Origin of the sequence: Serratia sp. CY84636 (assembly GCF_052166245.1) — a bacterium.
Classification (GTDB): domain Bacteria; phylum Pseudomonadota; class Gammaproteobacteria; order Enterobacterales; family Enterobacteriaceae; genus Serratia; species Serratia nevei.
The window spans coordinates 501453-557226 of record NZ_JBJNOX010000002.1 but is presented as its reverse complement, the minus strand read 5'-3'; the positions used below and the strand labels follow the sequence as shown (position 1 = coordinate 557226).

At 60.5% G+C, this 55774-nt stretch carries 57 protein-coding genes (2 of these 57 only partly in view); 36 read left to right on the top strand and 21 right to left on the bottom strand.

Annotated elements, in window-relative coordinates; genetic code table 11:
• On the top strand, positions 1–776 hold the 3' portion of the coding sequence (locus ACJ8QI_RS07215) for a LysR family transcriptional regulator (protein WP_049196838.1). 106 nt of this gene lie to the left of the window's left edge; the window shows 776 of its 882 coding nt (coding positions 107–882); the start codon falls outside the window, past its left edge; the stop codon is at positions 774–776.
• Here the strand turns inward: ACJ8QI_RS07215 and ACJ8QI_RS07210 are convergent.
• Positions 773–1804 (bottom strand): Mal regulon transcriptional regulator MalI, encoded by a 1032-nt coding sequence (locus ACJ8QI_RS07210; protein WP_033648213.1) that lies wholly within the window; start codon positions 1802–1804, stop codon positions 773–775. The two genes, ACJ8QI_RS07215 and ACJ8QI_RS07210, sit on opposite strands and share 4 nt — an antisense overlap.
• A gap of 221 nt (positions 1805–2025) precedes the next feature.
• Between ACJ8QI_RS07210 and malX the strand changes: the two genes are divergently transcribed.
• Both malX and ACJ8QI_RS07200 read left to right on the top strand, forming a co-directional pair.
• Entirely contained in the window at positions 2026–3645 is a 1620-nt protein-coding gene (malX, locus tag ACJ8QI_RS07205) for a maltose/glucose-specific PTS transporter subunit IIBC (protein WP_049201912.1), read from the top strand.
• Entirely contained in the window at positions 3638–4819 is a 1182-nt protein-coding gene (locus tag ACJ8QI_RS07200; protein WP_060419132.1) for a MalY/PatB family protein, read from the top strand. Before malX ends, ACJ8QI_RS07200 begins: the two co-directional genes overlap by 8 nt.
• 32 nt (positions 4820–4851) lie before the next feature.
• Here the strand turns inward: ACJ8QI_RS07200 and ACJ8QI_RS07195 are convergent, their stop codons facing one another.
• Positions 4852–5220: an NUDIX hydrolase gene (locus ACJ8QI_RS07195; protein WP_442532270.1), complete on the bottom strand. Its 369-nt coding sequence runs from the start codon at positions 5218–5220 to the stop codon at positions 4852–4854.
• On the bottom strand, positions 5217–5813 hold the full coding sequence (locus ACJ8QI_RS07190; protein ID WP_442532269.1) for an NUDIX domain-containing protein: 597 nt from the start codon (positions 5811–5813) through the stop codon (positions 5217–5219). Before ACJ8QI_RS07190 ends, ACJ8QI_RS07195 begins: the two co-directional genes overlap by 4 nt.
• A gap of 97 nt (positions 5814–5910) precedes the next feature.
• On the opposite strand from ACJ8QI_RS07190, the gene ACJ8QI_RS07185 reads away from it, so the two are divergent.
• From ACJ8QI_RS07185 to ACJ8QI_RS07175, 3 genes are all read left to right on the top strand, one after another.
• Complete coding sequence (locus tag ACJ8QI_RS07185) at positions 5911–6666, top strand: DeoR/GlpR family DNA-binding transcription regulator (RefSeq protein WP_049201919.1); 756 nt, start codon at positions 5911–5913, stop codon at positions 6664–6666.
• A 136-nt stretch (positions 6667–6802) separates the two neighbouring features.
• A complete protein-coding gene (gene add / locus ACJ8QI_RS07180; RefSeq protein ID WP_048323276.1) occupies positions 6803–7801 on the top strand; it encodes an adenosine deaminase in 999 nt (332 codons plus the stop codon).
• A gap of 111 nt (positions 7802–7912) precedes the next feature.
• Positions 7913–8458: an AAA family ATPase gene (locus ACJ8QI_RS07175; RefSeq protein WP_141969065.1), complete on the top strand. Its 546-nt coding sequence runs from the start codon at positions 7913–7915 to the stop codon at positions 8456–8458.
• Between the two features lie 11 nt (positions 8459–8469).
• Here ACJ8QI_RS07175 and ACJ8QI_RS07170 read toward each other — a convergent pair whose 3' ends face one another.
• On the bottom strand, positions 8470–9474 hold the full coding sequence (locus ACJ8QI_RS07170) for a bile acid:sodium symporter family protein (RefSeq protein WP_130018004.1): 1005 nt from the start codon (positions 9472–9474) through the stop codon (positions 8470–8472).
• 72 nt (positions 9475–9546) lie between these two features.
• Positions 9547–10587, bottom strand: coding sequence for an oxidoreductase (locus ACJ8QI_RS07165; protein WP_442532268.1), 1041 nt, complete (start codon positions 10585–10587; stop codon positions 9547–9549).
• Positions 10588–10809: 222 nt separating this feature from the next.
• Between ACJ8QI_RS07165 and ACJ8QI_RS07160 the strand changes: the two genes are divergently transcribed.
• The 4 genes from ACJ8QI_RS07160 (at position 10810) to rsxC (ending at position 14730) form a co-directional block, all read left to right on the top strand.
• The gene (locus tag ACJ8QI_RS07160) at positions 10810–11250 is read left to right on the top strand and encodes a DUF2569 domain-containing protein (RefSeq protein ID WP_089180846.1); all 441 of its coding nucleotides are present in this window, start codon (positions 10810–10812) and stop codon (positions 11248–11250) included.
• A 135-nt stretch (positions 11251–11385) separates the two neighbouring features.
• Positions 11386–11967, top strand: a complete 582-nt coding sequence (gene rsxA / locus ACJ8QI_RS07155) for an electron transport complex subunit RsxA (RefSeq protein ID WP_004938443.1) — start codon at positions 11386–11388, stop codon at positions 11965–11967.
• Entirely contained in the window at positions 11967–12539 is a 573-nt protein-coding gene (gene rsxB, locus ACJ8QI_RS07150; RefSeq protein WP_004938428.1) for an electron transport complex subunit RsxB, read from the top strand. The genes rsxA and rsxB overlap by 1 nt, the downstream gene beginning before the upstream one ends.
• Positions 12532–14730: an electron transport complex subunit RsxC gene (rsxC, locus tag ACJ8QI_RS07145; protein ID WP_442532267.1), complete on the top strand. Its 2199-nt coding sequence runs from the start codon at positions 12532–12534 to the stop codon at positions 14728–14730. Before rsxB ends, rsxC begins: the two co-directional genes overlap by 8 nt.
• Before the next feature lie 34 nt (positions 14731–14764).
• On the opposite strand, the gene ACJ8QI_RS07140 is transcribed toward rsxC, so the two are convergent.
• On the bottom strand, positions 14765–15658 hold the full coding sequence (locus ACJ8QI_RS07140; protein ID WP_060419143.1) for a helix-turn-helix domain-containing protein: 894 nt from the start codon (positions 15656–15658) through the stop codon (positions 14765–14767).
• A 364-nt stretch (positions 15659–16022) separates the two neighbouring features.
• Here ACJ8QI_RS07140 and rsxD point away from each other — a divergent pair, with 364 nt between their 5' ends.
• From rsxD to dtpA, 5 genes are all read left to right on the top strand, one after another.
• Positions 16023–17108, top strand: coding sequence for an electron transport complex subunit RsxD (rsxD, locus tag ACJ8QI_RS07135; RefSeq protein WP_048233608.1), 1086 nt, complete (start codon positions 16023–16025; stop codon positions 17106–17108).
• Positions 17109–17117: 9 nt separating this feature from the next.
• The gene (gene rsxG, locus ACJ8QI_RS07130; RefSeq protein ID WP_033652583.1) at positions 17118–17747 is read left to right on the top strand and encodes an electron transport complex subunit RsxG; all 630 of its coding nucleotides are present in this window, start codon (positions 17118–17120) and stop codon (positions 17745–17747) included.
• Positions 17744–18442 (top strand): electron transport complex subunit E, encoded by a 699-nt coding sequence (locus tag ACJ8QI_RS07125; RefSeq protein WP_038873082.1) that lies wholly within the window; start codon positions 17744–17746, stop codon positions 18440–18442. Before rsxG ends, ACJ8QI_RS07125 begins: the two co-directional genes overlap by 4 nt.
• Positions 18442–19083, top strand: coding sequence for an endonuclease III (gene nth, locus ACJ8QI_RS07120; RefSeq protein ID WP_019455952.1), 642 nt, complete (start codon positions 18442–18444; stop codon positions 19081–19083). Before ACJ8QI_RS07125 ends, nth begins: the two co-directional genes overlap by 1 nt.
• 604 nt (positions 19084–19687) lie before the next feature.
• Positions 19688–21202 (top strand): dipeptide/tripeptide permease DtpA, encoded by a 1515-nt coding sequence (dtpA, locus tag ACJ8QI_RS07115; protein WP_442532266.1) that lies wholly within the window; start codon positions 19688–19690, stop codon positions 21200–21202.
• Between the two features lie 76 nt (positions 21203–21278).
• Here the strand turns inward: dtpA and ACJ8QI_RS07110 are convergent, their stop codons facing one another.
• Entirely contained in the window at positions 21279–23372 is a 2094-nt protein-coding gene (locus ACJ8QI_RS07110; RefSeq protein WP_442532265.1) for a prolyl oligopeptidase family serine peptidase, read from the bottom strand.
• A 194-nt stretch (positions 23373–23566) separates the two neighbouring features.
• Complete coding sequence (locus ACJ8QI_RS07105) at positions 23567–24130, bottom strand: helix-turn-helix domain-containing protein (protein ID WP_033638405.1); 564 nt, start codon at positions 24128–24130, stop codon at positions 23567–23569.
• A gap of 115 nt (positions 24131–24245) precedes the next feature.
• Between ACJ8QI_RS07105 and ACJ8QI_RS07100 the strand changes: the two genes are divergently transcribed.
• The 3 genes from ACJ8QI_RS07100 (at position 24246) to ACJ8QI_RS07090 (ending at position 26713) form a co-directional block, all read left to right on the top strand.
• Entirely contained in the window at positions 24246–25433 is a 1188-nt protein-coding gene (locus ACJ8QI_RS07100; protein ID WP_147840031.1) for a benzoate/H(+) symporter BenE family transporter, read from the top strand.
• Between the two features lie 86 nt (positions 25434–25519).
• Entirely contained in the window at positions 25520–26185 is a 666-nt protein-coding gene (locus ACJ8QI_RS07095) for an O-methyltransferase (RefSeq protein ID WP_070914923.1), read from the top strand.
• Between the two features lie 24 nt (positions 26186–26209).
• Positions 26210–26713, top strand: a complete 504-nt coding sequence (locus ACJ8QI_RS07090; RefSeq protein WP_048233594.1) for a cupin domain-containing protein — start codon at positions 26210–26212, stop codon at positions 26711–26713.
• On the opposite strand, the gene ACJ8QI_RS07085 is transcribed toward ACJ8QI_RS07090, so the two are convergent.
• A complete protein-coding gene (locus ACJ8QI_RS07085; protein ID WP_442532264.1) occupies positions 26678–27532 on the bottom strand; it encodes an aminoglycoside phosphotransferase family protein in 855 nt (284 codons plus the stop codon). The two genes, ACJ8QI_RS07090 and ACJ8QI_RS07085, sit on opposite strands and share 36 nt — an antisense overlap.
• Before the next feature lie 182 nt (positions 27533–27714).
• Between ACJ8QI_RS07085 and ACJ8QI_RS07080 the strand changes: the two genes are divergently transcribed.
• Positions 27715–28095 carry a RidA family protein gene (locus tag ACJ8QI_RS07080; RefSeq protein WP_038874872.1) on the top strand — a complete coding sequence of 127 codons (381 nt, stop codon included), beginning with the start codon at positions 27715–27717 and terminating at the stop codon, positions 28093–28095.
• A gap of 7 nt (positions 28096–28102) precedes the next feature.
• Here the strand turns inward: ACJ8QI_RS07080 and ACJ8QI_RS07075 are convergent, their stop codons facing one another.
• Positions 28103–28483, bottom strand: a complete 381-nt coding sequence (locus ACJ8QI_RS07075; RefSeq protein ID WP_038874851.1) for a nuclear transport factor 2 family protein — start codon at positions 28481–28483, stop codon at positions 28103–28105.
• 276 nt (positions 28484–28759) lie between these two features.
• Between ACJ8QI_RS07075 and ACJ8QI_RS07070 the strand changes: the two genes are divergently transcribed.
• Positions 28760–29029: a hypothetical protein gene (locus ACJ8QI_RS07070; protein ID WP_004938382.1), complete on the top strand. Its 270-nt coding sequence runs from the start codon at positions 28760–28762 to the stop codon at positions 29027–29029.
• Here the strand turns inward: ACJ8QI_RS07070 and ACJ8QI_RS07065 are convergent.
• Entirely contained in the window at positions 29026–29418 is a 393-nt protein-coding gene (locus ACJ8QI_RS07065; protein ID WP_004938379.1) for a nuclear transport factor 2 family protein, read from the bottom strand. The two genes, ACJ8QI_RS07070 and ACJ8QI_RS07065, sit on opposite strands and share 4 nt — an antisense overlap.
• A 201-nt stretch (positions 29419–29619) precedes the next feature.
• On the opposite strand from ACJ8QI_RS07065, the gene ACJ8QI_RS07060 reads away from it, so the two are divergent.
• The 4 genes from ACJ8QI_RS07060 (at position 29620) to gstA (ending at position 32618) form a co-directional block, all read left to right on the top strand.
• Positions 29620–30315, top strand: coding sequence for an HD domain-containing protein (locus tag ACJ8QI_RS07060; protein ID WP_050596009.1), 696 nt, complete (start codon positions 29620–29622; stop codon positions 30313–30315).
• 95 nt (positions 30316–30410) lie between these two features.
• Positions 30411–30674: a DUF3811 domain-containing protein gene (locus tag ACJ8QI_RS07055; protein ID WP_004938373.1), complete on the top strand. Its 264-nt coding sequence runs from the start codon at positions 30411–30413 to the stop codon at positions 30672–30674.
• Positions 30675–31035: 361 nt separating this feature from the next.
• Positions 31036–31920, top strand: coding sequence for a 4-hydroxy-tetrahydrodipicolinate synthase (dapA, locus tag ACJ8QI_RS07050; RefSeq protein ID WP_049273328.1), 885 nt, complete (start codon positions 31036–31038; stop codon positions 31918–31920).
• Positions 31921–32012: 92 nt separating this feature from the next.
• Positions 32013–32618 carry a glutathione transferase GstA gene (gstA, locus tag ACJ8QI_RS07045; protein ID WP_038874842.1) on the top strand — a complete coding sequence of 202 codons (606 nt, stop codon included), beginning with the start codon at positions 32013–32015 and terminating at the stop codon, positions 32616–32618.
• 40 nt (positions 32619–32658) lie between these two features.
• On the opposite strand, the gene pdxY is transcribed toward gstA, so the two are convergent.
• Positions 32659–33519: a pyridoxal kinase PdxY gene (gene pdxY, locus ACJ8QI_RS07040; protein WP_060419156.1), complete on the bottom strand. Its 861-nt coding sequence runs from the start codon at positions 33517–33519 to the stop codon at positions 32659–32661.
• A 301-nt stretch (positions 33520–33820) separates the two neighbouring features.
• Here pdxY and ACJ8QI_RS07035 point away from each other — a divergent pair, with 301 nt between their 5' ends.
• Complete coding sequence (locus ACJ8QI_RS07035) at positions 33821–36928, top strand: DUF4214 domain-containing protein (protein ID WP_442532263.1); 3108 nt, start codon at positions 33821–33823, stop codon at positions 36926–36928.
• Positions 36929–37012: 84 nt separating this feature from the next.
• On the opposite strand, the gene tyrS is transcribed toward ACJ8QI_RS07035, so the two are convergent.
• From tyrS to anmK, 4 genes are all read right to left on the bottom strand, one after another.
• On the bottom strand, positions 37013–38287 hold the full coding sequence (gene tyrS / locus ACJ8QI_RS07030) for a tyrosine--tRNA ligase (RefSeq protein WP_025302669.1): 1275 nt from the start codon (positions 38285–38287) through the stop codon (positions 37013–37015).
• Between the two features lie 139 nt (positions 38288–38426).
• Positions 38427–39080 carry a pyridoxamine 5'-phosphate oxidase gene (pdxH, locus tag ACJ8QI_RS07025; RefSeq protein WP_336843414.1) on the bottom strand — a complete coding sequence of 218 codons (654 nt, stop codon included), beginning with the start codon at positions 39078–39080 and terminating at the stop codon, positions 38427–38429.
• A gap of 88 nt (positions 39081–39168) precedes the next feature.
• Positions 39169–39471 (bottom strand): MliC family protein, encoded by a 303-nt coding sequence (locus tag ACJ8QI_RS07020; protein WP_004931294.1) that lies wholly within the window; start codon positions 39469–39471, stop codon positions 39169–39171.
• A gap of 45 nt (positions 39472–39516) precedes the next feature.
• On the bottom strand, positions 39517–40638 hold the full coding sequence (gene anmK / locus ACJ8QI_RS07015; protein ID WP_442532262.1) for an anhydro-N-acetylmuramic acid kinase: 1122 nt from the start codon (positions 40636–40638) through the stop codon (positions 39517–39519).
• Positions 40639–41000: 362 nt separating this feature from the next.
• Here anmK and ACJ8QI_RS07010 point away from each other — a divergent pair, with 362 nt between their 5' ends.
• Complete coding sequence (locus ACJ8QI_RS07010; RefSeq protein ID WP_025159710.1) at positions 41001–41465, top strand: glycine zipper 2TM domain-containing protein; 465 nt, start codon at positions 41001–41003, stop codon at positions 41463–41465.
• Between the two features lie 92 nt (positions 41466–41557).
• Here ACJ8QI_RS07010 and slyA read toward each other — a convergent pair whose 3' ends face one another.
• The gene (gene slyA / locus ACJ8QI_RS07005) at positions 41558–41989 is read right to left on the bottom strand and encodes a transcriptional regulator SlyA (RefSeq protein WP_038874827.1); all 432 of its coding nucleotides are present in this window, start codon (positions 41987–41989) and stop codon (positions 41558–41560) included.
• 180 nt (positions 41990–42169) lie between these two features.
• On the opposite strand from slyA, the gene ACJ8QI_RS07000 reads away from it, so the two are divergent.
• The 3 genes from ACJ8QI_RS07000 to ACJ8QI_RS06990 are packed head-to-tail and all read left to right on the top strand — an operon-like array spanning position 42170 to position 45307.
• A complete protein-coding gene (locus ACJ8QI_RS07000; protein ID WP_004931303.1) occupies positions 42170–42406 on the top strand; it encodes a DUF1656 domain-containing protein in 237 nt (78 codons plus the stop codon).
• A 3-nt stretch (positions 42407–42409) separates the two neighbouring features.
• Positions 42410–43273, top strand: coding sequence for an efflux RND transporter periplasmic adaptor subunit (locus tag ACJ8QI_RS06995; RefSeq protein ID WP_060440051.1), 864 nt, complete (start codon positions 42410–42412; stop codon positions 43271–43273).
• A gap of 3 nt (positions 43274–43276) precedes the next feature.
• Positions 43277–45307 (top strand): FUSC family protein, encoded by a 2031-nt coding sequence (locus ACJ8QI_RS06990; protein ID WP_442532261.1) that lies wholly within the window; start codon positions 43277–43279, stop codon positions 45305–45307.
• Here the strand turns inward: ACJ8QI_RS06990 and sodC are convergent, their stop codons facing one another.
• Positions 45308–45829, bottom strand: coding sequence for a superoxide dismutase [Cu-Zn] SodC (sodC, locus tag ACJ8QI_RS06985; protein WP_442532260.1), 522 nt, complete (start codon positions 45827–45829; stop codon positions 45308–45310).
• Positions 45830–46070: 241 nt separating this feature from the next.
• On the opposite strand from sodC, the gene ACJ8QI_RS06980 reads away from it, so the two are divergent.
• Entirely contained in the window at positions 46071–47915 is a 1845-nt protein-coding gene (locus tag ACJ8QI_RS06980) for a polyurethane esterase (protein WP_336843408.1), read from the top strand.
• Positions 47916–47976: 61 nt separating this feature from the next.
• On the opposite strand, the gene ACJ8QI_RS06975 is transcribed toward ACJ8QI_RS06980, so the two are convergent.
• From ACJ8QI_RS06975 to ACJ8QI_RS06965, 3 genes are all read right to left on the bottom strand, one after another.
• The gene (locus tag ACJ8QI_RS06975) at positions 47977–48873 is read right to left on the bottom strand and encodes an aldo/keto reductase (protein WP_038874812.1); all 897 of its coding nucleotides are present in this window, start codon (positions 48871–48873) and stop codon (positions 47977–47979) included.
• 99 nt (positions 48874–48972) lie between these two features.
• Positions 48973–49212 (bottom strand): DUF1289 domain-containing protein, encoded by a 240-nt coding sequence (locus ACJ8QI_RS06970; RefSeq protein WP_336843407.1) that lies wholly within the window; start codon positions 49210–49212, stop codon positions 48973–48975.
• 21 nt (positions 49213–49233) lie between these two features.
• Positions 49234–50163 carry a LysR substrate-binding domain-containing protein gene (locus ACJ8QI_RS06965; RefSeq protein WP_187135399.1) on the bottom strand — a complete coding sequence of 310 codons (930 nt, stop codon included), beginning with the start codon at positions 50161–50163 and terminating at the stop codon, positions 49234–49236.
• Positions 50164–50302: 139 nt separating this feature from the next.
• Here ACJ8QI_RS06965 and ACJ8QI_RS06960 point away from each other — a divergent pair, with 139 nt between their 5' ends.
• The 6 genes from ACJ8QI_RS06960 to rnt form a co-directional block, all read left to right on the top strand.
• Positions 50303–50944: an NAD(P)-dependent oxidoreductase gene (locus tag ACJ8QI_RS06960; protein ID WP_149572352.1), complete on the top strand. Its 642-nt coding sequence runs from the start codon at positions 50303–50305 to the stop codon at positions 50942–50944.
• A gap of 138 nt (positions 50945–51082) precedes the next feature.
• The gene (eptA, locus tag ACJ8QI_RS06955; RefSeq protein ID WP_100396334.1) at positions 51083–52720 is read left to right on the top strand and encodes a phosphoethanolamine transferase EptA; all 1638 of its coding nucleotides are present in this window, start codon (positions 51083–51085) and stop codon (positions 52718–52720) included.
• A gap of 118 nt (positions 52721–52838) precedes the next feature.
• On the top strand, positions 52839–53444 hold the full coding sequence (locus ACJ8QI_RS06950) for a TetR/AcrR family transcriptional regulator (protein WP_442532685.1): 606 nt from the start codon (positions 52839–52841) through the stop codon (positions 53442–53444).
• 90 nt (positions 53445–53534) lie between these two features.
• Complete coding sequence (locus ACJ8QI_RS06945; protein ID WP_060432117.1) at positions 53535–54638, top strand: alkene reductase; 1104 nt, start codon at positions 53535–53537, stop codon at positions 54636–54638.
• Between the two features lie 338 nt (positions 54639–54976).
• Positions 54977–55384 (top strand): lactoylglutathione lyase, encoded by a 408-nt coding sequence (gloA, locus tag ACJ8QI_RS06940; protein WP_004931325.1) that lies wholly within the window; start codon positions 54977–54979, stop codon positions 55382–55384.
• 78 nt (positions 55385–55462) lie between these two features.
• Positions 55463–55774, top strand: the 5' portion of a protein-coding gene (rnt, locus tag ACJ8QI_RS06935; RefSeq protein WP_442532259.1) for a ribonuclease T. It continues 372 nt past the right edge of the window; only the first 312 of its 684 coding nucleotides appear in the window; its start codon is at positions 55463–55465; its stop codon lies beyond the right edge, outside the window.

The following is a 55774-nucleotide window of genomic DNA, read 5'->3' as shown; positions in this document are numbered from 1 at the left end:
TCAGCCAGCAGGTGCGCATGCTGGAAGAACAGCTGGGCATTCAGCTGTTCCGCCGCCTGCCGCGCGGGCTGGATCTGACCGAAGAGGGCCAGGCGCTGCTGCCGGTATTGAGCGACGCCTTCGACCGCATCGAGGCGGTGCTGCAGCAGTTCGAAGGCGGGCATTTCCACGAGGTGCTGACGGTGGCGGTGGTCGGCACCTTCGCCGTCGGCTGGCTGATGCCGCGGCTGGCGGCGTTCCGCACGGCGCACCCGTTTATCGATCTGCGGGTGCTCACCCACAACAACCTGGTCAATCTGTCGGCCGACGGCATGGATTTCGCCATCCGCTTCGGCGAAGGGCTCTGGCCCGCCACCTGCAATATCAAGCTGTTCGACGCGCCGCTGACGGTGCTCTGCCCGCCGGCGGTCGCCGCGCGCCTGCGCACGCCGCAGGATCTGCAGCACGAGCAGCTGATGCGCACCTACCGCAAGGATGAATGGGAGCGCTGGTTCGCGGCGGCACAGGTGACGCCGTGGCGGATCAACGGCCCGGTGTTCGACTCGTCAAGGCTGATGGTGGAAGGCGCGATCCAGTGCGACGGCGTGGCGCTGGCGCCGGTCAGCATGTTCCGCCGCGAACTGGCCGCCGGCGCGCTGCAGCGGCCGTTTGCCGCCGAGGCCGCGCTCGGCGCCTATTGGCTGACCCATTTGAAATCGCGGGATCTGACGCCGGCGATGAAAACCTTTATCGGCTGGATCCGCCGGGAGGCGGAAGAGGAACAGCGGCAGGGCTAGGCGGAACCGCGCCGGATCAGCGTCGGCGGCAGAATGACGTTCTGCGCCGGCAGGTCGGCGTCACCGATGCGCTGCAGCAGGCGCGCGGCGGCGCTGCGCCCCACTTCCCGCGCCGAGCTGGAGACGAAGGTCAGCGGCGGCTCGGTCAATTCGGCCTCCGGCACGTCACCGAAGCCGATCAGCGCCACCTGCCGCCCGTAGTAGGCGTCTACCCCGTCCGAACCGATGCTGCGGCCGCTGCGCGCCAGGCCAAAATAGGCGCCGAGCGCCACCGACGCCTTGTGGCAGACGATAGCGGTGATATTCGGGTAATGGCGCAGCAGTTGCTCCGCCGCTTCCGCCGCCTGGCGCTGCCGGCAATCGCACTCGACGATCCATTCGCTGCGAAACGGCAGGCCGTACTGCACCAGCGTGGCGCAAAAGCCGCCCAGCCGCTCGGCGCGCGTCAATGAATCGCTCTGGCCGCCGAGGTAGGCGATTTGGCTGTGGCCGCGCTTGATCAAAAATTCGGTGGCCAGCTTGGCGGCCTGCATGTTGTCCGGCCGCACCACGTCCACGCCATCGAGACCGCTGGAGCGCGCCACGCAGACCAGCGGTACGCCCTGCTCGGCCGCCTTCTCCTTCAGGCCCGCCGCCGCGCGAATGCCGCCCGCCAGCACGATGCCGTCGACGCCCTGCGCCAGCAGCGCGTCAAACGCCCGCTGCAGGCCCTGGCCGTCGCGCCCGCTCTGCGTCAAAAACAGCAGCTTGTCGTGCGCCTCCAGCGCTTCGCTCAGCCCGGCGGTCATTTCGGCATAGAAGGGTTCGCAGATGTCGCGCAGAATAAGGCCAATCACTCCGGACTCCCCGCCGCGCAGCGTCGCCGCCTGGCGATTGCGCACGTAGCCCAGTTGCTCTATCGCCTGATTGACCTTCTCGACGGTGGTCGGCGAAATGCGCCCCTTGCCGCTCAACACCAGGGAAACCGTGGTGACCGACACGCCCGCCTGCTGCGCCACATCGGTGATGGTGATTTTTTTGATGCTCATAGTCTCTGCGAACCCGTTCCTGGGCAACCCGCCGTAATGATCAAGGGTATACCGAATCCGTTAGCTCAGTAAAACGTTTTACTGCCTGCCGCATTGTCGCCAAAAACCGGGCGGCAGATTTGTGATTGGCGGCGCATTTTTGCTAGGTAAAACGTTTTATCTTCTTTTTACCTAATCAGAAGTCCCCTTTTTGCTCGTCTTTTCGCCAGGAGAAGTCGGTTATGTCAGCAGCCAACAAACCAAAAATCACCCTCTGGGAGTTCTTCCAGAGCCTGGGCAAAACCTTCATGTTGCCCGTCGCCTTGCTCTCTTTCTGCGGCATCATGCTGGGGATCGGCAGCTCGCTGAGCAGCCGCGACGTGATCACCCTGATGCCGTTTATCGGCCACCCGATCTTCCAGCTGATCTTTACCTGGATGAGCAAGGTCGGTTCCTTCGCCTTCAGCTTCCTGCCGGTGATGTTCGCCATCGCCATTCCGCTGGGCATGGCGCGTGAGAACAAGGGCGTCGCCGCCTTCTCCGGCTTCGTCGGCTTCGCCGTGCTGAATCTGGGCACCAATTTCTACCTGACCGCCGCCGGCGTGCTGCCCACCAGCGATCCGCTGGTGCTGAAAGCCAACAACATCCAGAACATTCTCGGCATTCAGTCGATCGATACCGGCATCCTCGGCGCGGTGATCGTCGGCATCATCGTCTATCGCCTGCATGAACGTTTCCACACCATCCGCCTGCCGGACGCGCTGGCGTTCTTCGGCGGCACGCGCTTCGTGCCGATCGTCACCACCGTGGTGCTGGGCCTGTGCGGCCTGGTGATCCCGCTGATCTGGCCGTGGTTCGCCGCCGGCATCACCGGGCTGGGCTGGGTGATCAACAGCGCCGGCGCCTTTGGCCCGATGCTGTTCGGCACCGGCGAACGCTTGCTGCTGCCGTTCGGCCTGCAGCACATACTGGTGGCGCTGATCCGCTTTACCGAGGCGGGCGGCACGATGGAAGTGTGCGGCCACAGCGTCAGCGGCGCCCTGACCATCTTCCAGGCGCAGCTCTCCTGCCCAACCACCACCGGCTTCGCCGAGAGCGCCACTCGCTTCCTGTCGCAGGGTAAAATGCCGGCGTTCCTCGGCGGGCTGCCGGGCGCGGCGCTGGCGATGTATCACTGCGCTAAACCTGAGAACCGCCATAAAATCAAAGGGCTGTTGATTTCCGGCGTGGTGGCCTGCGTGGTCGGCGGCACCACCGAGCCGATCGAGTTCCTGTTCCTGTTCGTCGCGCCGTTCCTCTACCTGATCCACGCACTGCTCACCGGGTTGGGCTTTACCGTGATGGCGCTGCTGGGCGTGACCATCGGCAACACCGACGGCAATATCATCGACTTCGTGGTGTTCGGCATTCTGCACGGCACCGCCACCAAGTGGTATCTGGTGCCGGTGGTGGCCGCCGTCTGGTTTGTCGGCTATTACGCCATTTTCCGCTTCGCCATCCAGCGCTTTAACATCAAAACGCCGGGCCGCGAAAGCGACAGCGCCGTCAGCCAGAGCGCGCCGGCCGGCGCGGTGGGCAAATCCGGCTACAACGTGCCGGCGATTTTGGCGGCGCTCGGCGGCCCGGACAACATCATCACGCTGGACAACTGCATCACCCGCCTGCGCCTGTCGGTCAACGACATGAGCCGGGTGGACGACGCGGCGCTGAAGGCCAACCGCGCCATCGGCGTGGTGCATCTCAACGAGCATAATCTGCAGGTGGTGATCGGCCCACAGGTGCAATCGGTGAAGGATGAATTAGACTCACTGATAGCCACGGCGCAACCTGCCGCGGCGCTGCAGGGAGCCACCCATGTTTGATTTCGCCACCCCGATCGACCGCCACGGCACCTGGTGCACCCAGTGGGACTATATCGCCGATCGCTTCGGCAGCGCCGATCTGCTGCCGTTCACCATCTCCGATATGGATTTCGCCACCGCGCCGTGCATTCTCGAGGCGTTGCAGCAGCGCCTGCAGCACGGCGTGCTGGGCTACAGCCGCTGGCAGCACGAGGATTTTCTCGGCGCGCTGCGCCACTGGTATCAGCAACGTTTCAACGCCGCCATCGACACCGCAACGGCGGTGTACGGCCCTTCCGTTATCTACATGGCGGCGCAGCTGATCCGCCAATGGTCCGTACCGGGCGACTACGTGGTGACCCATACTCCGGCCTACGACGCCTTCTACAAGGTGATCCTCGCCAACCAGCGCCAGCTGTTGGCCTGCCCGCTGCAAAAAGCCGGCGACGACTGGCGCTGCGACATGGCGCACCTTGAGGCCTTGCTGGCGCGGCCGCAGACCAAGATCCTGCTGCTGTGCAGCCCGCATAACCCCACCGGCAAAGTGTGGCGCCGCGACGAGCTGCAGCAGATGGCCGAACTGTGCGAGCGCCACGACGTGCGCGTCATCAGCGATGAGATCCACATGGACATGGTCTGGGGGGAACACCGCCATACGCCGTGGAGCCAGGTGGCGACCGGCGGCTGGGCCCTGCTGACCTCCGGCTCCAAGAGTTTCAATATCCCGGCGCTGACCGGCGCCTACGGCTTCATCAGCGACGACGCCAGCCGCGAAGCCTACTTCCAGCAGCTCAAAGCCCGCGACGGCCTCTCCTCGCCGGCGGTGCTGGCGGTCGCCGCGCACGTGGCCGCCTATCGCCACGGAGAACCCTGGTTGGATTCCCTGCGCGACTATCTGCAGGATAATCTGACCTACGTCGCCGAGCGGTTGGAACAGGCGTTTCCGGCGCTGGGCTGGCGCCCGCCGCAGGCCACCTACCTGGCCTGGATCGATCTGCGGCCGTTGGCCGTTGACGATCGGGCGCTGCAGCAGGTGCTGATCGAGCGCGAAAAGGTGGCGATCATGCCGGGCTTTACCTACGGCGAGGAAGGTCGCGGGTTCCTGCGCCTCAACGTCGGCTGCCCGCGCAGCAAGTTGGAGGCCGGCATGGACAAGCTGATCGCCGGATTGCGGTTGGTGCTGGGCGAGCAATAGCGCGAGGGGGCGAGCCTCCGCCCGCCCCTCGATTACCCCTGAACAGGCGGAATGTCCTCCAGGCGGCGATAGACCGTCAGGCCCCACTCGTTGGCCAACCGCACGTCGTTATCGGCTCCTGCAGACGCCCCTTCGATGCGATACACCGCCTGACACTGCGTAATCAGCCGGTGGGCCACCGGGTAAAGAAACGCCTCGCTCACCGCATCGCCAACCTGAGTGGAACCCGCCGCCGCCGCCAAAGGCAGCGCCAGCCACTCGCCGATCACCGGCACGTGCCCCCGCTGGTAAACCGCCAGCGCCGCCTGTTCCAGGCGCGCCAGATTGGCGGCGATACGCTGCGGATCGCCATCGGTGCCGCTGCGATAGGGGCCGGCGATCAAGATTTGTTGGGCTTTCATCGTTCTTCCTCCAATGTCCGGTTCAAGGCGACAAACTGCAGCAGCATGATGGTCTTGGCGTCAACGATCGTGCCCTGGCGAACCGCCTGCAGGGCTTGCGCCAGCGGCAGCTCGAGCACATCCAGATCTTCCCCCTCCGCCGCCACCCCGCCGCCCTCGTTGATGCGGTCGCCCGCCTGATATTCGCCGACGAAAAAGTGCAGCTTCTCGGTGACCGAGCCTGGGCTCATGTAGGCTTCGAACACCTTTTCCACGCTCTGCACGAAATAGCCGGTTTCCTCTTCCGCTTCGGCGCGGATGCGCGCCTCCGGCGACGCGTTGTCCAGCAAACCGGCGGCGGCCTCAATCAACATGCCGTCATGGCCGTTGACGAACACCGGAAAACGGAACTGGCGCGTCAGGATCACCGTTTGCGCCTGCCGGTTGAACAGCAAAATCACCGCGCCATCGCCGCGATCGTAGGTCTCACGGCTTTGTCGCTGCCAAACGCCGTCGCGCCGCAGAAAATCAAAGGTGGTTTTTTTCAGCAGGTACCAGTCATCGGACAACACCCGGGTTTCGACAATGCGAACCCTGTCTTTGGTGGCTATCATCGGTTTACTCCGCCAGAGGAAGGAAATTGATACTATCGTGCAGTTTCGTGTATGATCAAGATATTTCGTGCAAACCAAATTTGAGAGGAACATGGCCATGTTGACCAGCCAGCGCAAGAAAATCATTCTGGAAAAACTGGCTCAGGACGGCCAGGTATTGGCCAAGCAGCTCAGCGAAATGTTCGGGCTGTCGGAAGATACTGTCCGGCGCGATTTGCGCGAACTGGACGCCGAGGGGTTGCTGCAGCGGGTGCATGGCGGCGCCCTGCCGGTTTCTTCCGCCATTGCCAGCTTTGCCGAACGCAATCAGTTGGAATCCGGCGCCAAACGCGCGATCGCCAAAGCGGCAGCTGCGCTGATCGCCCCCGGCCAGGTAGTGATTATCGACGGTGGCACCACCTCTGCAGAGCTGGTCAGGCAGTTGCCGCTCAACTTGAACGCCACCATCGTCACCCACAGCCCCAGCGTCGCCGTGGGCCTGGTCGATCACCCCACGGTCGAGGTGATCCTGATCGGCGGCCGGCTGTACAAGCATTCGATCGTCAGCGTCGGCGCCGCCGCGGTGGAAGCGATGTCGCATATTCGCGCCGATCTCTATTTTATGGGCGTGACCGGCGTGCACCCCACTGCAGGGCTGAGCACCGGCGATCTGGAAGAGGCCTACATCAAACGCGCGCTGGCGGCCCGCGCGGCGGAAACCGTGGTGCTGGCCTCCGCCGCCAAGCTTAACGCCGCCTCGCAGTATGCGATCGGTGACATTACGCTGGCGCATACCATCATCGTTGAACGCGCCACCGACGACGCATTGATCGCGCCGTTGCAGCAGGCGGGCGTCAGCGTGTTGAAAGCCTGATTCACGGCGATAATGCGACATACCTCGCATTATTTGTGATTCACATCACTTTTTTATGCAACGAGATGGCAAGTTTCATTCATTTGTTTTTATACTGTTCTGCACTTTACCTACGATAAATTAGCGAGTGCCCAGCATGATCGATCCCCGCCTACCGCTTACCGACATTCACCGCCATCTTGACGGCAACATCCGCGCGCAGACCATTCTCGACCTCGGTCGCCAGTTCAATCTCGCCCTGCCGGCCAACGATTTGGAGAGCCTGCGCCCGCACGTGCAGATCACCCATGCCGAACCGGATCTGGTCAGCTTCCTGCAGAAACTGGACTGGGGCGTAGCGGTGCTGGGCGATCTGGACGCCTGCCGCCGGGTGGCTTACGAAAACGTCGAGGACGCCGCCAACGCCGGTCTGCACTACGCCGAGCTGCGTTTTTCCCCTTACTACATGGCGATGAAACACCAACTGCCGGTCGCCGGCGTGGTGGAAGCGGTGATCGACGGGATCCGTTCGGGCTGCCGCGATCGCGACATCGACATTCGCCTGATCGGCATCATGAGCCGCACCTTTGGCGAGGCCGCCTGTCTGCAGGAATTGGAAGGGTTACTGGCGCACCGCGACGGCATTACCGCGTTGGATTTGGCGGGCGATGAGCTGGGCTTCCCCGGCAGCCTGTTCCTCAGCCACTTCAACCGCGCGCGCGACGCCGGCCTGCGCATCACCGTGCACGCGGGCGAAGCCGCCGGCCCGGAAAGCATCTGGCAGGCGATCCGCGAGCTGGGCGCCGAACGTATCGGCCACGGGGTGAAAGCGGTCGACGATCCGGCGCTGATGGACTTCCTGGCGGAACACGGCATCGGCATCGAGTCCTGCCTGACCTCCAACATCCAGACCAGCACCGTGCCGTCACTGGCGCAGCATCCGCTGGCCACCTTCCTGCGCCACGGCGTGCTGGCGTCGATCAACACCGACGATCCGGCGGTTCAGGGCATCGAGATCGAGCACGAATACCGCGTCGCCGCGCCGCAGGCCGGGCTGACGCCGGAGGAAATCCGCACCGCGCAGGAAAATGGCCTGAAGCTGGCTTTCCTCAGCGAACAGGAAAAACAGGCGCTGCGCGCCAAAGTGCAGGGCTAAATCTCCCCAAGGCGCCAAACGGCGCCTTCTTCTCATCCCCCATATTCTTCCGCCTGCTCGTCTTTAACACTGTTTTCACCCCATCGCTCTGCTGCAAGAGAGGAATTCCGCATGTCTGACAAACTGCGCCGCATCGTGCTGACCGGCGGCCCGGGTTCGGGCAAAAGCACGCTCATCGACGTTCTTCATCGCCGTGGTTACCCACACTCCCTGGAGGCGGGCCGGGCGATTATTCAGGATCAGGTGAGTATTGGGGGCAATGCGCTACCGTGGGGCGATCGTCAGGCTTTCGCCGAGCGGATGCTCGATTGGGAACTGCATTCATGGCACGAAGCGACGGGGGCAACATGCTGGTTCTTCGATCGCGGGCTGCCGGATATCGCCGGTTACCTGACGCTGTGCGGATTATCGATCCCCGCCCCCTTAACGGCGGCGATCGACGCCTTTCGCTATACCGATACGGTGTTCATCGCCCCGCCGTGGCGAGCGATTTATGCGCAGGACAGCGAGAGAAAACAATCTTTCGCCGAAGCCGAGCAGACCTATCGGGCGATGGTGACCACCTATCGCCGTTATGGCTATCGGCTGCAAGAGCTGCCGCGCGCTTCACCCGACGAGCGCGCCGACTTTCTGCTCGACGCGCTGAGCCACCGTTAGCGGCCTGCGGCCTATTTGGCCACCAGCGCCTCCGCTTCGGCCCGCTGTTTGGCGGTTTTACGCGCATAGCGCTGCGCCAGCACCGCGCACACCATCAGCTGCACCTGGTGGAAAATCATCAGCGGCAGCACCATGGCGCCCACCGCAGCAGCCGGGAACAGCACGTTGGCCATCGGAATGCCGTTCGCCAGGCTCTTTTTCGAGCCGCAGAAGACGATGGTGATCTCATCGGCGGTGTTGAAGCCCAGCCAGCGCGCCGCATAGGTGTTGATCACCAGCACCACCGTCAGCAGCACCAGCGACATCACCAGGATGGTCAGCAGCGACCAGCCGTCGATGCGATGCCAAATCCCTTCAACCACCGCCGCGCTGAACGCGGTATACACCACCAGCAGGATCGACGAACGGTCAGTCAGGTTGATCAGTTTGCGATGACGGTCGATCCACTTGCCGATCAGTGGCCGCGCCAGGTGACCGACCACAAATGGCACCATCAATTGCAGAATGATCGAACCGATGGCGTGCAATACGTCGGTATTGCCGCCCTGGGTATGCATCAACGCGCCCACCAGCAGCGGCGACAGGAACACGCCGAGAATGCTCGACGCCGAGGCGCTGCAGATCGCCGCCGCCACGTTGCCGCCCGCCGCCGACGTAAAGGCGATGGCCGATTGCACCGTGGCCGGCAGCGCGCACAGGTAGAGGAAGCCGAGATAGACCGTCGGCGTCATGATGCCCGGCACCAGCAGGTTCATCGCCAGCCCGAGCAGCGGGAACAGCGCAAAGGTGCTGAGGAACACCAGCAGGTGCAGCTTCCAGTGACTCATGCCGGCGACGATCGCCTCGCGCGACAGCTTGGCGCCGTGCATAAAGAACAGCAGCGCGATGGCGGCGGTGGTCAGGTGTTCAAAGAAGGTTTTCCAGATGCCTTCGCAGGGGAACAGCGAGGCGACGATCACCACCAAAATCAGAACCAGCAAAAATTTATCAATGCGTAAACGCTGCAACCAAGACATGAAACGGATTTCCTTGCACGTAAAGTCGTAAAAAGGCCCGACGTTGCGCCGGGCACAGAGAAATGAACGGGATCAGACCACCGGCAGCGCCTGCTGCAGCCGGGCCGATTCCAGCCCCAGTTCGATCAATGCCATCACCGCAATGGCGTCGGCGGCCGGCACCGGGTTTTCGCCTGTGCCGGCGATCGCGTCGCGCACCGCGGCGTAATAAGCCGGGTAGTTGCCGGGAATGTTGAGCAGCGGTTGCTCCGCCAGCAGATCTCCACGTGACAGCGTCACCACTCCATCGCGCATGTCATAGCCCCAGTCGGCCTGCGGCAGGCGCTCGGCGACCTTCAGCCGGTCTTCCTGCGGATCCAGACCGTATTTGACATAGCTGCCGCGGGTGCCGTGCACCACGTAGCGCGGGCTCTCTGCCGCCACCAGCATGCTGGCGTGCAGCACCACACGGCGATCGCCATAGCTCAGCAGCGCGTGGAAATAATCCACCGCCTGCGCCCCCGGCCGCAGCTCCCCCAGATCGACGAACAGTCGCTCGGGTTTGCCGAAGAGTTGCAGCGCCTGATCGAGCAGATGCGGCCCCAAATCGAACCAGATGCCGCTGCCGACGCCGCCCTGTTCGCGCCAACGCTGGCGCACCTGCGGCCGGTAGCGATCGAAATGCGACTCGAAATAGACCACCTCGCCCAGCGAACCGTCGTTCAGCAATGCTTTAAGGGTGAGGAAATCACTGTCCCAGCGGCGATTGTGGAACACCGACAGCAGTAAACCACTCTGCTGCGCCTGCTGTTGCAGCGCCTGTGCTTGTGACAATGTCACGGTAAACGGTTTATCCACCACCACGTGCTTGCCGGCGGCCAACGCCTGCTGCGCCAGCGGGAAATGGGTATCGTTGGGGGTAGGAATTACGATCAGATCGAGGGCCGGATCGGCGAACAGCGCCTGCGCATCACCCACCACCGTCATCGACGGCCAATCGGCGTGCACTTTGCCGGCGTCGCTGCTGGAGACGGCGGCCAGCTCCAGCCCCGGCGTACCGGCGATCAGCGGCGCATGAAAGGTTTTGCCGGCGTAGCCGTAACCGACCAGCCCGACACGAATTTTCTCAGCCATGGGATTTCCTCTTGCTGGCTCACGACAGACCCTTTCGATTTGACACCATGCGGCCGGATGGAACAAGAAGTAAATAAGATGTTAATTCGACGCAGGGCCGGCGTAGCCAAACGTGCGGCCCGGCGTCGCGATGCCGAGCTATCCGCTTGATAGGGATGACGAAGCCTATATTACCCGCTAAGCTATGCCGCCTGTGATCCCCGTTTCAATCAGGAAGCCTTTATGTCTCAAGCTGAATACACTCGTATCGGCGGTTGGTTGCTGGCCCCGTTGGCCTATCTGATCGTCACCCTGCTCAGCGCCAGCCTGATGCTGCTCCTGTACGCCATGGCGATCTTCATGCCCGAGTCGCGCGACTATCTGTTGACCAACGCCCAGGCATTTACCCTGCAGTGGTACTTTTCGGTGCTGACCACACTCTTGATGTGGTGCTTCACCCTGTGGCTGGTGTTTTTGTTTTGCCAGCGTTCGCAGCGCTTCCCCAAGCTGTTCTTGTTATGGCTGCTGATCACGGTAATTCTGGCGGTGAAAGCCTTCGCCTTCGCGCCGGTACCGGATGAAGTGGCGGTGCGCAGCCTCGGCTGGCCGCTGCTGATGGCGGCGCTGCTGGTGCCTTACATCAAGCGTTCGCAGCGGGTCAAAGGGACCTTTACCGAACGTTAAAGGGAGTTGCAGCACGTTTTATTGGGTGATTTGTGTAAATTTTCGCCAAAAAAGGCAATACCCCTGCGATTCATATGTTGTCGTCCGGCCGCCGATTCCCGATAATAGGCGGCTTTTATTTTTTTAGGCATCGCAATGACCGAATACCTGCTCCTGTTTGTCGGCACCGTACTGGTGAACAACTTCGTTCTGGTGAAGTTTCTTGGCCTGTGCCCGTTCCTCGGCGTTTCCAAGAAGCTGGAAAGCGCCATCGGCATGGGAATGGCCACCACCTTCGTTATGACGCTGGCCTCCGTCAGCGCCTGGGTGATCAACACCTTTATTCTGGTTCCGCTGGATCTGGTGTATCTGCGCACGCTCTCCTTCATTCTGGTGATCGCCGTCGTCGTGCAGTTCACCGAGATGGTGGTGCGCAAAACCAGCCCGGCGCTCTACCGCCTGCTGGGCATCTTCCTGCCGTTGATCACCACCAACTGCGCGGTGCTGGGCGTAGCGTTGCTTAACGTCAACCTCGGCTACAACTTCCTGCAGTCCGCCGTTTACGGCTTTAGCGCCGCCGCCGGTTTCTCGCTGGTCATGGTGCTGTTCGCCGCCATTCGCGAACGCCTGGCGGTCGCCGACGTGCCGGCGCCGTTCCGCGGCTCCTCGATCGCGCTGATCACCGCCGGGCTGATGTCGCTGGCCTTTATGGGCTTTACCGGGCTGGTGAAATTCTAATGACTGCGTTGTGGATAGCTATCGCGGCTTTAAGCGCGCTCGGGCTGCTGTTCGGACTGGTGCTGGGCTATGCCGCGCGCCGTTTTGAGGTGGAAGAGGATCCGGTCGCCGAGCAGGTCGACGCGATCCTGCCGCAGAGCCAGTGCGGCCAGTGCGGCTACCCCGGTTGCCGCCCCTACGCCGAGGCGGTGGCCAACGGCGAGATGATCAACAAATGCGCGCCGGGTGGCGAACAGGTGATGCTGAAGCTGGCGGAGCTGCTCAACGTCGAGCCGCAGCCGCTGGGCAGCGAAGCCGCCGCCGAGCCGGAGCGTAAAGTGGCCTATATCGACGAGGCCAACTGTATCGGCTGCACCAAGTGCATTCAGGCCTGCCCGGTGGACGCCATCGTCGGCGCCACCCGCGCCATGCACACCGTCATCACCGACCTCTGCACCGGCTGCGATCTGTGCGTCGCCCCTTGCCCTACCGACTGTATTGAAATGAGACCGGTCGCCACCACCACTGCCAACTGGAAGTGGGACATGAAGACGATCCCGGTGCAAGTGATCCACGTGGAGCAACATGCTTAATCTGTTCGCCGCCTTTAAAAAAGACCGGATCTGGGATTTCGACGGCGGGATCCATCCACCGGAAATGAAAACGCAATCCAGCGGTGCGCCGCTGCGTGTCGCTCCCCTGCCCAAGACCTTTATCATTCCGCTGCAGCAGCATCTGGGGCCGGAAGGCGAGCTGTGCGTCAACGCCGGCGATCGGGTGTTGAAAGGCCAGCCGCTGACCGTCGGCCGTGGCCGCACCGTGCCGGTACACGCCCCAACCTCGGGCACCGTCAGCGCCATCACGCCGCACATCACCGCTCACCCTTCCGGGCTGACGGAACTGTGCGTGATTATCGAGGCGGACGGGGAAGACCGCTGGTGCGAGCGCGATCCGGTGGCGGACTATCGCCAGGCGCCCGCCGCAGAGCTGATTCAACGTATTCATCAGGCCGGCATCGCCGGTCTGGGCGGCGCCGGTTTCCCGACCGCCAGCAAACTGCAGGGCGGCATGAGCGGCGTGGAAACGCTGATCCTCAACGCCGCCGAGTGCGAACCTTACATCACCGCCGACGATCGCCTGATGCAGGAACATGCCGACCAGATCATCGAAGGCACGCAGATCCTGCAACACATTCTGCAGCCCAAGGTCACGCTGATCGGCATCGAAGACAATAAACCGGAGGCGATCGCGGCGCTGAAGCAGGCGCTTCGCGGCCAGTCCGGCATTGGGCTGCGCGTTATCCCCACCAAATACCCGTCCGGCGGCGCCAAGCAGCTGACCAAGATCCTGACCGGCAAGGAAGTGCCGCACGGCAAGCACTCCTCCGCCATCGGCGTGCTGATGCAGAACGTCGGCACCGCCTTCGCCATCAAACGAGCGATCGTCGACGGCGAACCGCTGATTGAGCGCGTGGTGACCCTGACCGGCGAGGCTATCGAGCGCCCGGGCAACCTGTGGGCGCGCATCGGCACGCCGGTGCAGCACCTGCTCGACTTCGCCGGTTTCCGCCCGCAGGCGCAGCAGATGGTAGTCATGGGCGGCCCGCTGATGGGCTTCACCCTGCCCGCGCTGAATGTGCCGATCGTCAAGATCAGCAACTGCATTCTGGCGCCGACGGTCGATGAAATGACGCCGCAGGAGCCAGAGCAGTCCTGCATCCGCTGTGGCCTGTGCGTAGACGCATGCCCTGCCGGGCTGCTGCCGCAGCAGCTGTACTGGTTCAGCCGCGGACAAGAGCACGACAAGGCGCGCAACCATAACCTGTTCGACTGCATCGAATGCGGCGCCTGCGCGTTCGTCTGCCCCAGCAACATCCCGCTGGTGCAGTACTACCGTCAGGAAAAGGCCGAGATCAAGGCTATCGATCTGGAGGCGACGCGCACCGCCGAGGCCAAGGCGCGTTACGAAGCCAAACTGGCCCGTCTGGAACGCGAGAAGCTGGCGCGCGAAGAGCGGCACAAAAAAGCCGCCGTCAAACTGACCGACGACGATCAGGGCGCGGTGCAGGCCGCGTTGGCGCGCGTGCGCAGCAAAAATGCCGAAGCGGCGGTCACGCCGGTCGACGGCCAGCAGCCGGATAACAGCGAGATGATCGCCGCCCGCGAAGCGCGTAAAGCGCAGGCGCGCGAACGCCGAGCCCAGTTGGCGGCCGAAGCAGAGCAAGCCTCACCGGCCGTTTCCGGCGACGACGCGCGCAAAGCCGCCGTGGCCGCAGCGCTGGCCCGCGTGAAAGCACGCAAAGAAGCGCCAGCCGCAGATGGCACTGCTCCTGCCGTAACAGAGGACGATCCGCGTAAGGCGGCGGTCGCTGCCGCCCTGGCGCGCGTCAAAGCCAAAAAAGCAGAGCAGCAGGCGGACGTTCCTGCTCCAGCGGAAACGACGCCAGCAACCGCCGAGGAAGACCCGCGCAAGGCCGCGGTCGCTGCCGCTCTGGCGCGTGTAAAGGCCAAGAAAGCGGCACAGCAGGCGGACGTTCCTGCTCCAGCGGAAACGACGCCGGCAACCGCCAAGGAAGACCCGCGCAAGGCGGCGGTGGCAGCGGCTATCGCGCGCGCCAAAGCCAAGAAAGCGGCGCAGCAGGCGGACGCCCCTGCATCGGCGGAAACGGCGCCGGCGACCGCCGAGGAAGATCCGCGAAAGGCGGCGGTGGCAGCGGCTATCGCCCGCGCCAAAGCGAAGAAAGCCGCCAGAGAATCGCTGGCGGCCGCAACGGAAGAAAAATGATCGATAGCGGCGCCGGGCCTACGCCGGGCGCCGTTTAATCGATAGAGATCAGGTAGGTGTAATCCACCTCAATCTGACGCAGTTTAGATTCCGGATTCCACTCTTTGGTCTGAATGATCTCCATTTCCATACTGCCGCGCACCTCATCCTTCAGCCCTGGCATCACATGCGACATCAGGTAACCGAAAAACTGCAGACACTCTTTCGCCGTGCCCTTATGGTTGATGGAGATAAACTCGCGGCTCGGCAAATGGAAGGTGTCTATCTGATGGTTGGAAAGAATATCCTTTTTGTGTTCAGGATCGACCGCCATCACCAGCGTGGATGACAGCTCGTCGCCTTCCCCGGCCTGGGGGGAATAGATGCTGTAAATCCGCCGGCAGTCGACGTGCAGCCCCTTGAAGAAGTCGTTGAAAATCTCGTCCTTCATCGCCATGCAGGAAGAGTACTCCAGCTCCTGCTCGGAGGCGAAATCCAGCCGGCGCGTGAAGCCGACCAGCTGCATCTCGGGCAGCGTCAGCCGCTTCACCTCCGGATAATAACCGGCGCCGTAGCTGGCTTCGAAGTTAAAGCGTGGCATCAGGTTTTTCACATCCCAGTGCTCCATCGCGCGGTAGCGATTGGGGGTGATGTTGAAGCGCTGCTTGAACATGCGGGTAAAGGTCTGCTGCGAGTCGAAGCCCAGCTCATCGGAAATGTCGATGATCGAGCGACGGGTGATGCGCAGCGCCACCGCGGCGCGCGTCAGGATGCGCGAACGGATATAGGTGGCGAGTTGAATGCCGGTAATACGCTTGAATTTACGCTGCAGATGCCACTTGGAATAGCCCGAAATACGCGCGACTTCATCCAGGTTTGGCCGCTTCTCCAGATGTATCTCCACCCACTCAATTAGCTCTTCAATAAAAAAAATGTCTTCATTTGTCATTATTATGGATTCACTAACTCAATAATGTCGCGATAGTAACCTACACAGATTATGTGAAAGTTGTTATTTTGTGCGAAAACTTGGAGAAAAATCATATCTCATTCATACGGTTACCCGGTTTCTTGCGGTCGCTAGCGGCACAAGTTCCACTGACAATTCCTCACGTTAGCCCATTTTCCGGCCAAAAAAAAATCAAATTGCATTGCCCCGATCGCCGCGAATGCGAAAAGCTGAATACCCCTATTATTAAGGCGTATTACCCTCGCATCGAATCAGGTAGAATGCTCGGCTATCATTTTTGCCGCGCCTTCAGAACGGCGCATCGAAACTGCCGCAGGCGCGGCGCAGAAGGTATCGTTACTCTATGAAGTTCAGGCCGGTATCACCCACAGCCGCCAAAGGCTTACACATCGCCAGCTCGCCTTTCACCCACAACCAGCAAAGCACCAGCCGCATCATGCTGTGGGTCATGTTGGCGTGCATTCCCGGCATCGCGGCACAGATTTGGTTCTTCGGCTACGGCGTATTGATTCAAGTGGCGCTGGCGGCGATCGTCGCGCTGGCGGCGGAAGGCGCGATCCTCAAGCTGCGCAAGCTGCCGGTGCGCAGCCGGCTGGCGGATAACTCCGCCCTGCTCACCGCGCTGCTGCTCGGCATCAGCCTGCCGCCGCTGGCCCCCTGGTGGATGATCGTCATCGGTACTTTCTTCGCCATCGTCATCGCCAAGCAGCTGTACGGCGGCCTCGGGCAGAACCCGTTCAACCCGGCAATGGTCGGTTACGTGGTGCTGCTGATCTCCTTCCCGGTACAGATGACCAGCTGGCTGCCGCCGGATGAGCTGCGCGCCACCGCGCTGTCGCTCCACGACACGCTGCTGGCCATTTTCAGCGGCCATACCTCGCAAGGCGCGACGCTGCACGAACTGCAGATGGGCGTGGACGGCATCAGCCAGGCCACGCCGCTCGACGGCTTCAAAACCGGCCTGCGCAGCGGCCACAGCGTGGAACAGGTGCTGCAGCAGCCGCTGTTTGGCGGCGCCCTGGCCGGCATCGGCTGGCAGTGGGTCAACCTCGGCTTCCTGGCCGGCGGCCTGTTTATGCTGGCGCGCCGCCTGATCCATTGGCAGATCCCTTTCAGCATGTTGGCCGCCATCGCCTTCTGTTCCGGCCTGGCCTGGTGGATCGATCCGGCGCATCAGGCTTCGCCGCTGATCCACCTGTTCTCCGGCGCCAGCATGCTGGGCGCGTTCTTTATCGCCACCGATCCGGTCAGCGCCTCTACTACGCCGAAGGGCCGTTTGATCTACGGCGCGCTGATCGGCGTGCTGGTGTGGCTGATCCGCGTCTATGGCGGCTACCCTGACGGCGTAGCCTTCGCCGTGCTGCTCGCCAACATCACCGTCCCGTTAATCGACCACTACACGCAGCCGCGCGTGTACGGCCATCGCTAAGGAGCCGCCATGCTGAATTCCATGAGAAAGCACGGCACCACGCTGGCGGTGTTCGCGGCGGTCACCACCGGCCTGACCGCCGTGGTCTACGCCCTGACGAAAACCACCATCGCCCATCAGGCGGCGCTGCAACAAAAAGCGCTGCTCGATCAGGTGGTACCGCCGGAAAACTACGACAACGTCATGCAGAACGAATGCTTCCTGGTCAGCGACCCGGCGCTGGGCGACGGCGCGCCGCACCGCTTGTACCTGGCGCGCAAAAACGGGCAGCCGACCGCCGCCGCGCTGGAAACCACCGCGCCGGACGGCTACTCCGGCGCCATCAAGCTGCTGGTCGGCGCCGATTTCAACGGCACGGTGCTCGGCACCCGCGTGATTGAGCACCACGAAACCCCGGGGCTGGGGGACAAAATCGAACTGCGCATTTCCGACTGGATTTCCTTCTTCAGCGGCAAGAAAATCGAAGGCCCGGACGATAAGCGCTGGGCGGTGAAGAAAGACGGCGGCATGTTCGACCAGTTCACCGGTGCCACCATCACCCCGCGAGCGGTGGTCAATGCGGTACGCCGCACGGCGTTGTATATGGAAACGCTGCCGCCTAAACTTGAAAGCTTACCTGCGTGTGGAGCCAGCGAATGAGTGAAGCCAAAGAATTGATCGTCCAGGGGCTGTGGAAAAACAACTCCGCCCTGGTGCAGCTGCTGGGCATGTGTCCGCTGCTGGCGGTGACCTCCACCGTCACCAATGCGCTCGGCCTGGGGCTGGCTACCACGCTGGTGCTGACGCTGACCAACGCCTCCATCTCCGCGGTGCGCCGCTGGGTGCCGAGCGAGGTGCGCATTCCTATCTACGTGATGATCATCGCCGCCGTGGTGAGCATCGTGCAGATGCTGATCAACGCCTATGCCTTCGGCCTGTATCAGTCGCTCGGCATCTTTATTCCGTTGATCGTGACCAACTGCATCGTGGTGGGCCGCGCCGAAGCGGTGGCCGCCAAGAAGCCGGTCGGCCTCTCGGCGCTGGACGGCATGGCCATCGGCCTCGGCGCTACCGGCGTGATGGTGACGCTGGGCTCAATGCGCGAACTGTTGGGCAACGGCACGCTGTTCGACGGCGCCGATCAGTTGCTGGGCGGCTGGGCCAAGTCGCTGCGCATCGAAGTGGTGCATTTCGACAGCCCCTTCCTGCTGGCGATGCTGCCGCCGGGCGCCTTTATCGGCCTGGGGCTGCTGCTGGCGGTCAAATATCTGATCGACGAAAAAATGAAGGCGCGCAAAGCCCGCGCCGTGGCGGTGGAACCGCTGCTGGAACAAGGACGTGCTGAGAAGGCCTGATGAACAAGCAGAAGCGACTCGAAATTCTGACCCGGCTGCGCGACAACAATCCGCACCCGACCACCGAGCTGGTGTATACCACGCCGTTTGAACTGCTGATTGCGGTGCTGCTGTCTGCGCAAGCCACCGACGTGAGCGTCAACAAGGCGACCGCCAAGCTTTATCCGGTCGCCAACACTCCCGCCGCCATGCTGGCGCTGGGGGTTGATGGCGTCAAGGAGTACATCAAGACCATCGGCCTGTTCAACAGCAAGGCCGAAAACGTGATCAAAACCTGCCGCATGCTGCTGGAGCTGCACGGTGGCGAAGTGCCGGAAGACCGTGCCGCGCTGGAAGCGTTGCCCGGCGTCGGCCGCAAGACCGCCAACGTGGTGCTCAACACCGCCTTCGGCTGGGCGACCATCGCCGTCGACACCCATATCTTCCGGGTGTGCAATCGCACCCACTTCGCGCCGGGCAAGAACGTCGATCAGGTGGAAGAGAAGCTGTTGAAGGTGGTGCCCGCCGAATTCAAGGTCGATTGCCACCACTGGCTGATCCTGCACGGCCGCTATACCTGCATCGCGCGCAAACCGCGCTGCGGCTCCTGCATTATCGAAGACCTGTGCGAGTATAAAGAAAAGGTTTATCCGGAATCCTGAGTTTGTGGGGTGCGACAAACCGTACCCCACCGCGTCCTTTCCCCCGCCAACGGCTCTTTTTTATCGGAAATGTGATATCGCGCAGCAGTAACCCCGGCGTTATCGCGGTTTTCAGTGAAAAACTCAGTGCCGTGTTATTTTCAAGCGAAAAATTAGTCGAAAATTGCGGTGAACGTCACGCTTTCGGGATCACAAGACGTTCACAAATGCCAGTCCCGTTTTCCTAAATTTCTATAATTTTACAAAACGCGCCATATACACAACATTCCAACGGATTAATAACCGTACATACACTGATGCGCTAAAAAATAGCAATTCAGCAGAATATATCCCTGTTTAAAATCCGTATAGCTTTTAATCAAAACAAAAAATCGGCAAACCATTAAAACCCGAAAGTTAATACTGCATAACATTTGCAACATCGCGGCATAATCCTGCGGGCGTTAAATGTAACCGAATATGACAAACTGCTTGCCACGTTGACAAAGATAGTGAACATTAACCGCCGTCCCCATCCTATAACAACGCAAAAGGATGCCGTTCCGCATCAACTTTTGTACTTTCCCGTCCTCCAAAGACGGGCTGCGAAAAAACAGAGGTACCAGTGTCAACAGCAAACAACCAACACCCGGAGAGCGTTAGCCTTAACGCGTTCAAACAACCGAAAGCGTTCTATCTGATCTTCTCGATCGAACTGTGGGAGCGTTTCGGCTATTACGGCCTGCAGGGCATCATGGCGGTTTATCTGGTCAAGATGCTCGGCATGAGCGAAGCCGACTCCATCACCCTGTTCTCTTCCTTCAGCGCCTTGGTATACGGCTTCGTCGCCATCGGCGGCTGGCTGGGCGACAAGGTGCTGGGCGCCAAACGCGTGATCGTGCTCGGCGCGCTGGTGCTGGCCGCCGGTTACGCCATGGTGGCCTACTCCGGCCACGACATCTTCTGGGTCTACATGGGTATGGCGACCATCGCCGTGGGCAGCGGCCTGTTCAAGGCCAACCCGTCCTCCCTGCTGTCCACCTGCTATGAGAAAGACGATCCGCGTATCGACGGCGCCTTCACCATGTACTACATGTCGGTGAACATCGGTTCCTTCTTCTCCATGCTGGCGACTCCGTGGCTGGCGGCAAAATACGGCTGGAGCGTGGCGTTCTCCCTGAGCGTGGTCGGCATGCTGATCACCCTGGTCAACTTTATGATGTGCCACAAGTGGGTGAAGGAAAACGGTTCCAAGCCTGACTTCAAGCCGCTGCATCTGCCGAAACTGCTGGTGGTGCTGGTCGGCATCGTGGCGCTGATCGCCGTGTCCAGCTGGCTGCTGCACAACCAGGTGATCGCGCGCTGGGCGCTGGCCCTGGTTTCCGCCGGCATCGTCTTGGTGTTCGCCAAGGAAACCTTCGCCCTGCACGGCGCCGCACGCCGCAAGATGATCGTCGCCTTCCTGCTGATGCTGGAAGCGGTGGTGTTCTTCGTGCTGTACAGCCAGATGCCAACCTCGCTGAACTTCTTCGCCATCCATAACGTGGAACACAGCATCTTCGGCGTTGCCTTCGAGCCGGAGCAGTATCAGGCGCTGAACCCGTTCTGGATCATGCTCGCCAGCCCGATTCTGGCCGCGCTATATAACAAAATGGGCGATCGCCTGCCGATGCCGCACAAGTTCGCTTTCGGCATGATCCTCTGCTCCTGCGCCTTCCTGGTGCTGCCATGGGGCGCCAGCTTCGCCAACGAACAGGGCATCGTGTCGGTCAACTGGCTGATCCTGAGCTACGCGCTGCAGAGCATCGGCGAGCTGATGATTTCCGGCCTGGGTCTGGCGATGGTGGCACAGCTGGTGCCGCAGCGTCTGATGGGCTTCATCATGGGCTCCTGGTTCCTGACCACCGCCGCCGCCGCGCTGATCGCCGGTAAGGTTGCCGGTCTGACCGCCGTCCCGAGCGACATCAACGACGCGCACGCTTCGCTGGCCATCTACAGCCATGTGTTTATGCAGATCGGCATCGTCACCGCCGTCATCGCTATCCTGATGATGCTGACCGCGCCGAAGCTGTACCGCATGACGCTGGACACCACCGAAGACGCCAATCAGAAAGCGCAGGAAGCCAGCGCGGCTCGCTGATCGCCGGCAGATTGAGCATAAATAAAAACACCGGGGTTAACGCCCCGGTGTTTTTTTATGCCGGCAAGAAAAAGGCTTACGCTGACTTGGGCTTGCCGCTCAGGTTGGCCCACATGAATTCGCTTACCAGCGCGCTGTGGAACGCCGCCTGCTGCTTGTCGGCGGCGGCGCTGTGCCCGCCTTCGGTATTTTCATAGAAATAGGCCTGCTGATACCCCATCGCCTGCATGCGCGCAGCCATTTTGCGGGCGTGGGCCGGGTTGACCCGATCGTCGCTGGTCGCGGTATAGAACAGCACCGGCGGATAGGCCGTCTGCGCCTGAATGTTGTGGTACGGCGAGAAGGTCTTGATATAGACCCACTCCTCCGGCTTGCTCGGGTCACCGTATTCGGCGATCCACGACGCGCCGGCGGAAAGCTGGGTATAACGCTGCATGTCCAGCAGCGGCACTTCGCAGACGATGCAGCCGAACAGCTGCGGATACAGCGTCAGCATATTGCCCACCAACAGGCCGCCGTTGCTGCCGCCGCGTGCTCCCAGATGCGGCGCCGAGGTCACCTTGCGGGCGATGAGATCTTCGGCCACGGCGGCGAAATCCTCGTAGGCGCGATGGCGGTTCTGCTTGAGCGCCGCCTGGTGCCAGGCCGGGCCGTATTCGCCGCCGCCGCGGATGTTGGCCACCACGTACACCCCACCTCGTTCCAACCAGGCCGGCGCCTTGCCGCCGAGATAGCCCGGCAGCAGCGGCACTTCAAACCCGCCGTAGCCATACAGCAGCGTCGGCGTGCTGCCGTCCGGTTTGAGATCTTTGGCGGCAATCTGGAAATACGGCACGCGGGTGCCGTCCTTGGAACGCGCAAAATGCTGGCTCACCTGGTAGCCTGACGCGTCAAAATCCTGCGGCGCCTGTTTCAGCAGCGTCGCCTCACCGCCGTCGAGATTGCCCATGTACAGCGAGGTCGGCTGCAGGAACCCGCTGACGGTCAGGAAATAGGCGTTGCTCTCTTCGTCGATGCCGCCGGCGGAAAGGGTGCTGATGGCGCCGGGGTTGCCCAGCGGGCGACGTTGCCAGCTGCCGCCCTGCGGCGTCAGCACTTCCAGACGGTTGACCACGTTATCCATGATGCTGAGGATCAGATGATCGCGGGTGCCGCTGTAGCCGCTCAGCGCCTGCTCCGCCGTCGGGGTAAACAACAGCTGCAGCTCGCGCTTGCCCGCCAGATAGTCATCGAAGTTGGCCGCCAGCAGCGCGCCGGACGGATAACGCTTGCCGCCCACCTCCCAGTCGCTGCTCGGTTTGATCAGCAGCCATTCCCGATGCGTGTCCAGCTCGGCGTCGGCCGGGATATCGATTTTTTTCTGCCGGCCGTCCTGCATCAGCAGGAAATAGTCGCGGCGATAGAAATCCAGGCTGCGGCCGACGAAATCGCGCTCAAAGCCCGGCGTGCGATCGTGATAGGCGAAGACCGCCATGTCCTCGGGCTGCGCTTCGTACAGCGTTTCGGCGGCGCTCAGCGGCGTGCCGCGCCGCCAGCGTTTGGCGATGCGCGCGTAACCGGACTGGGTCATCGATCCGGGGCCGAAATCGGTGGCGATGAACAGCGTGTCCCGATCGACCCAGGAGACCCGGCTTTTCGCCACCGGCACGTTGAAGCCGTCCTTGACGAAGCGTTTGGCCACCAGATCGAATTCGCGGATTTCGGTGGCGTCACCGCCGTCCGGCGACAGCTGCATCAGGCAATAGCGGTATTCCGGCGCCAGCGGTTGCGAGCCCTGATAGACCCAATCCTTGCCTTCCGCCTTGCCCAACGCATCGATATCCAGCACCGTCTCCCAGGCCGGTTTGGCCTTGCGGTACTCGTCCAGCGTGGTGCGCCGCAGCAGGCCGCGCGGGTTGGCCTGATCCTGCCAGAAGTTGTAATAGTACTCGCCGCGCTTGCTCACCCACGGGATTTGGGTGTCTTTATTGAGGATATCCAGCACCTCGCGCTCAATGCGCTGAAAGTCTTCGCCCTGGCCGAAACGCGCCACGGTGCGCTGATTTTCCTGCTGCACCCATTGCAGCGCTTTTTTACCCTGCAGCTCTTCCAGCCACAGGAATTCATCGCCGGCGGCCGCGCCGCCTTCCGCCGCCATCGCCAGGCGGATACTGTTGGGTAATGAAGTCATCGCGAATACGGCTCCTGCGGTTTGCGCACTGAGTTTAATGAACTGACGTCGATTGGTGACCGGCAAAATCAAGCTCCTTTTGAGTCGGCTGCAACGCCGCCCCGTCGTGGGCGACAGCCTGTGAAATAAGAGTCATTTTCAACAAGGTAGGCGTTTGGCGGCGCGGAGTCAAAGCCCACGGCCGCCGCGTTGAGTCAGGATTGAGGATAGTGGATCAGATCGTGAATACGCACCGTTTGTGAACTGGCGTTGCGGTAAGCGTGCGGCCGATCGGCCTGAAAGCGCATCGCCTCGCCGGCGGCCAGGCTGTGCCATTCGCCGTCTATCGCCAACTCCAACCGGCCGCTGATCACGATGACATGCTCGATCACGCCCGGCTCATGGGGCGACGACTCGCTGAGCGCGCCCGGTGCAAGATCGATGACGAACATATCGAAACCCAGCTGGCGATCGTACGGAAACAGCGGCACCACGCGCATATCGGCGTTGTCCTGATCGTACACCGGCAGATCGCCGTAACGGTGCAGCGTCGCCTGCTGCTGCGCGGGCGACGCCTCAAGAAAGGCGGAGAACGCCACGTTGAAACCGGTGGCGATCTTCCACAGCGTCGCCACCGTCGGGCTGGATTCGCCGCGTTCGATCTGCCCGAGCATCGCCTTGCTGACGCCGGTGTATTCCGCCGCCTGCGTCAGGCTCCAGCCGCGCTGCGCGCGCAGCGTGCGAAGGGTGTGTGCCAAATGGCCGGCAAGTTCCTGCATCCAGTTCTCCTCTGCGTGTCGAGCCCGATTATACCCGCTTGTGCGCTATAGCGCACGGTGCTATGCTGATTTCTCAACGTGCGTTATAACGCACAATCACCGATTGGAGCCACTCATGCGCCCAGCCCTCTCCCTGCGCCATCTGACCCTGCCCGCCATCATGGCCGGCTTTGTCGCCGTTCTGGTGGGTTACACCAGCTCCGCCGCGATCATTTTCCAGGCCGCCGCCGCCGCGGGCGCCACGCCGGCGCAGATCGGCGGTTGGCTGAGCGCGCTGGGGCTCGCGATGGGCGTCACCTCGCTCGGACTCTCGCTTTACTACCGTACCCCGATCCTCACCGCCTGGTCGACGCCCGGTGCGGCGCTGCTGGTCACCAGCCTGCCCGGCACGCCGATCAACGAGGCGATCGGCGTGTTTATCTTCGCTTCCGGTCTGATCCTGCTGTGCGGCGTCACCGGGCTGTTCGCCCGCCTGATGGACTACATTCCGCAGGCGATTTCCGCCGCGATGCTGGCGGGGATCCTGCTGCGTTTCGGCCTGGACGCCTTCGCTTCGCTGCAGCTCAATTTCCCTCTGAGCGCCGGCATGGGGCTGGCCTATCTGCTCAGCCGCCGTTATCAACCGCGCTACGCCATCGTGCTGACACTGGCGGCCGGGCTGGCGATCGCCGCGCTGCAGGGCAATATCCAGCTGACGCAGCATGCGCCGGCGTTCGCCATGCCGGAATTTATCGCGCCGCACTTCAGCTGGCCGACGCTGCTGGGCATCGGCGTACCCTTCTTCGTGGTGACCATGGCTTCGCAGAACGCCCCCGGCATCGCCACGCTGCAGGCGGCGGGCTACCGCGTGCCTACGTCACCGCTGATCGCCTGGACGGCGCTCACCGCGCTGCTGCTGGCGCCGTTCGGCGGCTTCTCGGTGTGCATCGCCGCAATCACCGCCGCCATCTGCATGGGGCCGGACGTGCATCCCGATCCGCAGCGGCGCTATATGGGCGCGGTGGCCGCCGGCGGTTTCTACCTGCTGGCCGGGCTGTTCGGCGGCGCCATCGGCCTGCTGTTCAGCGCGTTGCCGGTCGCCCTGATCCACACCATCGCCGGGCTGGCGCTGCTCGGCACCATCGGCGGCAGCCTGCAACGCGCCCTGCATGATGAAAAGCAGCGCGACGCGGCGCTGATCGCCTTCCTCATCACCGCCTCCGGCGTCACGCTGCTCGGCATCGGTTCGGCCTTCTGGGGCATTGTCGGCGGCGCCATCGCCCACCTGCTGCTGTCGCTGCCGCGGCGAGGAACGGCAGCATAAAATGCCAACCGCACGCCGTGCATTGACAAGCACGGCGGTGACGCCTTCACTGGATGGGCACACTGCGATTTCCGCACGAGGCCCACATGAAAGAAAAGGAACAATGGTCCCAGGTCGATCGCTATATCGTAGACAGCCTGGTAGAACAAGACGATGCCCTGTTGCAGGCGCTGGCGACCAACGCCGCCGCCGGGCTGCCGGCGCATGATGTGGCGCCGAATCAGGGCAAACTGCTGCAGCTGTTCGCCCGCATGGTGAACGCCAAACGCATTTTAGAAATCGGCACGTTGGGCGGCTACAGCACCATCTGGCTGGCGCGCGCGCTACCGGCGGATGGCAAATTGATCACGCTGGAAGCGGATGAAAGCCACGCCGCCATCGCCCGCCGGAATATCACTCGCGCCGGTCTCGACGGCCTGGTTGAGCTGCGCGTCGGCCCCGCCATGACTCACCTGCCGACGCTGCACACCCTGGCCCCCTTTGATCTCATCTTCATCGACGCCGACAAACCCAGCAACCCCGATTACCTGCGTTGGGCGCTTAAACTCGCGCGCCCGGGCACGGTGATTATCGGTGACAACGTGGTGCGCGATGGCGCAGTCACCGACGCCGCCAGTACGGACGCTCGTGTACAAGGCGTACGCGAGTTCTTCACGATGATGGCGCAGGAACCCCGTTTGACCGCCACCGCCTTGCAAACCGTGGGCAGCAAGGGCTGGGACGGATTTTCTCTGGCTATCGTCAATTTTTAAGTGACAACGTCACAAAGGAAGCCTATGACTGAGAAAGCCGCGCTGTTAGCTCAGCGCTTGATACGCAATGTCGAACGGGTAGATAAGCAACACGATCGGCGACCGCCGCTGTATGACAGCGTCGGCGCTCGCCTCGGCACCGGCACCGCCGCCGACAAGCTGGGCGCTTCCTTCGATTGCGTGGCGCCGGGCATGCGTTCCTGCCCCTACCATTTTCACTACGCTCAGGAGGAAATGTTCATCATTCTGGAAGGCAGCGGTACGCTGCGGGTGGCCGGAGAAATGCTGCCGATCGTCAGCGGGGATGTCATCTTCATTCCGCCGGGCCCGGAATACCCACACCAGATCATCAACACCTCGGATGCGCCGCTGAAGTACCTGTCCGTCAGCACGCGCGAGCAGCCGGAGCTGGTGATGTACCCGGATTCCGGCAAATACCAGGCGATGGCGCGCAGCGCAGACGGCGAGCAGGTACGCTACCTGCAGCGCCCTTCAACCTCGCTCGATTACTGGCAGGATGAACCCTGAATCGCCGTCCGGGAGCGGGAGATCCAATGCGCGCGCCGCCAGCTCGGCCACACGGAAGTCGATATCCGCCGCCTGCCCGTCTTCCATAAACCAGGCGGCAGAGAGCCCCGACCAGGCCAGGATCCATTGCAGCAAGCGCCGGCGCTCCAGCCCGGCCAAGCAACAGACCTGTTCCACGCGCCGCTGGAAAATGGCCGGGTCGGTGGCGATGCCGTAGTTGGGATTACAGAAGATATTGGCGTAATCGAAGCCCCGTTCGCCGTACAAGCGCTTGGGATCGATCGCCAGCCAGCCGCGTTCGCCGAAGTCCAGCACGTTGTCATGGTGGATATCGCCGTGCAGCACGCTTTCTTCTCGCGGGCTGCTCAGCAGCTCCGCCGCCGTCGTGGCGCTGAGACGCAGCATGCCGCCGTGCGCCTGCGCCGCCGGCCATAGCGAGCTGAACCACTCCTGCAACGGGATCAGCTCGGGCAACGGCGCGGCACGCGGCGCATGCAAGGCGGCGATCGCCCGACAAAGGATCTGCGTGGCCTGCTCATCGTCGCCGTCACGCACCAGCTGCGCCAACGAACCTTCACCCTGCGCGCGCTCCAGCAGAATACCGTCGTCGTGCCACGCCAGCACCTGCGCGGCGCCTTCCCCGCGCCACCAGCACATCAGCTGGCCGCCGAAGCGCTCTTCCTGCTCGCGGGCGATCTTCAACATAGCCGCCTCGCCCCGGTAACGCACCGGCATCAGCAGGCTGCTGTGGGTTTCGAAGGCTTTGCCGTCCTGTTCCAGTTGCCAGCGTTGCAGGTAGGGAGTAAAAAGCGGGTTCATCGTCTCATGCGTCCTTGTGGCCGATCTGCGCCGCACTGTCACATTCGCGTGAGAGACGACGTATAAAATAAAGAGGGATGATACTCTCAGATATCATCGGTGTGCGGCGTCTGGCCGCCGTTTCCTCAGTATCCTAACCAAGTTTGTCGATTTTATTAACCGGTCTTGCGCGGGGTTTGATCATGACATCATTAAAACGCACGAATTATCCGCAGTTGCCTACGCCGGGCGGCCCCTATGTGCATGCGGTGCGCCACGGCGATCGCCTGTACGTGTCGGGATTGACGGCCTTCGCCACCGACGCGCAAGGCTTGAGCGCGCCGGAACAGACGCAGGAGATCCTCGAACAGCTGGCGACCATCGCCGCCAGCGAAGGCGTGAATCTCAAGGCATTGATTAAAATCAGCGTGTTCCTGACCGACATTGCCGATCTGGCGGGCGTGCGCCCGGTGCTGTTTGACTATTTCGATGGCGCGCTGCCGGCCTGTTCATTGGTGGCGGTCAGCGCGTTGTTCTCACCGCAGGTGTGCGTAGAGATAGAGGCGGTGATGGCGTTGCAATAATGCGCGGCTAGAGCGCGCCTTCATCCGGCACGCAGGGGCCGATCTTGAACCAGGCTTTGGCGATCTGCCCCTGTTCCACTTCGTAGATGGCGATGACATCCATTTTGCCGCGCCCCTGCGGGAAGTTGCGCGTCACCACTTCCTGATCGACCACCATGTTCCCCACCGCCATGCGTTTTATCCGTTCGCCGTACAGACTCGGCTCCTGGAAACGCACCAGATGCCGTTCGCGGATCGCCGCCTTACCGCTGGCCAGCAGCGTGTCGGGATGCTCGTAATACTGCGCGTCGTCCGCCCAGCAGGCCATGAAGGCATCGATGTCGCGGGCGTTATAGGCGTCAAGCTGTTGTTGAACCACATCCTGCGGGCGTGCCGTTTTATCGTTCATCACATCCTCCTGCCGAAGTTAACCGCCGCATGTATCGAACCCATCACGTTAACCGCCCAGTGCTGCAGCTTGATGACACGGCGAGAATTGAATAAAAACCCAAAAATAGCGAATAAATAACCTACCACGCCCAATGGACAATTCAAGCACCCGCGCACAAATTTTCTGCGCCGCGCCAGGGGCGGTGAAAACCGCATGGCACCGCGCGTTAATCTTTGCGACGGTGAGGGAAATTCTGTTAATTTAGCGTGAACAGCCTGATGATAACGAAATGCTATGCAGCAAAAGCCGGTGTTGGACGAAGCCAGACAGTTAAAGCGACTCAACGCCGCCACGCGGCGTCAATCCCATATGTATAAATGGATCGCGCTGATTGCGGCGCTGGATGCGCTGCTGGTGTTTTGGTATGACCGGGATATGCGCAACGTCACCTTCTCGGGAGCGGTTGCGCTGGTGTGCGGCTATCTGTGGATCCGCGATCGCAACAAGGCCCGGGGTTACCGGCGCGAGTTCGACCGCAAATTCGGCAAGCGCAGCGGCGATTAAGGCTGCATCGCTTCCAGCACTTTAGCGCTGTCGACAATCTGCACGAACTTCACGATTTTGCCGGCGCGCAGCGTATAAATATGCGCAAAAGAGGCGCTGAAGGATTTGCCGGTGGCCCGGTAGGTGCCGTGATAAAAACCTTGCGCGATCACATTGTCGCCGGCGTCGTAAAAGTGGTCGACATCGGCGCGGTAGCCTTGCCATTCGCTGCCCAGACGCTGATGCACGTTCTTGATGATATTTTCCGGGCCGATATAGGTACCGGCATAGGGGAAACCGGCGGCTTCGGTCCACTCGGCATCGGGAGCCAGCGCCGCCAGCAGATTACGGCCGTTTTCTTCGGAACTGCCTTCATAGGTTGCGCGCACTATCTCAAGAGGGGTTGGCATGTCTCTTCTCCAATGGCTGATGAGGATATTCCGGCCATCCCCGCGGACACAGGCTCTCACCAAGCGGAGACGGCGGAATGCGGCTATTCTAGGTTGCTTGTTTCGCTGCAAAAACCGCAGTTATGACAATAGTGGGTTGCACTTTAGTAAACAATAGCCGTTTTACTGTCATTCTCCCGGCATCCGGCGCGGCTATGCTGATTGACCGATTTCCCCCAACAGGAGCTGAACGTGTCTTTACCTTCGCTGACGCAAGAGCTGTTACAACCTTTCTCACCCTACCAGGCGCTGGCGCAAACGTTGCTGCCGCTTACCCTCGAGTCGGACGACGGTTCGCATGACGTCGCGCATCTGCACCGGGTCTGGAAGAACTGCCGCCGAATCAGCAAGCTGGAAGGTGGCGACCGGCGCATTCTCTGCGCGGCGGTGCTGCTGCACGACGCCGTCGCGGTGGAAAAAAACTCGCCGCAGCGCCATCTGGCCTCGCGCATGGCGGCGGAGCAAGCCACGTTGACGCTGACCCGGCTGGAATGGGCACCGGCGGATATCGCGGCGGTGGCTCACGCCATCGAAGCGCACAGTTTTTCCGCCGGCATCCCCCCGCAAACGCTGGAGGCGAAGATCCTGCAGGATGCCGATCGCCTCGACGCCATCGGTCTTATCGGCGTGGCGCGCTGCTTCTATATCGGCGGCCGCATGCGCAGCGCGCTGTATGACGCCGCCGATCCGCGGGCCGAGCATCGTCAATATGACGACAAGCGTTTCAGCCTGGACCACTTCGAAACCAAGCTGTTCAAACTGCAAGATGGCTTCCAGACCGCTGCCGGGCGGCACATGGCCGAACTGCGCACCGAACGCATGCGGCGCTTTGTCGACGATCTGCTGGAAGAGGTGTAATGCCGGCTTACCGGGTATTTTCGTTATGCCCATAACATTTTCGGTCACATAACGCCGCTAAACTGTAAGTCAACTTCACCGAACGGGCGGCACAGATGAAAAAGTTGACGTTGAAAGAGATGACGGAAAGCGAACAGCGGGAAGTGAAAACCGAACTGGACAAGGCGCGCAAAAGCCATGGGCGGCCACTGACCAACGCCGAACAGCACAAGGTCAAGGATGAAGTGGTGGCGCGCATCATGGCCGCCAGAGCGAAGCTCGCCAAGGCGGAGCGTGCAGAACGCAAGGCCAACCGCTACCGGCCGAGCGGCGACACCTTCAGCTGGTCCGCCACCATCGGCTCCCGCCCGCCGCGCTGAGCCGGCCAAACCCTCCCCGCCGCCGCGGGGATTTTTATTTATTAGCCAAACTCATTCCCGCCGACGAATCATGAATAACAATGTTATCAATCTGTTGTAAATTGACAGCCTGATGAAGACTATTCATTATCACCCCACTTCCCCTTTTCGCGAGACCGCCATGGCCTACCCACGCAACGCTGACATTCTGATGACGCCCGCGTTGCCTATTGGCGGTTTGGCGGCGGTAAAATCGAAGAAACAGACGCTCATTTGACCGGGGCGAGCTGTCCCGTCAGATGAGCTGACTGGATGGCACGCAACGCCCCGCCTTCAATTTTCTCATCTGGCTTCTCTGTCGGTCACACAGAAGGAATATTTTATGGCCTCATTTTCGGGTATTTGGGTGGCGATGGTTACCCCTTTCAATCACGATGCCGTCGATCTGCCGGCGGTGAAACGCCTGGCGCGGCACCTGCTCGACGCCGGCATCGAGGGTCTGGTGGTCTGCGGCTCCACCGGTGAAGCCGCCGCGCTGAGCAAAGAAGAACAGCTGGCGGTGCTCGACGCCGTGCTGGACGTGGCGCCCGCCCATCAGGTGGTGATGGGCCTGTCCGGCAATAACATGGTCGCCACGCTGCAAATGCAACAGGCTATTCAGCTGCGCGATATCGCCGGCGTGCTGATCCCGGCGCCTTACTACATCCGCCCTTCGCAATGCGGCCTGATCGACTATTTCACCCAGCTGGCCGACGCCTCAACCGTGCCGGTGATCCTGTACAACATTCCGCAACGCACCGGCATCGCCATGGAGCTGGCCACGCTGCGCCGGCTCGCACGCCACCCGCGCATCGCCGCCATCAAGGACTGCGGCGGCAACCCTGACGCCACCATGGCGCTGATCGCCGACGGCGAGATCGATGTGATGACCGGGGAAGACAATCTGATCCTCACCACGCTGTGCCTCGGCGGCACCGGCGCCATTTCCGCCGCGGCCCATGTTCACCCGGAACGCTTCGTTCAGCTGACGCAGCAGGTCGCCGCCGGCGATCTGGCCGCGGCGCGCAGCAACTTCTATGAGCTGCTGCCGATGATCCACCAGATGTTCAGCTTCCCCAATCCGGCGCCGGTCAAGACGGTGCTGGCCCAGCAGGGGCTTATCGCCAACGAGCTGCGCTCGCCGATGCAGGTGGCGCCGCAGGCGCTGCAGCAGCAGATCGCCGCAACGCTGGCGCAGCTGCAGCCCGCCGAGGCGATCATCGGTTAAATTTGTTAGCTAAGCCGCTGTAATTTTTGCGCTATGGGACTACGATGAGAGGTTAAGCATGCCCGTCATTCGTCATCAACAAGGAGCTTCCGATGAAACTGTTCTATAAAGCCGGCGCCTGTTCGCTGTCCCCGCATATCGTGCTGCGTGAGGCAGGGCTGGATTTTACGGCGGAGAAGGTCGACCTGGCGCAGAAGAAAACCGAGAGCGGCGCCGATTACCTCACCATCAACCCCAAGGGACAGGTACCGGCGCTGCAGCTGGATGACGGCAGCCTGCTGACCGAGGGCGTGGCGATCGTGCAATACCTGGCGGATCGCGTGCCGGACCGCAACCTGATCCCGGCGGCGGGCACCCTGTCGCGCTACCACGCGATCGAATGGCTGAACTACATCGCCACCGAGCTGCACAAAGGATTCAGCCCGCTGTTCAACCCGAAAACGCCCGAGGAATATAAAACCATCGCGCGCGCCAAGCTGGAGCAGCAGTTCAGCTATCTGGATTCGGTGCTGGCGAAGCAGCATTTCCTGTTGGGAAGCCGTTTCAGCGTGGCTGACGCCTACCTGTTCACCGTGTTGCGTTGGGCGTTTGCCCTGCAGTTCGACGTGCGCAAGCACGCCCATCTGGCGGCCTGGTTCGATCGCGTTGCGGCGCGCCCGGCGGTAGATGCGGCGCTGAACGCCGAAGGATTGAAGTAAACATCGGGCCCCGGCGACTGTCGCCGGGGCCGAATGCCACTTACAGTTTGACCGCTTTGAACTCGCTGCGCGGCTGCACGATCCGATCCTGCGCCGCCACCACCTGCAGTTCGTACTCGCCCATCTCCTGCGTGGTCAGCATCACCTCATACACGGCGGCGGTGACGTGCTCCAGCGCTTTATCCAGCGCCTCGCCCTTCAGCAGATCCACCAGCAGCAGACCGCTGGTCAAATCGCCGACGCCGACCGGCTGACGCGCGCCGAAGTCCACCAGCGGCCGGCTGATGTGCCAGGCCTCGTCCGCCGTCACCAGCAGCATTTCGAAACAGTCGGCGTGATAGCCGGCGCGGGCCAGGTGCTTGACCAGCACCAGCCGCGGCCCTTTGGCGATCAGCGCGCGGGCGGCCTGCACCGCATCGGCCACGTCGGCGACGGCCATCTGGCTCAGCATCTCCAACTCCAGCAGGTTCGGCGCCATCATGTCGCTGCACGGCAGCGCCTGGCGGCAGTGAAACTCGGCCACGCCCGGCGCCACGATGCAGCCCTTTTCCGGATGCCCCATCACCGGATCGCAGAAATACCAGGCATTCGGGTTCGCCTGCTTAACCTGACGCACGATCTCCAGAATATGGTCACCCTGCTCCGGCGAACCGATATAGCCACTCAACACCGCATCACAGCATTTCAGCTGATCGATATTGGCGATGCCCTGCGCGATCTCGGTCAGGTGGCTGGCCGGCATGACGCAGCCGGTCCACTGACCGTATTGCGTATGGTTGGAGAACTGCACCGTGTTTAGCGGCCAGACGTTGACGCCCATGCGGCGCATCGGGAACTCCGCCGCACTGTTGCCGGCGTGACCAAACACCACGTGCGACTGGATAGAAAGAATGTTTTTCATCGGAACAACTGACCTCGCCATGCCGTGTGCATCAGCCCGCGGCGAAATGAAAATGGGTGCACAACGCGAAAACGTCATGCCGGCGCTGTTAAAAACAAGAAATGAGAGGAATTTTTATGCTTTCGACGGCGGCATATTGTAGCGAAAGCCGTCCTGCAGAAAAAGCAAAGATCGCCCGCTATCGGCACTTGGCGTCACGTTCGCCACAATGACTTTTTCATCGGGCATGTTGAATTTAGGGGATTTTGGTCTGTACTTGTGTAGCTATATTTCTTTGATCATACCTTTGGGGAAAATGAACATGCTGGACTTACAAAAAGACGTTGCCCTGCTTTTTTACGCGACGCTAGGAAAAAAAGCCGATGATAACGCCTTAACTTACTATGCCACCCAACTGCAGAAAGGTGTGTGTACGCTGGATGAGTTAGCCAATATCTTTATCAACTCACCTGATGGTCACCGCCGATACGACGGCCTTAGTACCGATGCCCAACTCAAATATCTCTATCAAAATATCAGCGGCACCGCCCCATCTCAAGCCACATTGATGACATTGACCGCTCAGGTTAATGAGGGGAAATCGTTAGGACAGATAGCCCAAGAGCTCGCGACAAATATCAGGTCCTATTCCGGCGCTCAGAGCGGCAGCCTACAGCAGCAATATGCAGAACATATCATCAACACCACGCTTTATAACGGTTCTACACAGTTTGATACGCATTCGTCAGCAGCCGCCGATGTGCAAGGCATTTACTACCTCCTCGGCAGCACCATCAATGCAACCGCCGTCAATTATTGGAGCGGCGCCCTCGCAAATGGCAGCCTCACTGCAGCTCGTCTCGCTACTTATATCGCCACGGAAAAGCATGATACGAAATCGTTGAACAATGAGGATTTTGTAAAAAAAATCTATTTTGAAGCTTTTGGCACTCAGGCTGACACGAGCAGCATTCAATACTATGTCACCGGTTTGAACAACCATTCGGAAACTCGCGGTGATGTCATCATGCGCCTTATCGAAAACATCCGCAGCGATACGCTTCATGCACATGCCAAACAGAATTTCCTTACCGCAACGCATGTCTATGCACCTGGCGAATTGCCCGACTCCCGCTACGTGGAAACGGTAATGTCCATGTATCTGACGATCGCTAACATAACCGCGACCGCCTCCGCTATCGATACCTACAGCAAATACCTTGCCAGCGGAAAATCGGCGGGCGCGCTGCTGAAGATGCTCGCCACATCACCTTTATTCAGCGACGCCGGCAATTATGAAAAAATCTTTGCGACGCTATACCACGAGACGCTCAGCGAATCCATGTCGCGGGCTCTGCTGCTCAAGGCCGGCAACGACCATTATGTGGCCAGCGCGCTGGTTTTAGATGCCTTCCGCAACGGTGAGTATCCTATCGACAGTAACAATGCCCCCAACCCGACGTTAGTCGCAAACTATCTCGCCACTATCGCCTCAACATTGGGTTATAAAACAACGGCTGAGCTCAATATCACCGCTGATGGCACCTTGACGGGGACGGTGAATACCGGCAGCGAACATGTTTTAAGCAACGCCGAGCTAGCCGTTCTGGTTAACGTATCCCTCAACGTCGATGCACCGATTGGCGTCAGTTTTGATCATTCCCCCCATCTTCGTGAAGTGGTATTGCAGGGAGGAATGCCAACCAACGACGTCACTTTATCCACCCTGAAAAACAAGTCATTCGCTTTACGCGTGAATCTTGACGATAAGCCCTGGTTCCAGAGCCAGGACAAAATCGTGTTTGGCGCAGAGAAAGACACCGTGGTTATTACGGACAGTTATCATATTGCCACCGGCAAACTCCATATCGATTTTGGCGATGGCGGTGCTAACCTAGTCTGGGGCGGCAACGGCCTCAATAATGGCACCAACAAAGTCAGCGCCAGCTTCACCGCTCAAAACGGCGTTGCTGCCGACGGCATACTCTCTGCCAATCTAATTGTGAAGAATATTTTGCTGACAACCGCCGCCGACGGCAGTATCAGCGGCCAAATACAGAGCAATGTCAATCAATTCCTCTACTTCCCCCTGCTCGAGCTCGCTGGGTACCGAGGAACCGGGGATATTTATCTGGATGGGAAATGGGTAGCCACCGAGGGCGCAAACGTCTTCGACTACGGCGTCATTTATCAAGCAGCCAGCGTTCACAATGCACAGTACACCGTGACTAACCTGCAACAGGATTCGCATGCGCAAAAGAGCCCCGACAATCAACGTTGGACCGGTGTCGATGGCTTCACCCTCTCCGGCTTTGCTGATAACGTGCGCGTCATCAACCTTTCCCTGGATCACTTGCCCTACCTATCCGTGACAGGCAATGCGGGAGCCCAAAGCAAATTAAGCCTCGAAATGGCTCCCGACACGGCCGCTGCGACTGACTATGTACGCTGGGGGGTGAATATTGGCAATGCGGCAATTGAGAATATCAATGCCGGTACGCTCAACTTTGTCAGCCACTTCGCCGGCCAACAACCGCATGAAGAATTGCGGTTATATTCCAGCGGCTCTCAGTTAAATACCGTGTCGCTGTCAGGTGCCGACAGTCATCTCTCAATGATTTACCTTAGCGGAGTCAGCAAACTCAATGTCACCGTACAAGCGGATTTCGGCGATAGCCTCAACAACATTGTCATTGAACCCATTATCGATCCGTTAGGCGAAGGTATTCCCCGCATTGAGGTTAATCTGACCATGGAGAAAGGCGGCAGTGGCGGAGGTGAATTCTACAAGCTGCTTTCCTCGCTCAGTAATCACAGCGTATTCGACGGCATTATCAGCTCACTCGCGGGTAACCAAATCAACATTGGGTACACCAATAGCCAGACGCTGAATGTTATGGGCAATACCACGCTCAATGATTTGAAAATGGCACGGGAGTCTATACACGACACTAAAATCAATTTTGCACATAGCTCCATCGACAGCATGGTCACTATCAATGCGCTTTCGTCAACAGATACCATCACAGCAGGTAACGCCGGCCAGCAATGGGTGTTTAACTCGGGGAAAACGGGCAACATCGCCGTATACGGAAGCGTAACCAAAATGGCCGATCTGAATACGCTCTTCGGTTCTCTATCGGTTGGCGGGAATACTCAGGCGCATGATGTCTTTGCACAGGCGCTGGCTAAAGTCACTTCCGGCAGCAGCGACGGACAACTACAAGAGGTGGGAGTGATAAAATTGGGTGCCAACGCCTACGTGATTGTCGATAGCAATCATAACCAGAAGTTCGACAATCAAGACATCATTTTCTCATTGGGAAATAAGGACGTTTACGACATAGCGGCTAACTTGCACTATCAGGCACCCGACATAACGATAAACGGCAACGCGCACGCGATTGCGGCGTCAGAGGCCCTGTTCTAAGATCTTGCTTTGCTGAAATAACAAAAGCCCAGAGGTTATTACCTCCGGGCTTTTTATTTTATACCCCTCGCTATCGCGCGGAAATTACTGCCAATCCACCAGGCAGTAGTGTTTCTTGCCGCGACGCAGCAGCGTGTAGCGGCCGAACAGACGGTCTGAATCGCTGAAGCGGTATTCGGCATCGGACTGCTTCTCGCCGTTGATGGTCACCGCGTTGGAACCGATCATGGTGCGCGCCTGGCCGCGTGACGGCACCAGTTCGGCATTCACCAACGCCTGCTGCAGATCGGCGTCGCCATCCAGTTTGATGGTCGGCATGCCGTCCTGCGCCAGCTGGGCGAAGTCCGCTTCGGTCATGTCGTGCAGCGCGCCGGAGAACAGGCTCTGGGTGATGCGCTTCGCGGCCGCCAGGCCTTCCGCACCGTGCACCATGCCGGTCACTTCTTCCGCCAGCACGTACTGGGCGCGTGGCGCCTTGCCGCTGTTCTTGTCTTCTTCTTCCAGCGCGTTGATGTCTTCCAGGCTCATGAAGGTGAAGAACTTCAGGAAGCGGTAGACGTCGGCATCGGCGGTGTTGATCCAGAACTGGTAGAACTTGTACGGGCTGGTTTTTTCCGGCGCCAGCCAGACCGCGCCGCCTTCGGTTTTGCCGAACTTGGTGCCGTCTGCTTTGGTGATCAACGGCACGGTCAGACCGAACACCTGCTTCTGGTGCTGGCGACGCGTCAGATCGATACCCGAGGTGATGTTGCCCCACTGATCGGAACCGCCGATCTGCAGCTCCACCTGGTGGCGGTTGTACAGCTCGGAGAAATCGAAGCCCTGCAGCAGGTTATAGGAAAACTCGGTGAAGGAGATGCCGGAGTCGTCGCGATTCAGGCGCTGCTTAACCGCTTCCTTATTGATCATCTGGTTGACGGAGAAGTGCTTGCCGATGTCACGCAGGAAGGTCAGCACGTTCATGCCGCCGAACCAGTCGTAGTTGTTGGCCGCGATGGCGCTGTTGCTGCCGCAGTCGAAATCGAGGAACGGAGAAACCTGCTTGCGGATCTTCTCGACCCACTCGTTCACCGTATCGGTGGTGTTCAGCTTGCGCTCCGCCGCTTTGAAGCTCGGATCGCCGATGAGGCCGGTGGCGCCGCCCACCAGTGCGACCGGCTTGTGGCCGGCCAGCTGGAAGCGCTTCAGGCACAACAGAGGAACCAGATGGCCCAAATGCAAGCTGTCAGCGGTCGGATCGAAACCGCAATACAGTGCAATTGGCCCTTGCGCCAGTCGCTCCGCTAACGCTTCCTCATCCGTAACCTGGGCAACGAGGCCCCGCTCTTGCAGTTGTTTAATCAAGTTGCTGCTTGCCATCAATGACTCCATGTATAAACGAATGCACCTTTGCCGGTACACGGCCTTTCGCCCAGTGGCGAAATAAAAAATTCAGGGTAGCGCATAGAATAAAGCGCCGGCGGCGTCAGCACCAGCGCTTAGAGGGGATTTTCCGTCTTCAGGGTGCCAGTCGGTCAATTTTCCAGTCATTCCCGTCCCGCTGATACAGGAAACGGTCATGCAGGCGATGGGCGCCGCCCTGCCAGAACTCGACGGAGTCGAATTTCACGCGGAATCCGCCCCAGAAACTCGGCAACGGCACCTCGCCCTGCTGGAACTTCTGCTTCAGCTCGAGGAATTTGCTTTCCAGCACGCCGCGCGCGGAAATGCGCGACGATTGCTGCGACACCCAGGCGCCGATCTGGCTGTCTTTCGGGCGACTGTTGAAATACTTCAGCACGTCGAGGGTCGACAGACGCTCCACCTGGCCGAGGAAAATCACCTGACGATCGAGCATGTGCCAGGGGAACAGCAGGCTGATATGCGGGTTGTGCGCCAGCTGCTGCGCCTTGCGGCTGCCGAGGTTGGTGTAGAACACCAGCCCCTGCTCATCGAAATGCTTGAGCAGCACGATGCGTTGATAAGGCTGGCCGTGTTCGTCGACGGTCGCGACGCACATGGCGGTAGGATCGGCCAGGCGGGCTTCGCAGGCCTGTTTCAGCCAACGCTCGAACAGCTCGAGTGGGTTGGCGGTCAGATCGTTGCGGCGCAGGCCGCCTCGGGTGTATTCACGGCGCAGGTCCGCAACATCAAACTCATTCTTTTCAATCATCTGGGTTATCGACCAACTGAAAAATCCGTCGTTACATTCTGCGCCTGCGGCGCCAGGAACTCAATCGCTCCGACGCCGCCGCCGACCGTCACTCCGTCAACACGCAGTCGCTCATGACTACCTTGCCGTTGCGCTCAAGATAGGCGTTACGGTCTTTCGACCAAAAAGTGTATTTGCCGTCGCTGTATTTGGCACCGGTCAGCGCCAGCACCTGCTTGAGATGCAGCTGTTCGCCATCCATCAGCAGGCTGACTTCGCTCGCCTTGCCGTCGAGCGCCACCGTCAGCGGCGTAGTGCCGCACTGGTAGTGCATCGTCTGGCTGCTTTGCGGCAGGATGTAGCTGCAGCCGGACAGCGCCAGCGCGCCGGCGACGAAAATGACTTTTTTCATGCTGTTGCTCCTTAGAAAAATCCTTCACAGGCTATCCTAACAGAGCTAACGGGCCCCCAATGGCAAAACCGGATAAATCCCACCCAACACCGTTTCACGGCTGGCGCCGGTCACCGAAGGCAGGTTGCCGGCCTGGCCGGACAGCGTGCGAAACGCCAGCCAGGCGAAGGCCAGCGCCTCCATGTCGTCGCCGCTGACGCCGAAATCGTCGGTCAGCCCGACCTCCGTCCCCGGCAGCAGCGCAGACAGGCGCGCCATCAGCAGCACGTTGCGCGCCCCGCCGCCGCACACCAGCAGGCGCTCGCACCCGCCGGCCAGCAGCACCTGTTCGCTTATGCTGACGGCGGTCAGTTCCGTGAGCGTGGCCTGCACGTCGACCGGCGCCATCGCCGGCAATCCGGCCAGCTGCCGCTCCAGCCAGGCGATATTGAAATACTCGCGGCCGGTGCTTTTCGGCGCCGGCAGCGCAAAGTAAGGATCCGCCAGCATCTGCTGCAACAGCGGTAAACAAACCCGCCCCTGCATGGCCCAGCCGCCGTCCTGATCGTAAGGCTGCGCACGGTGGCGCCACACCCAGGCGTCCATCAGCATGTTGCCCGGCCCGGTATCGAAACCGCGCACCGGCGTACCGGGCAACAGCAGAGAAAGGTTGGCGATGCCGCCGACGTTCAGCACCATGCGCCTCTCGACGGGATGCCCCAGCAACGCCTGATGAAACGCTGGCACCAGCGGCGCGCCCTGCCCGCCGTAGGCCATGTCGCGCCGGCGGAAATCGCCGACGGTGGTGATATTGGTCAGCGCGGCGATGCGGTTGTTATCGCCGAACTGCATCGAGAAACGCGCGTCGCCTTCCGGTTCGTGCCACACCGTCTGGCCGTGGCAACCGATGGCGGTGATCTGCTCAGCGTCGATGCCGGTTTGCTTCAGCAAGCCGAGCACCGCCTCGCCGAACAGCGTGCCCAGTTGAGCGTCCAGCCGGCCGACGGCCGCCAACGTGGTCTGCTGCCCCTGGCACATGCCCAGAATCTCTTTTTTCAGCGCCATCGGCATCGGATGGCTATAGCTGGCCTGCTGCGCCACCATGCGATCGTCGATCGCGGCCAATACCACATCGATTCCGTCCAGACTGGTGCCGGACATGACGCCTATATAGCGGCCTGACTTCATAGCAACATCCTCTAACCCGCGCGGTAAGCAAATTTTATCCTGACAAATAAACCAGAATTGCCGGATTAACGCCATGAATTATGATGCTTTTTTTACAGGCCGTGAGCCAGACACCGCCTCCCGGAGCCGCTGTGGCACATGTAATGTGTTAAACCGTGCCATAACAGGCAACGGAATGTCGCCAAGGCTGTCATAAAGGTAAACCGCGGTTTATTATTGGTTGAACAGAGAAAAGTTAAGCTGCGTGCAGCGATGGAGCATGGCGGTGTGTCAACTTTCAGCCATACTTTGTCTATCATTTTCACTGAATCTTGCCTGGAGAGCATTGCCAGGTTATGGACTACTACCATCAGGAGTTTTGTATGATCAAGCGTCTTCTCGTCGTTGCCGTCGCCGCCGTTACGCTGGCCGGCTGTGCCAATGAATCCATGTCCGGCGATGTCTACTCGTCCTCGCAGGCCAAGCAGGTGCAGAACGTCACCTACGGGACGCTGGTTTCCGTGCGTCCGGTTAAAATCCAGGGCGGCGAAGGCTCCAACGCCTTGGGGATGATCGGCGGCGCAGTGATTGGCGGCCTGTTGGGTAACACCGTAGGCGGCGGCACCGGCCGTACGCTGGCTACCGCGGCGGGCGCCATCGCCGGCGGCGCGGCGGGCAACAGCATCGGTGAAGTGGCCGGCCGTACCTCAGGCTACGAGCTGGAAATCAAAACCGACCAGAAAGAGAACATCGTGGTGGTACAGAAAGCGGGCGACACCAAGTTCAGCCCAGGCCAGCGCGTGCGCATGGCGCGCATGGGCGACACCATCACCGTCTCTCCGCTGTAAGTCAGTCGGCGACAAACGGCAAACCGGAGGCAATCGCCTCCGGTTTTATTTCTGATGCTGTGAAACTGTAATCGTAGAAAATAAGAATATTATTATTTGTTCTGCAGTTCGGTGATATTTTGTTCTAACTTGCCAATCAGCCCTACCAACAGATGCACTTCGTCGGCGGTAATGCCGCTTAAAATCTCACTGCGTGTCGACGTGATCACACTGTCCACTTCCCTGATGATCGGATCGGCCGCGTCGGTCAGCTTGATGCGCTTCGCGCGGCGATCGTTGGCACAGGTGTGGCGCGTGATCAGCCCCTTCTCCTCCAGTTGGTCCAGCGTGCGAACCAGTGATGGTTGCTCGATACCGATCGCCTTGGCCAGCTGGATTTGCGACTGCTCCGGCGGCAAGCGATTGATATTGTGCAAAGTGACCCAGTGCGTTTGGGTCAGCTCCAACGGCTTGAGCCGATGATCGATGAGCGCGCGCCAAACACGAACTAATCGTGCTAAATCTGAACCTAATGTTGACTCCACTTCCCCCTCCTTATAATTAGCATGCTAACATTACCTCCCAGAGTTTAGACTATTTTGGGTAACTCACATTAAAAACACAAATGTATATAATGTATATTGTGGAAATAGCCACTATTTTTAGCCGCTATTGTTTAATCGTTATGCAAATATTCAACATATTCACCCTTAGGGATTGTTAATGTGAATACATCATGGTTACACACCTCATCCCCCTTACCCGATTTGGTCCTGGGGGCATCGCTTTATTTTCCACCTATATTTAAAGCTTTTTTACTAGGACTGGTCTTATGGCTGCTGATTCATCAGTTGCTGAGAGACTGGATGTATTCCGGTGAAATCTGGCACCCCATGTTGATGGACCTGTCCATTTTCGTTCTGACCGTCAGCGGTTCCTTATGGATTTTAGCGAGTTGGTAACCCATGCAGCATAAAACATTAAAATACTTCTCTACGGTGATCGTCTGCGCCATTGCCGTCTGCGCCGGTTGGTGGCTCTGGAATTATTATATGCAATCCCCATGGACCCGTGATGGAAAAGTGCGCGCCGAACTCGTCAATATCACCCCTGAAGTCTCTGGAAGATTAGAGAAAATAAGCGCGAATGACAATCAGTTCGTACCTGCGGGAAGTCTGATTTTTACCCTCGACCCGGTGCCCTACCAGATCGCGCTGGACAATGCTGAGGCCGCGGTGGCAAAAGCGCAATCCGATCTGGCCAAGGCAGACCACGAGGCCGCCCGCCGCCGCGGTTTGCCGCGTAACGTTATTTCCGCTGAAGATTTGGACGCGTCCAATTTAGCCGCTCAGGCAATGAAGGCCGCCTATAAAGCCGCCCTGGCCAACCTGGAACAGGCCAAATGGAATTTGAGCAAAACCAAAATTTACGCGCCAACCGACGGCTATATCACCAATCTGCAGGCACGGGTCGGGAACTACGCCAACGCCGGCACGCCGCTGGTGGCGTTGGTGGATGTACATTCGTTTTATGTACTCGGTTATTTCGAAGAAACCAAGCTGAAGCATATAAAAGAAGGCAATAAAGCGGACATCGTTTTATATAACGGCAACACGCCGCTGCAGGGGGAAGTAGAGAGCATCGGCCGCGCCATTTACGATCAGAGCGTCGACAGCAGCAACGATCTATTAATGGACGTTAAGCCTAATGTTCCCTGGGTGCGTTTGGCTCAGCGCGTGCCGGTACGGATAAAATTGCTCAACGTGCCCGCCGATTTGACGCTGGTCGCCGGCACCACCTGCACCATTTCGATTCATCAGCGGAACTAAAGTGTGAACCTGCCTTTTTTGGAGTGGAGCCGCACCCCCTGGGGTAAGGCGACCGGCGGCCAATGGCGCTATGCGCTGCGCAATTCGCTGGCGATGTGTCTCGCGCTGTGGGTAGCGTTCGTGCTCGAGCTCGACGAGCCCTCTTGGGCGCTCACCTCCGCCGCAGTGGTGAGTTTCCCCACCGTCGGCGGCGTGATCAGCAAAAGCATCGGCCGCATCTTCGGCAGCCTGATGGGTGCCGCCGCGTCGGTGGCGATCGCCGGCCACTGTCTGAACGATCCCTGGCTGTTTACGCTTTTCATCGCCGCGTGGATCGGGCTGTGCACCTATATCTCCAACCATTACCAAAACAACGTCTCTTACGCGTTCGCACTGGCGGGCTATACCGCCGCCATCATCGCCTTCGGCACGGTCAACGTCACCGATACCCAGCAGATTTTCGATATCGCGCAGGCGCGGGTTTGCGAAGTGATCACCGGCATTCTGTGCGGCGGATTGATGATGATGATCCTGCCCAGTACCTCCGACGGCGAAGCGCTGCTGACTTCGCTGCGGCGCATGCAGCTACGCCTGTTGGAGCACGCCGCCATGCTGTGGCAGCCGGAGATCACCGCCCAGATGCGCACCTCGCACGAAGGGGTCATCGGCCAGATCCTGACCTTGAACCTGCTGCGTATTCAGGCGTTCTGGAGCCACTACCGGCTGCGGCGGCAAAATAACCTGCTCAACTATCTGCTGCACCAGCAGCTGCGCATTACCAGCGTTATCTCCAGCCTGCGCCGCATGCTGCTGAACTGGCCGGATCGCCCCGCCAATCTGATGCCGGTGCTGACGCAACTGCTGGACGAGCTGCGCGATCCCGCCACCGACAAATACCGTTTGGCGTGCCTGCTTCAGCAGATCGCGCCGCAAGAGCCTACGGACTACCGCCATCGCGCCTTCTGGCTGCGCCTGCGCCATTTCTGCTGGCTTTACCTGCGCTGCAACCGCTGGCTGCAGCGGCTGGAGAGCGCCACGGCGGTCAGCGACCTCCAGCCGCCGCGCGTCACCTCGCTGGCACGTCATACCGACAGCTACGAAGCCGCCTACAACGGCCTGCGCACCTTTTTGTGCATCGTGATCGGCTGCGCCTATTGGATCAACACGCAGTGGGACGCCGGCAGCGCGGCGCTGACGCTCACCGCCATCAGCTGCGTGCTCTACTCCTCGACGCCTTCACCGATCAACAGCGTCAGCACCTTGCTCAAGGCGGTGCTGCTGCTCTCGGTCGTCTGCTTCGTAGTAAAATTCGGTTTGATGATCCAGATTGACGACTTCTGGGTGTTCTGCGCCTTCCTGTTTCCGATCCTGGTGACCATGCAAATGCTCAAGCTGCAGAATCCGCCTTATGCCGCGCTTTGGGGGCAGCTGATCGTCTTTATGGGGTCGTTCCTGACCGTCAGCAACCCGCCGAGCTATGACTACCAGTCCTTCATCAATGACAACATCGCTAAAGTCGTCGGCGTGCTGCTGGCCGGGCTGGCGTTTCAGATCCTGCGCCCCAGCTCGGACAAACGCAAAAGCCGCCGCATTATCCGCGCGCTGCGGCGCGATTTTATCGATCAGTTGAGCAAAAGGCCGCAGCAGAGCGAAAGCCAGTTCGAATCGCTGATCTACCATCGCATCAGCCAGCTCAATCAAAGTCAGGATCAGGAAGCGCGCACCTGGCTGCTGCGCTGGGGCGTGGTGCTGCTCAACTGCAGCCATATCGTCTGGCAGCTGCGCGACTGGCAAACCCGTTCCGATCCGCTGTCGGCGGTGCGCGATGTCTGCATCCACTGCCTGCGCGGTATCATGACGGAGAAAGGCGTGCAGCACAGTTCGCTTGACGCCACGCTGCAGGAGCTGCTGCGCATGAGCAACGCGCTGGCGCACCACCCGGAACAGGCGGCGCGCGATTTGGCCGGTCTGATTTGGCGGCTCTACTGCTCGCTGCAGCAGTTGCAGCAGGCGATGGGCCAGCCCGCCACCGCGCCGGCCGTTAGCGGAGGGTGATCACTTGATCACCCCGCAGGCGAAACGCTCACCGCCGCCGCCGAGCGGCAGTGGGTGATCCGAGTGGTTATCGCCGCCGGCGTGCACCATCAGTGCCTTGCCCTCAATTTCACTGATTTTTTTCAGCCGCGGCGCCAACACCGGGTCGTTCGCCATGCCGTCGGCGGTCACATAGATGGCAGGCAAGTCGCCCAGATGCCCGTCGGCATACGGCCCGAGGTGCTTCCCGGTCTTTTGCGGATCAAAATGCCCGCCGGCCGCCAGCGCCGCCACCGCTTTGCCGTCCTTCATCCCCGGCTCACAGCTGCCTTTTTCATGCACGTGGAAGCCATGAACCCCGGCCGGCAACGCTTTCAGGCTCGGCGTGAACAGCAAGCCATACGGCGTTTCGCTGATGACCACCTTGCCGATATCCTGACCGATCCCCTGCCCGGTCACCAGGTGCATCTCGACGTCGGTTGTCGCCGCCTGAGCCGCGCCACACGCCATCAGGCCAAGTGCTGCATACCAATAACGTTTCATCAATCAGTCTCCTTAATGTCTCTGCTGAGCTTTCAGTATAGGAGAGCCGGCGCAGGCACTGTTAACCAACGCACAATCTCGCCAATTTGATTCGCACACCTAATATTTAGGGCTAATACTATTTCTACCGATGTTGGTCCTCTGACCAGCTGTCGTTCGGCTAACGTTGTTTCCCTGTTTCCACCGCCGACGCATGAGAGTTCACTCCCCGGCCAGGCGGCATAATTCATAAGGAACTGATATGGGCATCTTTAGCTATAAGGATTTGGACGAAAACGCGTCGAAAACGCTGTTTTCCGACGCCTTGGCCATCTCTACCTACGCTTACCACAATATCGATAACGGCTTCGACGAAGGCTACCACCAGACCGGTTTCGGGCTGGGCCTGCCGCTGACGCTGATCACCGCGCTCATCGGCAGCACCCAATCGCAGGGCGGCCTGCCCGGCCTTCCCTGGAACCCCGACTCAGAACAGGCCGCGCAGGAGGCGGTGAACAATGCCGGCTGGTCGGTCATCAGCGCCGCGCAGCTGGGTTACGCCGGCAAAACCGATGCACGCGGCACCTACTACGGTGAGACCGCCGGTTACACCACCGCTCAGGCCGAGGTGCTGGGCAAATATGACAGCGAAGGCAATCTCACCGCCATTGGCATCTCATTTCGCGGTACCAGCGGCCCACGCGAGTCGCTGATCGGCGATACCATTGGCGATGTGATTAACGATCTGCTGGCCGGTTTCGGGCCGAAAGGCTACGCTGACGGCTACGCGCTGAACGCCTTCGGCAATCTGCTGGGCGAGGTAGCGAAGTTCGCGCAGGCGCACGGGCTGAGCGGCGAGGACGTGGTGGTCAGCGGCCACAGCCTCGGCGGGCTGGCGGTCAACAGCATGGCCGCGCAGAGCGACGCCAACTGGGGCGGCTTCTACGCGCAATCCAACTATGTTGCCTTCGCCTCGCCGACCCAGTACGAAGCCGGCGGCAAGGTGATCAACATCGGCTACGAAAACGATCCGGTGTTTCGTGCGCTCGATGGCACCTCGCTAACCCTGCCGTCACTGGGCGTCCACGATGCGCCGCACGCCTCCGCCACCAACAATATCGTCAACTTCAACGACCATTACGCGTCGGACGCCTGGAACCTGCTGCCGTTTTCCATTCTCAACATTCCGACCTGGCTGTCGCACCTGCCGTTCTTCTATCAGGACGGGCTGATGCGGGTGCTGAACTCCGAGTTTTATTCGCTGACCGACAAGGACTCGACCATCATCGTCTCCAACCTGTCGAACGTGACGCGCGGCAATACCTGGGTGGAAGACCTGAACCGCAACGCGGAGACGCACAGCGGGCCGACGTTTATCATCGGCAGCGACGGCAATGATTTGATCAAGGGCGGCAAAGGCAACGACTATCTCGAGGGCCGCGACGGCGACGATATCTTCCGCGACGCCGGCGGCTACAACCTGATCGCCGGCGGCAAAGGCCACAATACCTTCGATACCCAACAGGCGCTGAAGAACACCGAGGTCGCCTACGATGGCAATACGCTTTACCTGCGCGACGCCAAAGGCGGCATTACGCTGGCGGACGACATCAGCACCCTGCGCAGCAAAGAAACCTCCTGGTTGATTTTCAACAAAGAGGTGGATCATCAGGTGACCGCGGCCGGATTGAAATCGGATTCGGGCCTCAAAGCCTATGCCGCTGCCACCACCGGCGGCGACGGCGATGACGTCCTGCAGGCTCGCAGCCACGACGCCTGGCTGTTCGGCAACGCCGGCAACGACACGCTGATCGGCCATGCCGGCGGCAACCTGACCTTCGTCGGCGGCAGCGGCGATGACATCCTGAAGGGCGTCGGCAACGGCAATACCTTCCTGTTCAGCGGCGATTTTGGCCGCGACCAACTGTATGGCTTCAACGCCACCGATAAGCTGGTGTTTATCGGCACCGAAGGCGCCAGCGGAAATATCCGCGACTACGCCACGCAGCAAAACGACGATCTGGTGCTGGCCTTCGGCCACAGCCAGGTCACGCTGATCGGCGTCTCGCTCGATCACTTCAACACCGATCAGGTGGTGTTGGCCTAAGGATCGGCGTAAAAAAAGCCGGGCGCTGTCGCCGCCCGGCTTTCCTCTTTTTTGCTCCGCCTTAAGGCACGTCATACCCCAGCGCCGCCTTGCGAATGCGGAACCACTGCTGGCGGTTCAGTACCAGCTTCTGCGCCTTCAGCGCCGAGCGCACCCGCTCAATCTTGCCGGAGCCAATAATCGGCAGCGGCGACGACGGCAGACGCATCACCCAGGCGTACACCACCTGTTCAATGGTATCGGCGCCGATCTCTTGCGCCACCCGCTGTAGCTCGTCGCGCAGCGGCTGGAACTCGGCGTCGTTGAACAGGCGCCCGCCCCCCAGGCAGGACCAGGCCATCGGCTTGATGCGCAGTTGCTGGCACTGGTCGAGCGTGCCGTCGAGAATGGCCGGCTGGTGAATCGGCGAGATCTCCACCTGGTTGGTCGCCAGCGTGAACGGCAGGCGCGACTGCAATAGCTGGAACTGCGCGGGCGTAAAGTTGGAAACGCCGAAATGGCGCACCTTGCCGCTTTTATGCAGCGCGACGAAGGCTTCAGCCACGTCGTCGGCATCCATCAACGGATCCGGCCGGTGGATCAGCAGCAGATCGAGGTAGTCGGTATGCAGATGGCGCAGCGATTGTTCCGCGCTCTGTACGATATGGTCACGGTCAGTGATGTAATGGCCGATCGGGTTGCCGGGCTTGGCGGTGGTGGCGATGCCGCACTTGGTCACCAGCTCCAGCGACTGGCGCAGCGCCGGCTTCAGGCGCAGCGCGTCGCCGAACGCCTGTTCGCAGGCGTAACCCCCGTAGATATCCGCGTGGTCGGCGGTGGTGACGCCCAGTTCAACATGCTGTTCGATGAACGTCAGCAGCTGCTGCGGCGACATGCCCCATTCCATCAACCGCCAGTAACCGCAAATCATGCGGGAAAATTCAGGCCCCTGCGGCGCGAGACGTATACGTTCTACCATTGCGAAAACCTCATGACATTAGTTGTCAGCCAGCATACACAAGCCGGTGAGGCACAGGGAAGCGGTAAGCCACACGAACGTGCGGCAGATCAGGAAAGGTTAAAACAGCGACGGCTGTTCCGGCAGCGGCTCGTCGGGCGCTTTATTGGCGCGTTGCAGGCGCAGGAAGCGTTGACGGCAAAGGCGCAGCACCTCGCGCTTCTGCACGTCGCTCATGCTCATCCAGCCGAAGCGCTCCTCGCGGCTGCGCAGGCAGCCACGGCAGAATCCGCGGTCGTCGGCCTGACAAATGCCGCGACACGGGCTGGGGATGTCGAAAAATTCAAGCTGCTGCGCCACGGGGCCTCCTGCGTTCTCTTGCTAATTGAAGACGCCATCGCCGCCGCTGGCAAGTCCCTTTTCGCCATTGCGGCGAAAATAGTCGCGCAAATAACGCAGCGCCTGGCGGCTTTTCTCCGGCACGTTACGCTCGAGCGTCAGCGCGTGCAGCCGCAGCGGCGCCGGCCGCCACTCCGGCAACAGCAGCAACAGCTCGCCACGCTGAAGCTCGTCGCCAATTTCATACAGCGGCTGAATGGAAATGCCCAGCCCGGCGCGGGTAAAGGCGCGCATCACGTTCATGCTCTCGCTGACGATCTGCCCTTCCGCCAGCCGCAGCTTAACCTGCTGGCCGGACTGGTGCAGCAGGTCCAGATGGGCCCCGCTGTAGCCGCTGGAGATCCAGCGGTGCTGCACCAAATCCTGCGGTTTTTCCGGCACCCCATGCTGGCTGAGATAACGCGGTGCGGCGCACAGCACCATCGGCCATGCCGTCAGCGGGTGCGCGATCATATTAGCGTCCGCCAGCTGCCGGTTGGCCCGCAGCGCAATGTCGACCCGCTGCTCTATCATATCAACGATGCGATCGTCCGCCAGCACCCGCAGCGTCAGCTTGGGATGCGCCTGCAGCAGCGGCGCCAGCGCCTCCGCCAGCGATCGGCCGCCGATGCCGACCGGGGTGGCGATGCGCAGCTCACCCACCAGCGTATCCCGCAGCTCCGCCAGCCGCTGTTCCGCCTGCTGCGCCTGTTGCAGCATCGCCTCGCAGCCGGGGTAAAACGCCGCCCCCGCCTCGGTCAGCGCCAGACGACGGGTGGAGCGGTGCAGCAGCGGCACCCCGAGCGCCTTCTCCAGCGAGCGCATATGCTGGCTGACCGCCGACGGCGTCATGCCCAGCCGCCGCGCCGCGCCGGCCAGCGACCCCTCCGCCACCACGGTGGCGAATATCGCCATTCGATTGAGTTTATCCACGATTATGAAGTTTTACTTAATCAAGAAAGCATGAATATGGCACTAATCACGGCTATTGTTAAGGGCTAGAGTATAAACCACGCAGCAGGCATATCGGCCTGCTTCATGATACTGAACACATCCCCGAAGGAGCATACAGATGAAAGTAGCCATTATTGGAGCAACCGGTTTTGTTGGCCGCCGCGTGGTGGATGAAGCGCTGGCTCGCGGCATTCAGGTGACGGCGATCGCCCGCCAGAACAAAGAGTTGCCGGAGCACGCCAATCTGACCGTCGCACTGGGCGACGTTGCCGATACCGCCTGGCTGGCGGGGCAATTGCGCGGTCAGGATGCGGTGATCAGCGCCTACAACCCCGGCTGGGGCGAAGACAACCTGTATGAAAAGACCGCTCGAGGCGCCCAACAGATCCTCACCGCGGTCGAACAGGCCGGCGTCAAGCGCCTGCTGGTGGTCGGCGGCGCCGGCAGCCTGGAAGTGGCGCCGGGCGTTGAACTGGTGGATACGCCGCAGTTCCCGGAAAATATCCGCCCCGGCGCGCAGGCGGTACGCGATCTGCGCAACAAGCTGCGCAATGAATCGGCGCTCGACTGGACCTATCTCTCGCCGGCTGCCCTGCTGGAACCGGGTAAACGTACCGGTCAGTTCCGCCTCGGCACCACCCAGCTGCTGATGAACGGCGAAGCGCCGGCCAGCATTTCGGTGGAAGATCTGGCGGTCGCCATCGTCGATGAGATTGAAAAACCACAGTTTATTCGCGCGCAGTTCACCGCCGCCTACTAAACTGCCTTATTGCCAGGCCGCCCGGCCTGGCGTTTTCCCTGCGTTCACCGCCGCCAGTATTCTGAATTTCTAAGGTTTTCTTAAGTTTCATCCGGTAGATTTCAAGGCATTATCTCCTCTCAGGATCCAGATTTGGCAATGTGGTTACGTCAACGCTTACAGTGCAACAGCCTCGGTTTTATCCTCGCCACCGCCCTGTTCTTCACTCTGTTTCAAAACGCGTTATTCCTGCACCGCGCCTGGTCGTATATCACCTTCGATAGCGTCCACAGCGTCATTTTCGCCGCCAGCATGCCGGTGGTGATTTTCTGTGCGCTGAATATCATCTTCAGCGTGTTGACCGTGCCCTACCTGCGCAAGCCGCTGATCGTCTTTTTCTTGCTGGGCAGCGCCGCAGCCAACTATTTCATGTACAGCTATGGCGTGGTGATCGACGGCAACATGATGCAGAACGCCTTCGAAACCAATACCCAGGAAGCGACGGCGCTGCTGACGCCGCGCATGGGATTGTGGCTGGCGCTGCTCGGCGTTCTGCCGGCGGTGGCGGTCTGCTTCGCCCATATTCGCCAGACCCGCCCCTGGTGGTATATGGTCGGGCTGCGCGCCGCCAACGTCATGCTGTCGTTGGTGGTGATCCTGATCGTCGCCGCGCTGTTCTACAAAGACTACGCTTCGCTGATCCGCAACAATAAAAGCGTGGTGAAGATGTTGACGCCTTCCAACTTCGTCGCCGGCACGCTCAAATTTACCGAACAGCGCTATTTCACCCGCAATCTGCCGCTGGTAAAAATCGGTGAAGACGCGCGCAAAGGGCCGCTGATCGCCGGGCAGGCCAAGAAAACGCTGGTGATCCTGGTGGTGGGCGAAACCGCCCGCGCCGAAAACTTCTCCCTCGGCGGCTACGAGCGCGAAACCAACCCGCGCCTGAAGCAGGACGACGTGGTCTACTTCAAGAACGCCAGCTCTTGCGGCACCGAGACGGCGATCTCCGTCCCCTGCATGTTCTCCAACATGCCGCGCAGAGAGTACGACGCGACTCAGGCGGCACACCAGGAGGGCATGCTCGACGTGCTGGCGCATGCCGGCGTCAACGTGCTGTGGCGCGATAACGACGGCGGCTGCAAAGGCGCCTGCGACCGGGTGCCGCACATCGACATGACCAAATTGAAACTGCCGCAGGACTGTGACGGCGAAGTTTGCATGGATAACGTGCTGCTGTATAAGCTGAACGACTACATCAATAGCCTGAAAGACGACGGCGTGATCGTGCTGCACCAGATGGGCAGCCACGGCCCGGCTTACTACCGCCGCAGCACGCCAGAATTCCAGACATTTTCGCCGACCTGCAACAGCAATCAGATCCAGGATTGCAGCCATGAACAGCTGGTGAACACCTACGACAACTCGATCTTGTATACCGACGCGATGCTCGATGCCACCATCAAGCTGCTGCAGCAGTATGACGACCGCTTCAATACCGCGCTGGTCTATTTGTCCGATCACGGCGAGTCGCTGGGGGAAAACGGCATGTACCTGCACGGCACGCCTTATGTCTTCGCGCCGAGCCAGCAAACGCACGTGCCTTTCCTGATGTGGATGTCGGCCGACTATCAGCGCAACTTCGGCGTCGATCGCCAATGCCTGAACGCGCTGGCGGAAAAGGACGATGTGTCGCAGGACAACCTGTTCCATACCCTGCTGGGCATGCTGAACGTACAAAGCCGCGAATATCAATCCCGGCTGGATATCCTGCAGCGTTGCCGCAACGCGGCGTAAGCGCTTAACTTCCTCGTGCCGCTGGGGCACAATAGTTCGCAGACAACCGGCGTTTTGTGCGCCGGTTTTTTTATTCCCATTGACCTAGACCAATCGGTCTATTATACTCGGCACCATGATGACCAAATCAACGCATTGCAACGTGGACACACGTGAACATCTGCTCGCCACCGGCGAAACTCTCAGCCTGCGCCTGGGCTTTACTGGCATGGGGCTGAGCGAATTGCTGGCCACTGCGGGCGTGCCGAAAGGCTCGTTCTACCACTATTTCCGCTCGAAGGAAGCCTTCGGCGAAGCGATGCTGCACCGCTATTTCGCGCATTATGATGCAGAAATGCAGGCGCTGTTTGCCGATGAGCACGGCGATGCCCGCCACCAGCTGCTCGGCTATTACGCCCAGGCCATCAGCTACCACTGCCGCAGCGAATGCCATAACGCCTGCCTGGCGGTGAAGCTTTCCGCCGAGGTGAGCGATCTGTCAGAACCGATGCGCCATGCGCTGGAAACGGGCACCGCTCGCGTGATCGGCCACCTGCAGGAGGCCATCGAACGCGGTATCGCCGAGGGCTCGCTGTCGGTGGCCATGAGCCCGGCAGCGACCGCAGAGACGCTGTACTCACTGTGGCTCGGCGCTTCGCTGCGCGCCAAGATCCGCCACTCGCTGGCGCCGTTGACCAGCGCGCTGGAAAGCATCGAGTTGCTGCTGCGCCCGCCGCAACCGTAACGGTAACAATTTCTTTTTATTGAAAAATGCAGTTCGTGGTTTTTTATCGCCCACCACTAGACGACCGGTCTATTAAATACAGGATGCACTATGAAGACTGAAAAATTGCTCTCTCCGCTGAAGGTTGGCGCCATCACCCTGCCCAACCGCGTGTTTATGGCTCCGCTGACGCGTCTGCGCAGCATCGAGCCGGGCGATATTCCTACGCCGCTGATGGCGGAATATTACGCACAGCGCGCCGGCGCGGGCCTGATCGTGACCGAAGCGACGCAGGTTTCCTTCCAGGCGAAAGGCTACGCCGGTGCGCCGGGGTTGCATACGCCGGAGCAGATCGCCGCATGGAAAAACATCACGCAGGCAGTGCATGATAAAAACGGCCATATCGCCGTGCAGCTGTGGCACGTAGGCCGCATCTCCCACGCCAGCCTGCAGCCGGGCGGGCAAGCACCGGTCGCCCCTTCGGCAATCAACGCCGAAACCCGCACCACCGTGCGTGATGAAACCGGCGCCTGGGTGCGCGTACCGACCTCCACGCCGCGCGCGCTGGAAACCAGCGAGATCCCGGGCATCGTCAACGATTTCCGCCAGGCGACCGCCAACGCGCGGGAAGCCGGCTTCGACTTCATCGAACTGCATGCCGCCCACGGTTATCTGCTGCATCAGTTCATGTCGCCGGCCTCCAACCAACGTACCGATCAATACGGCGGCAGCATCGAGAATCGCACCCGCCTGACGCTGGAAGTGGTCGACGCGGCGGTCGCCGAATGGGGTTCTGAACACATCGGCATCCGCATCTCGCCGCTGGGGCCGTTCAACGGGCTGGACAACGGTGAAGATCAGGAAGACGCGGCGCTGTATCTGGTGGAAGAGCTGAACAAGCGCAACATCGCCTACCTGCACATTTCCGAGCCGGACTGGGCCGGCGGCAAGCCGTATTCTGACGCCTTCCGCGACTCGGTGCGCGCCCACTTTAAAGGGGTGATCGTCGGCGCCGGCGCCTACACCGCCGAAAAAGCCGAAGCCTTGATCGAAAAAGGTTTCATCGACGCGGTGGCCTTCGGCCGCAGCTACATCGCCAACCCGGATCTGGTGGAGCGCTTCCGTCAGCACGCGCCGCTGAACGAACCTAAGCCGGAAAGCTTCTACGGCGGCGGCGCCGAAGGGTATACCGACTATCCGTTTCTGGCGAAGTAACCCGTCCTGATCCCAAACGGCCATGCGACTGCCTGGCCGTTTTTTTATGCGCCGCACGCAAAAAAGCCCGCACGGGGCGGGCCGGTGTTCCCTGGTGTTGTGCTCTACTGCCGTTCAATTTTTACACGCTTGCCGTCGAAATAGATAATTGATTGTGCAGATCAATTACTCTGTATCGATCGGTACGCTCGATCAATATTTAGACATCACCGTCGCGAGCCCCACAAGTGACATTGTCACTCATTCGTTACGTTGAATTCCCTTGCGGGACAAGGCTATACTCGCTGGAGCTTCAATCCACCCGCCGTCTGCCACGGCACAGCCAATTCAGAGGAATTATGCGCTTACTCCATACCATGATCCGCGTCGGTGACCTGCAACGCGCCATCGACTTCTACACCAAGGTATTAGGCATGCGCCTGCTGCGCACCAGCGAAAACCCAGAGTACAAATACTCGCTGGCTTTCGTCGGCTATACGGAAGAGAGCGAAGGCGCGGTTATCGAACTGACCTATAACTGGGGCACCGACAGCTACGACATGGGCACCGCCTTCGGCCACCTGGCGCTGGGCGTGGACGACGTTGCCGCCACCTGCGACAGCATCCGCCGCGCAGGCGGCAAGGTCACCCGCGAAGCCGGCCCGGTGAAAGGCGGCACCACGGTCATCGCCTTCGTCGAAGATCCGGACGGCTACAAAATCGAGCTGATCGAAAATAAACATGCCGGTCAGGGCCTCGGCCACTAGGCCTCCCCTTCAGGGCGCGCTGCGCCCTGCTGATTCTCCGCGCAATAGCGCCTGCAACCGGGCGCAAAATTTGCCATAATGCGCGCTGCATTCGATGAAGATAAGAAACTGATGGCCGAGAAAAGTGATCTTAACGCCCTGAGTGGTCGTTTTCGTGGGTTTTATCCCGTAGTAATAGATGTTGAAACCGCCGGCTTCAACGCCAATACCGATGCGTTGCTGGAGATCGCCGCCGTCACGCTGAAAATGGATGAGGACGGCTGGCTGCAGCAGGACGAGACCCTGCACTTCCACGTGGAGCCTTTCGAGGGCGCCAACCTGCAGCCGGAAGCGCTGGCGTTCAACGGCATCGATCCGCACAACCCGCTGCGCGGCGCGGTCAGCGAATAT

Coding starts and splice junctions, on each gene's coding strand:
- ACJ8QI_RS07210 (WP_033648213.1), bottom strand. CDS start 1,804: ATGAGCATCAAAAAAATCACCATCACCGATGTGGCGCAGCAGGCGGGC.
- malX (WP_049201912.1), top strand. CDS start 2,026: ATGTCAGCAGCCAACAAACCAAAAATCACCCTCTGGGAGTTCTTCCAG.
- ACJ8QI_RS07200 (WP_060419132.1), top strand. CDS start 3,638: ATGTTTGATTTCGCCACCCCGATCGACCGCCACGGCACCTGGTGCACC.
- ACJ8QI_RS07195 (WP_442532270.1), bottom strand. CDS start 5,220: ATGAAAGCCCAACAAATCTTGATCGCCGGCCCCTATCGCAGCGGCACC.
- ACJ8QI_RS07190 (WP_442532269.1), bottom strand. CDS start 5,813: ATGATAGCCACCAAAGACAGGGTTCGCATTGTCGAAACCCGGGTGTTG.
- ACJ8QI_RS07185 (WP_049201919.1), top strand. CDS start 5,911: ATGTTGACCAGCCAGCGCAAGAAAATCATTCTGGAAAAACTGGCTCAG.
- add (WP_048323276.1), top strand. CDS start 6,803: ATGATCGATCCCCGCCTACCGCTTACCGACATTCACCGCCATCTTGAC.
- ACJ8QI_RS07175 (WP_141969065.1), top strand. CDS start 7,913: ATGTCTGACAAACTGCGCCGCATCGTGCTGACCGGCGGCCCGGGTTCG.
- ACJ8QI_RS07170 (WP_130018004.1), bottom strand. CDS start 9,474: ATGTCTTGGTTGCAGCGTTTACGCATTGATAAATTTTTGCTGGTTCTG.
- ACJ8QI_RS07165 (WP_442532268.1), bottom strand. CDS start 10,587: ATGGCTGAGAAAATTCGTGTCGGGCTGGTCGGTTACGGCTACGCCGGC.
- ACJ8QI_RS07160 (WP_089180846.1), top strand. CDS start 10,810: ATGTCTCAAGCTGAATACACTCGTATCGGCGGTTGGTTGCTGGCCCCG.
- rsxA (WP_004938443.1), top strand. CDS start 11,386: ATGACCGAATACCTGCTCCTGTTTGTCGGCACCGTACTGGTGAACAAC.
- rsxB (WP_004938428.1), top strand. CDS start 11,967: ATGACTGCGTTGTGGATAGCTATCGCGGCTTTAAGCGCGCTCGGGCTG.
- rsxC (WP_442532267.1), top strand. CDS start 12,532: ATGCTTAATCTGTTCGCCGCCTTTAAAAAAGACCGGATCTGGGATTTC.
- ACJ8QI_RS07140 (WP_060419143.1), bottom strand. CDS start 15,658: ATGACAAATGAAGACATTTTTTTTATTGAAGAGCTAATTGAGTGGGTG.
- rsxD (WP_048233608.1), top strand. CDS start 16,023: ATGAAGTTCAGGCCGGTATCACCCACAGCCGCCAAAGGCTTACACATC.
- rsxG (WP_033652583.1), top strand. CDS start 17,118: ATGCTGAATTCCATGAGAAAGCACGGCACCACGCTGGCGGTGTTCGCG.
- ACJ8QI_RS07125 (WP_038873082.1), top strand. CDS start 17,744: ATGAGTGAAGCCAAAGAATTGATCGTCCAGGGGCTGTGGAAAAACAAC.
- nth (WP_019455952.1), top strand. CDS start 18,442: ATGAACAAGCAGAAGCGACTCGAAATTCTGACCCGGCTGCGCGACAAC.
- ACJ8QI_RS07110 (WP_442532265.1), bottom strand. CDS start 23,372: ATGACTTCATTACCCAACAGTATCCGCCTGGCGATGGCGGCGGAAGGC.
- ACJ8QI_RS07105 (WP_033638405.1), bottom strand. CDS start 24,130: ATGCAGGAACTTGCCGGCCATTTGGCACACACCCTTCGCACGCTGCGC.
- ACJ8QI_RS07100 (WP_147840031.1), top strand. CDS start 24,246: ATGCGCCCAGCCCTCTCCCTGCGCCATCTGACCCTGCCCGCCATCATG.
- ACJ8QI_RS07095 (WP_070914923.1), top strand. CDS start 25,520: ATGAAAGAAAAGGAACAATGGTCCCAGGTCGATCGCTATATCGTAGAC.
- ACJ8QI_RS07090 (WP_048233594.1), top strand. CDS start 26,210: ATGACTGAGAAAGCCGCGCTGTTAGCTCAGCGCTTGATACGCAATGTC.
- ACJ8QI_RS07085 (WP_442532264.1), bottom strand. CDS start 27,532: ATGAACCCGCTTTTTACTCCCTACCTGCAACGCTGGCAACTGGAACAG.
- ACJ8QI_RS07080 (WP_038874872.1), top strand. CDS start 27,715: ATGACATCATTAAAACGCACGAATTATCCGCAGTTGCCTACGCCGGGC.
- ACJ8QI_RS07075 (WP_038874851.1), bottom strand. CDS start 28,483: ATGAACGATAAAACGGCACGCCCGCAGGATGTGGTTCAACAACAGCTT.
- ACJ8QI_RS07070 (WP_004938382.1), top strand. CDS start 28,760: ATGCAGCAAAAGCCGGTGTTGGACGAAGCCAGACAGTTAAAGCGACTC.
- ACJ8QI_RS07065 (WP_004938379.1), bottom strand. CDS start 29,418: ATGCCAACCCCTCTTGAGATAGTGCGCGCAACCTATGAAGGCAGTTCC.
- ACJ8QI_RS07055 (WP_004938373.1), top strand. CDS start 30,411: ATGAAAAAGTTGACGTTGAAAGAGATGACGGAAAGCGAACAGCGGGAA.
- dapA (WP_049273328.1), top strand. CDS start 31,036: ATGGCCTCATTTTCGGGTATTTGGGTGGCGATGGTTACCCCTTTCAAT.
- gstA (WP_038874842.1), top strand. CDS start 32,013: ATGAAACTGTTCTATAAAGCCGGCGCCTGTTCGCTGTCCCCGCATATC.
- pdxY (WP_060419156.1), bottom strand. CDS start 33,519: ATGAAAAACATTCTTTCTATCCAGTCGCACGTGGTGTTTGGTCACGCC.
- ACJ8QI_RS07035 (WP_442532263.1), top strand. CDS start 33,821: ATGCTGGACTTACAAAAAGACGTTGCCCTGCTTTTTTACGCGACGCTA.
- tyrS (WP_025302669.1), bottom strand. CDS start 38,287: ATGGCAAGCAGCAACTTGATTAAACAACTGCAAGAGCGGGGCCTCGTT.
- pdxH (WP_336843414.1), bottom strand. CDS start 39,080: ATGATTGAAAAGAATGAGTTTGATGTTGCGGACCTGCGCCGTGAATAC.
- ACJ8QI_RS07020 (WP_004931294.1), bottom strand. CDS start 39,471: ATGAAAAAAGTCATTTTCGTCGCCGGCGCGCTGGCGCTGTCCGGCTGC.
- anmK (WP_442532262.1), bottom strand. CDS start 40,638: ATGAAGTCAGGCCGCTATATAGGCGTCATGTCCGGCACCAGTCTGGAC.
- ACJ8QI_RS07010 (WP_025159710.1), top strand. CDS start 41,001: ATGATCAAGCGTCTTCTCGTCGTTGCCGTCGCCGCCGTTACGCTGGCC.
- ACJ8QI_RS06995 (WP_060440051.1), top strand. CDS start 42,410: ATGCAGCATAAAACATTAAAATACTTCTCTACGGTGATCGTCTGCGCC.
- sodC (WP_442532260.1), bottom strand. CDS start 45,829: ATGAAACGTTATTGGTATGCAGCACTTGGCCTGATGGCGTGTGGCGCG.
- ACJ8QI_RS06980 (WP_336843408.1), top strand. CDS start 46,071: ATGGGCATCTTTAGCTATAAGGATTTGGACGAAAACGCGTCGAAAACG.
- ACJ8QI_RS06975 (WP_038874812.1), bottom strand. CDS start 48,873: ATGGTAGAACGTATACGTCTCGCGCCGCAGGGGCCTGAATTTTCCCGC.
- ACJ8QI_RS06960 (WP_149572352.1), top strand. CDS start 50,303: ATGAAAGTAGCCATTATTGGAGCAACCGGTTTTGTTGGCCGCCGCGTG.
- eptA (WP_100396334.1), top strand. CDS start 51,083: ATGTGGTTACGTCAACGCTTACAGTGCAACAGCCTCGGTTTTATCCTC.
- ACJ8QI_RS06950 (WP_442532685.1), top strand. CDS start 52,839: ATGACCAAATCAACGCATTGCAACGTGGACACACGTGAACATCTGCTC.
- ACJ8QI_RS06945 (WP_060432117.1), top strand. CDS start 53,535: ATGAAGACTGAAAAATTGCTCTCTCCGCTGAAGGTTGGCGCCATCACC.
- gloA (WP_004931325.1), top strand. CDS start 54,977: ATGCGCTTACTCCATACCATGATCCGCGTCGGTGACCTGCAACGCGCC.